The sequence below is a fragment of the Natrinema saccharevitans genome (assembly GCF_001953745.1).
GTDB lineage: Archaea > Halobacteriota > Halobacteria > Halobacteriales > Natrialbaceae > Natrinema > Natrinema saccharevitans.
The window spans coordinates 2,723,097-2,777,186 of sequence record NZ_LWLN01000001.1 but is presented as its reverse complement, the minus strand read 5'-3'; the positions used below and the strand labels follow the sequence as shown (position 1 = coordinate 2,777,186).

The 54,090-nt window shown below is 61.2% G+C and carries 63 protein-coding genes, 1 tRNA gene and 1 pseudogene (2 of these 65 running past the window's edge); 37 read left to right on the top strand and 28 right to left on the bottom strand.

The annotated features are described in order from the left end of the window. Positions 1-178 carry the 3' portion of an AAA family ATPase gene (locus A6E15_RS14165; protein ID WP_076147132.1) on the top strand. It extends 1,169 nt beyond the left edge of the window, so the window shows 178 of its 1,347 coding nt (coding positions 1,170-1,347); its start codon lies off the left edge, out of view; it ends in the stop codon at positions 176-178. Beyond that, positions 179-772 (top strand): hypothetical protein, encoded by a 594-nt coding sequence (locus tag A6E15_RS20440; RefSeq protein WP_139326602.1) that lies wholly within the window; start codon positions 179-181, stop codon positions 770-772. A gap of 303 nt (positions 773-1,075) precedes the next feature. On the opposite strand, the gene A6E15_RS14160 is transcribed toward A6E15_RS20440, so the two are convergent. After that, complete coding sequence (locus A6E15_RS14160) at positions 1,076-1,648, bottom strand: hypothetical protein (RefSeq protein WP_076147131.1); 573 nt, start codon at positions 1,646-1,648, stop codon at positions 1,076-1,078. A gap of 204 nt (positions 1,649-1,852) precedes the next feature. On the opposite strand from A6E15_RS14160, the gene A6E15_RS14155 reads away from it, so the two are divergent. The 4 genes from A6E15_RS14155 to A6E15_RS14140 all read left to right on the top strand — a co-directional run bounded on the left by A6E15_RS14155 (position 1,853) and on the right by A6E15_RS14140 (position 5,394). After that, entirely contained in the window at positions 1,853-2,461 is a 609-nt protein-coding gene (locus tag A6E15_RS14155; protein WP_076147130.1) for a transcriptional regulator, read from the top strand. Positions 2,462-2,468: 7 nt separating this feature from the next. After that, on the top strand, positions 2,469-2,897 hold the full coding sequence (locus A6E15_RS21460; protein ID WP_076147128.1) for a DUF6884 domain-containing protein: 429 nt from the start codon (positions 2,469-2,471) through the stop codon (positions 2,895-2,897). Further along, positions 2,876-3,763 (top strand): GIY-YIG nuclease family protein, encoded by an 888-nt coding sequence (locus tag A6E15_RS14145; RefSeq protein ID WP_245800583.1) that lies wholly within the window; start codon positions 2,876-2,878, stop codon positions 3,761-3,763. Before A6E15_RS21460 ends, A6E15_RS14145 begins: the two co-directional genes overlap by 22 nt. 185 nt (positions 3,764-3,948) lie before the next feature. Next, complete coding sequence (locus A6E15_RS14140; protein WP_076147126.1) at positions 3,949-5,394, top strand: hypothetical protein; 1,446 nt, start codon at positions 3,949-3,951, stop codon at positions 5,392-5,394. Between the two features lie 166 nt (positions 5,395-5,560). On the opposite strand, the gene A6E15_RS14135 is transcribed toward A6E15_RS14140, so the two are convergent. Next, complete coding sequence (locus A6E15_RS14135; protein ID WP_076147125.1) at positions 5,561-6,073, bottom strand: hypothetical protein; 513 nt, start codon at positions 6,071-6,073, stop codon at positions 5,561-5,563. A 212-nt stretch (positions 6,074-6,285) separates the two neighbouring features. Between A6E15_RS14135 and A6E15_RS14130 the strand changes: the two genes are divergently transcribed. Further along, complete coding sequence (locus A6E15_RS14130) at positions 6,286-6,879, top strand: winged helix-turn-helix domain-containing protein (RefSeq protein WP_076147123.1); 594 nt, start codon at positions 6,286-6,288, stop codon at positions 6,877-6,879. Between the two features lie 136 nt (positions 6,880-7,015). Here A6E15_RS14130 and A6E15_RS21455 read toward each other — a convergent pair whose 3' ends face one another. Continuing rightward, on the bottom strand, positions 7,016-7,219 hold the full coding sequence (locus A6E15_RS21455) for a hypothetical protein (RefSeq protein ID WP_076147122.1): 204 nt from the start codon (positions 7,217-7,219) through the stop codon (positions 7,016-7,018). 239 nt (positions 7,220-7,458) lie between these two features. On the opposite strand from A6E15_RS21455, the gene A6E15_RS14120 reads away from it, so the two are divergent. Further along, positions 7,459-7,782, top strand: coding sequence for a hypothetical protein (locus A6E15_RS14120; protein WP_076147120.1), 324 nt, complete (start codon positions 7,459-7,461; stop codon positions 7,780-7,782). Positions 7,783-8,675: 893 nt separating this feature from the next. Here the strand turns inward: A6E15_RS14120 and A6E15_RS14115 are convergent. Then, on the bottom strand, positions 8,676-9,374 hold the full coding sequence (locus A6E15_RS14115) for a hypothetical protein (RefSeq protein WP_139326601.1): 699 nt from the start codon (positions 9,372-9,374) through the stop codon (positions 8,676-8,678). Between the two features lie 63 nt (positions 9,375-9,437). Between A6E15_RS14115 and A6E15_RS21060 the strand changes: the two genes are divergently transcribed. The 3 genes from A6E15_RS21060 (at position 9,438) to A6E15_RS14105 (ending at position 10,267) form a co-directional block, all read left to right on the top strand. Then, positions 9,438-9,584 (top strand): DUF7557 family protein, encoded by a 147-nt coding sequence (locus tag A6E15_RS21060; RefSeq protein ID WP_175607270.1) that lies wholly within the window; start codon positions 9,438-9,440, stop codon positions 9,582-9,584. 252 nt (positions 9,585-9,836) lie between these two features. Beyond that, a complete protein-coding gene (locus tag A6E15_RS14110) occupies positions 9,837-10,070 on the top strand; it encodes a hypothetical protein (protein ID WP_076147117.1) in 234 nt (77 codons plus the stop codon). Continuing rightward, the gene (locus A6E15_RS14105) at positions 10,067-10,267 is read left to right on the top strand and encodes a hypothetical protein (protein WP_076147115.1); all 201 of its coding nucleotides are present in this window, start codon (positions 10,067-10,069) and stop codon (positions 10,265-10,267) included. Before A6E15_RS14110 ends, A6E15_RS14105 begins: the two co-directional genes overlap by 4 nt. A gap of 8 nt (positions 10,268-10,275) precedes the next feature. On the opposite strand, the gene A6E15_RS14100 is transcribed toward A6E15_RS14105, so the two are convergent. The 3 genes from A6E15_RS14100 to A6E15_RS14090 all read right to left on the bottom strand — a co-directional run bounded on the left by A6E15_RS14100 (position 10,276) and on the right by A6E15_RS14090 (position 13,168). Beyond that, positions 10,276-11,523, bottom strand: coding sequence for a site-specific integrase (locus A6E15_RS14100; RefSeq protein WP_076147114.1), 1,248 nt, complete (start codon positions 11,521-11,523; stop codon positions 10,276-10,278). Between the two features lie 191 nt (positions 11,524-11,714). Then, entirely contained in the window at positions 11,715-12,449 is a 735-nt protein-coding gene (locus A6E15_RS14095; protein ID WP_076147112.1) for a potassium channel family protein, read from the bottom strand. Between the two features lie 428 nt (positions 12,450-12,877). Further along, positions 12,878-13,168, bottom strand: a complete 291-nt coding sequence (locus A6E15_RS14090; protein ID WP_076147110.1) for a DUF7577 domain-containing protein — start codon at positions 13,166-13,168, stop codon at positions 12,878-12,880. 176 nt (positions 13,169-13,344) lie between these two features. Between A6E15_RS14090 and A6E15_RS14085 the strand changes: the two genes are divergently transcribed. Further along, positions 13,345-14,205: an aldo/keto reductase gene (locus A6E15_RS14085; RefSeq protein ID WP_076147108.1), complete on the top strand. Its 861-nt coding sequence runs from the start codon at positions 13,345-13,347 to the stop codon at positions 14,203-14,205. A gap of 285 nt (positions 14,206-14,490) precedes the next feature. After that, the gene (locus A6E15_RS14080) at positions 14,491-15,339 is read left to right on the top strand and encodes an alpha/beta fold hydrolase (RefSeq protein WP_076147106.1); all 849 of its coding nucleotides are present in this window, start codon (positions 14,491-14,493) and stop codon (positions 15,337-15,339) included. Positions 15,340-15,369: 30 nt separating this feature from the next. Here A6E15_RS14080 and A6E15_RS14075 read toward each other — a convergent pair whose 3' ends face one another. After that, a complete protein-coding gene (locus tag A6E15_RS14075; RefSeq protein WP_076147104.1) occupies positions 15,370-15,723 on the bottom strand; it encodes a hypothetical protein in 354 nt (117 codons plus the stop codon). Between the two features lie 257 nt (positions 15,724-15,980). Continuing rightward, positions 15,981-16,052, bottom strand: a tRNA-His gene (locus A6E15_RS14070). A gap of 147 nt (positions 16,053-16,199) precedes the next feature. Here A6E15_RS14070 and A6E15_RS14065 point away from each other — a divergent pair. Together A6E15_RS14065 and A6E15_RS14060 are read left to right on the top strand one after the other, a co-directional pair. Further along, positions 16,200-16,655 carry a DUF5814 domain-containing protein gene (locus tag A6E15_RS14065; protein ID WP_066303680.1) on the top strand — a complete coding sequence of 152 codons (456 nt, stop codon included), beginning with the start codon at positions 16,200-16,202 and terminating at the stop codon, positions 16,653-16,655. Between the two features lie 151 nt (positions 16,656-16,806). Then, positions 16,807-17,034 (top strand): hypothetical protein, encoded by a 228-nt coding sequence (locus A6E15_RS14060; RefSeq protein ID WP_076147103.1) that lies wholly within the window; start codon positions 16,807-16,809, stop codon positions 17,032-17,034. A 25-nt stretch (positions 17,035-17,059) separates the two neighbouring features. Here A6E15_RS14060 and A6E15_RS14055 read toward each other — a convergent pair whose 3' ends face one another. Next, positions 17,060-17,464, bottom strand: coding sequence for a ribbon-helix-helix protein, CopG family (locus A6E15_RS14055; protein ID WP_076147101.1), 405 nt, complete (start codon positions 17,462-17,464; stop codon positions 17,060-17,062). 257 nt (positions 17,465-17,721) lie between these two features. Here A6E15_RS14055 and A6E15_RS14050 point away from each other — a divergent pair. Beyond that, positions 17,722-18,400: pseudogene (locus A6E15_RS14050) on the top strand (alpha/beta hydrolase). Positions 18,401-18,530: 130 nt separating this feature from the next. On the opposite strand, the gene A6E15_RS14045 reads toward A6E15_RS14050, so the two are convergent. The 5 genes from A6E15_RS14045 to A6E15_RS14025 all read right to left on the bottom strand — a co-directional run bounded on the left by A6E15_RS14045 (position 18,531) and on the right by A6E15_RS14025 (position 23,578). Beyond that, entirely contained in the window at positions 18,531-19,400 is an 870-nt protein-coding gene (locus A6E15_RS14045) for a universal stress protein (RefSeq protein WP_076147100.1), read from the bottom strand. Positions 19,401-19,589: 189 nt separating this feature from the next. Continuing rightward, a complete protein-coding gene (locus A6E15_RS14040) occupies positions 19,590-20,609 on the bottom strand; it encodes an AI-2E family transporter (protein WP_076147098.1) in 1,020 nt (339 codons plus the stop codon). Between the two features lie 300 nt (positions 20,610-20,909). Further along, on the bottom strand, positions 20,910-21,554 hold the full coding sequence (locus A6E15_RS14035) for an RPA family protein (RefSeq protein WP_076147097.1): 645 nt from the start codon (positions 21,552-21,554) through the stop codon (positions 20,910-20,912). A gap of 1 nt (position 21,555) precedes the next feature. Continuing rightward, complete coding sequence (locus A6E15_RS14030; RefSeq protein WP_076147095.1) at positions 21,556-22,485, bottom strand: replication factor A; 930 nt, start codon at positions 22,483-22,485, stop codon at positions 21,556-21,558. A 202-nt stretch (positions 22,486-22,687) separates the two neighbouring features. Continuing rightward, complete coding sequence (locus A6E15_RS14025; RefSeq protein WP_076147094.1) at positions 22,688-23,578, bottom strand: dihydrodipicolinate synthase family protein; 891 nt, start codon at positions 23,576-23,578, stop codon at positions 22,688-22,690. Between the two features lie 118 nt (positions 23,579-23,696). Between A6E15_RS14025 and A6E15_RS14020 the strand changes: the two genes are divergently transcribed. Both A6E15_RS14020 and A6E15_RS14015 read left to right on the top strand, forming a co-directional pair. After that, positions 23,697-24,008 carry a DUF7091 family protein gene (locus A6E15_RS14020; protein WP_076148372.1) on the top strand — a complete coding sequence of 104 codons (312 nt, stop codon included), beginning with the start codon at positions 23,697-23,699 and terminating at the stop codon, positions 24,006-24,008. A gap of 1 nt (position 24,009) precedes the next feature. Further along, a complete protein-coding gene (locus tag A6E15_RS14015) occupies positions 24,010-25,044 on the top strand; it encodes a mannose-1-phosphate guanylyltransferase (protein ID WP_076147092.1) in 1,035 nt (344 codons plus the stop codon). 43 nt (positions 25,045-25,087) lie between these two features. On the opposite strand, the gene A6E15_RS14010 is transcribed toward A6E15_RS14015, so the two are convergent. The 4 genes from A6E15_RS14010 to A6E15_RS13995 are packed head-to-tail and all read right to left on the bottom strand — an operon-like array spanning position 25,088 to position 28,045. After that, a complete protein-coding gene (locus A6E15_RS14010) occupies positions 25,088-25,297 on the bottom strand; it encodes a CbaC protein (RefSeq protein ID WP_076147090.1) in 210 nt (69 codons plus the stop codon). Then, positions 25,298-27,046: a b(o/a)3-type cytochrome-c oxidase subunit 1 gene (locus A6E15_RS14005; RefSeq protein ID WP_076148369.1), complete on the bottom strand. Its 1,749-nt coding sequence runs from the start codon at positions 27,044-27,046 to the stop codon at positions 25,298-25,300. Continuing rightward, a complete protein-coding gene (locus tag A6E15_RS14000; protein ID WP_076147089.1) occupies positions 27,039-27,845 on the bottom strand; it encodes a cytochrome c oxidase subunit II in 807 nt (268 codons plus the stop codon). Before A6E15_RS14000 ends, A6E15_RS14005 begins: the two co-directional genes overlap by 8 nt. Continuing rightward, the gene (locus A6E15_RS13995; protein ID WP_076148371.1) at positions 27,842-28,045 is read right to left on the bottom strand and encodes a hypothetical protein; all 204 of its coding nucleotides are present in this window, start codon (positions 28,043-28,045) and stop codon (positions 27,842-27,844) included. Before A6E15_RS13995 ends, A6E15_RS14000 begins: the two co-directional genes overlap by 4 nt. 100 nt (positions 28,046-28,145) lie before the next feature. Between A6E15_RS13995 and A6E15_RS13990 the strand changes: the two genes are divergently transcribed. The 3 genes from A6E15_RS13990 (at position 28,146) to A6E15_RS13980 (ending at position 31,722) form a co-directional block, all read left to right on the top strand. Further along, positions 28,146-28,361 carry a cytochrome-ba3 oxidase subunit gene (locus A6E15_RS13990; protein WP_066303708.1) on the top strand — a complete coding sequence of 72 codons (216 nt, stop codon included), beginning with the start codon at positions 28,146-28,148 and terminating at the stop codon, positions 28,359-28,361. Between the two features lie 98 nt (positions 28,362-28,459). Further along, positions 28,460-29,251, top strand: coding sequence for a sulfite exporter TauE/SafE family protein (locus A6E15_RS13985; RefSeq protein ID WP_076147087.1), 792 nt, complete (start codon positions 28,460-28,462; stop codon positions 29,249-29,251). Positions 29,252-29,253: 2 nt separating this feature from the next. Beyond that, positions 29,254-31,722 carry a heavy metal translocating P-type ATPase gene (locus A6E15_RS13980; protein ID WP_076147086.1) on the top strand — a complete coding sequence of 823 codons (2,469 nt, stop codon included), beginning with the start codon at positions 29,254-29,256 and terminating at the stop codon, positions 31,720-31,722. A gap of 47 nt (positions 31,723-31,769) precedes the next feature. On the opposite strand, the gene A6E15_RS13975 is transcribed toward A6E15_RS13980, so the two are convergent. Next, positions 31,770-32,006 carry a CDGSH iron-sulfur domain-containing protein gene (locus A6E15_RS13975; protein WP_076147084.1) on the bottom strand — a complete coding sequence of 79 codons (237 nt, stop codon included), beginning with the start codon at positions 32,004-32,006 and terminating at the stop codon, positions 31,770-31,772. A 237-nt stretch (positions 32,007-32,243) separates the two neighbouring features. Between A6E15_RS13975 and A6E15_RS13970 the strand changes: the two genes are divergently transcribed. From A6E15_RS13970 to A6E15_RS13960, 6 genes are all read left to right on the top strand, one after another. Next, entirely contained in the window at positions 32,244-32,537 is a 294-nt protein-coding gene (locus tag A6E15_RS13970) for a DUF7521 family protein (protein WP_175607269.1), read from the top strand. Positions 32,538-33,247: 710 nt separating this feature from the next. Next, positions 33,248-33,979 carry a hypothetical protein gene (locus A6E15_RS20430; RefSeq protein ID WP_139326600.1) on the top strand — a complete coding sequence of 244 codons (732 nt, stop codon included), beginning with the start codon at positions 33,248-33,250 and terminating at the stop codon, positions 33,977-33,979. Positions 33,980-33,987: 8 nt separating this feature from the next. Continuing rightward, positions 33,988-34,740: a hypothetical protein gene (locus A6E15_RS20425; RefSeq protein ID WP_139326599.1), complete on the top strand. Its 753-nt coding sequence runs from the start codon at positions 33,988-33,990 to the stop codon at positions 34,738-34,740. An 82-nt stretch (positions 34,741-34,822) separates the two neighbouring features. Beyond that, positions 34,823-35,548: a hypothetical protein gene (locus A6E15_RS20420; RefSeq protein WP_139326598.1), complete on the top strand. Its 726-nt coding sequence runs from the start codon at positions 34,823-34,825 to the stop codon at positions 35,546-35,548. Between the two features lie 279 nt (positions 35,549-35,827). Beyond that, complete coding sequence (locus A6E15_RS13965; RefSeq protein ID WP_076147083.1) at positions 35,828-36,121, top strand: DUF7521 family protein; 294 nt, start codon at positions 35,828-35,830, stop codon at positions 36,119-36,121. A gap of 318 nt (positions 36,122-36,439) precedes the next feature. Continuing rightward, entirely contained in the window at positions 36,440-37,633 is a 1,194-nt protein-coding gene (locus tag A6E15_RS13960; RefSeq protein ID WP_076147081.1) for an NAD(P)/FAD-dependent oxidoreductase, read from the top strand. Position 37,634: 1 nt separating this feature from the next. Here A6E15_RS13960 and A6E15_RS13955 read toward each other — a convergent pair whose 3' ends face one another. Beyond that, the gene (locus A6E15_RS13955) at positions 37,635-38,078 is read right to left on the bottom strand and encodes an Hsp20/alpha crystallin family protein (RefSeq protein WP_076147080.1); all 444 of its coding nucleotides are present in this window, start codon (positions 38,076-38,078) and stop codon (positions 37,635-37,637) included. A 202-nt stretch (positions 38,079-38,280) separates the two neighbouring features. Continuing rightward, positions 38,281-38,439: a DUF7559 family protein gene (locus A6E15_RS21055; RefSeq protein WP_175607268.1), complete on the bottom strand. Its 159-nt coding sequence runs from the start codon at positions 38,437-38,439 to the stop codon at positions 38,281-38,283. 185 nt (positions 38,440-38,624) lie between these two features. Between A6E15_RS21055 and A6E15_RS13950 the strand changes: the two genes are divergently transcribed. The 3 genes from A6E15_RS13950 (at position 38,625) to A6E15_RS13940 (ending at position 42,094) form a co-directional block, all read left to right on the top strand. Continuing rightward, positions 38,625-40,352 carry a radical SAM protein gene (locus A6E15_RS13950; protein ID WP_076147078.1) on the top strand — a complete coding sequence of 576 codons (1,728 nt, stop codon included), beginning with the start codon at positions 38,625-38,627 and terminating at the stop codon, positions 40,350-40,352. Positions 40,353-40,504: 152 nt separating this feature from the next. Then, positions 40,505-40,915 carry a TRAM domain-containing protein gene (locus A6E15_RS13945; RefSeq protein WP_076147077.1) on the top strand — a complete coding sequence of 137 codons (411 nt, stop codon included), beginning with the start codon at positions 40,505-40,507 and terminating at the stop codon, positions 40,913-40,915. A 276-nt stretch (positions 40,916-41,191) separates the two neighbouring features. Beyond that, positions 41,192-42,094 (top strand): ABC transporter ATP-binding protein, encoded by a 903-nt coding sequence (locus tag A6E15_RS13940; RefSeq protein ID WP_076147076.1) that lies wholly within the window; start codon positions 41,192-41,194, stop codon positions 42,092-42,094. Between the two features lie 24 nt (positions 42,095-42,118). On the opposite strand, the gene A6E15_RS13935 is transcribed toward A6E15_RS13940, so the two are convergent. From A6E15_RS13935 to A6E15_RS13920, 4 genes are all read right to left on the bottom strand, one after another. Beyond that, positions 42,119-43,060, bottom strand: a complete 942-nt coding sequence (locus tag A6E15_RS13935; RefSeq protein WP_076147074.1) for an ABC transporter permease — start codon at positions 43,058-43,060, stop codon at positions 42,119-42,121. Positions 43,061-43,119: 59 nt separating this feature from the next. Then, on the bottom strand, positions 43,120-43,794 hold the full coding sequence (locus A6E15_RS13930) for a YkgJ family cysteine cluster protein (RefSeq protein WP_076147073.1): 675 nt from the start codon (positions 43,792-43,794) through the stop codon (positions 43,120-43,122). 30 nt (positions 43,795-43,824) lie between these two features. Beyond that, a complete protein-coding gene (locus tag A6E15_RS13925; RefSeq protein ID WP_076147072.1) occupies positions 43,825-44,649 on the bottom strand; it encodes an MBL fold metallo-hydrolase in 825 nt (274 codons plus the stop codon). 102 nt (positions 44,650-44,751) lie between these two features. Beyond that, positions 44,752-45,033, bottom strand: coding sequence for a MarR family transcriptional regulator (locus A6E15_RS13920; RefSeq protein WP_066303725.1), 282 nt, complete (start codon positions 45,031-45,033; stop codon positions 44,752-44,754). A 209-nt stretch (positions 45,034-45,242) separates the two neighbouring features. Here A6E15_RS13920 and A6E15_RS13915 point away from each other — a divergent pair, with 209 nt between their 5' ends. After that, complete coding sequence (locus A6E15_RS13915; RefSeq protein ID WP_076147070.1) at positions 45,243-45,950, top strand: class I SAM-dependent methyltransferase; 708 nt, start codon at positions 45,243-45,245, stop codon at positions 45,948-45,950. A gap of 53 nt (positions 45,951-46,003) precedes the next feature. Then, the gene (locus A6E15_RS13910) at positions 46,004-46,903 is read left to right on the top strand and encodes a glycosyltransferase family 2 protein (RefSeq protein ID WP_076147069.1); all 900 of its coding nucleotides are present in this window, start codon (positions 46,004-46,006) and stop codon (positions 46,901-46,903) included. A 30-nt stretch (positions 46,904-46,933) separates the two neighbouring features. Here A6E15_RS13910 and A6E15_RS13905 read toward each other — a convergent pair whose 3' ends face one another. After that, positions 46,934-47,722: an enoyl-CoA hydratase/isomerase family protein gene (locus A6E15_RS13905; protein WP_076147067.1), complete on the bottom strand. Its 789-nt coding sequence runs from the start codon at positions 47,720-47,722 to the stop codon at positions 46,934-46,936. Between the two features lie 229 nt (positions 47,723-47,951). Between A6E15_RS13905 and A6E15_RS13900 the strand changes: the two genes are divergently transcribed. From A6E15_RS13900 to A6E15_RS13890, 3 genes are all read left to right on the top strand, one after another. Further along, a complete protein-coding gene (locus A6E15_RS13900; RefSeq protein ID WP_076147066.1) occupies positions 47,952-48,713 on the top strand; it encodes an SIMPL domain-containing protein in 762 nt (253 codons plus the stop codon). Between the two features lie 90 nt (positions 48,714-48,803). Further along, complete coding sequence (locus tag A6E15_RS13895) at positions 48,804-49,979, top strand: ABC transporter substrate-binding protein (protein ID WP_076147064.1); 1,176 nt, start codon at positions 48,804-48,806, stop codon at positions 49,977-49,979. Position 49,980: 1 nt separating this feature from the next. Beyond that, the gene (locus A6E15_RS13890; protein ID WP_076147062.1) at positions 49,981-50,931 is read left to right on the top strand and encodes an NAD(P)-binding protein; all 951 of its coding nucleotides are present in this window, start codon (positions 49,981-49,983) and stop codon (positions 50,929-50,931) included. 125 nt (positions 50,932-51,056) lie between these two features. On the opposite strand, the gene carA is transcribed toward A6E15_RS13890, so the two are convergent. Beyond that, positions 51,057-52,136 carry a glutamine-hydrolyzing carbamoyl-phosphate synthase small subunit gene (gene carA / locus A6E15_RS13885; RefSeq protein WP_076147061.1) on the bottom strand — a complete coding sequence of 360 codons (1,080 nt, stop codon included), beginning with the start codon at positions 52,134-52,136 and terminating at the stop codon, positions 51,057-51,059. 102 nt (positions 52,137-52,238) lie between these two features. Here carA and A6E15_RS13880 point away from each other — a divergent pair, with 102 nt between their 5' ends. Both A6E15_RS13880 and A6E15_RS13875 read left to right on the top strand, forming a co-directional pair. Next, a complete protein-coding gene (locus A6E15_RS13880) occupies positions 52,239-52,652 on the top strand; it encodes an Lrp/AsnC family transcriptional regulator (RefSeq protein ID WP_006650019.1) in 414 nt (137 codons plus the stop codon). A gap of 114 nt (positions 52,653-52,766) precedes the next feature. After that, positions 52,767-54,090, top strand: partial view of a PAS domain-containing sensor histidine kinase gene (locus A6E15_RS13875; RefSeq protein WP_076147059.1) — the 5' portion only. Its footprint extends 545 nt past the window's final position; 1,324 of the gene's 1,869 nt are visible here — the first part of the coding sequence; the start codon lies at positions 52,767-52,769; the stop codon falls past the right edge of the window.

Sequence of the window (54,090 nt, the reverse complement as noted above, 5' to 3'; positions counted from 1 at the left end):
ACACAATACTGACTTCTTAGAATCATTCATATCCAAAGAAGTTCGAAATCAATATGGGGAGTACCTACAAAATGAATTCTGCCTTTTCCAACTAACAGAACCTATGAATCGATCCTTATCTTACGAAGATGCAAAGGAAGATATGAATGACCTCAACTTGGATCTTAGAGGCCAATAGATGCAGGGTGATACGATTGTTTTTACTGAGGGAATCAATGACTTGGCCTTTCTTGAGCAACTTCACACTCGATCAGGTGTGGAGGAATACTGTGATCGGTTCAATAACGAGGAGAGTGATGAAACGCAGACACAGCGAATACGTCAGCACCGAATTGGCACTTCGATTTCTTATTTATACAAGTGTGAAGGAGGGCGGTCAGAATTAGAGGATATATACGCTCGTGAAGGACCCTCAATTGGAGAGAAAGGCTTAGATTCAGTACTGATGCTCGACATGGACGACGATAGTAGTTTTAGTGCTGTGTTAGACAGTCTGAACAGTTCTTTGTGGGATGAATGGGGTAGCCAAATTTCATTAGCCGCGAAAGGGAATTCGCAATTCACAGACGACTTCGTAATTAAAGAATGTTCGTTGGAGGGGAACGGTGATGTATTTGATGAACCCACAATTATTGCATTCTATAATGATATGGAGACAGCAACTGGTATGTCATATGGGGTGGAATTCAGCAAGAAAAAATATCAAGCTGAACAGTATTTCAAAGATCAGCCAGACGAAGTGGATGCACTTATTGACGTGTTATATTTGTAGATGCCACAAGCAATCCAGTGCTAACTGCTCGATCTGCACTGACCAATTCGCCAACTCCGTGTAACTACCCAACCGTGAAGTATTTGCGCCCTCTATTCAGCATGGCATCCTGAATTCATTTCAGACCCGGTAGAATAACCAGCACTAAATCGGTGTCTGCATTTACCAGATCAGGATGTCCGAAATTGCACCCTTTATCGGCACTGCTCTTCCACTTTTCCCCGAGTTCTCGGACACAAAACTCCCGCTAAGTACATATGCGAATTTAATGCGTTACGTCCACAGAGACCAGCCGTAGGGTCACTATTCTGGATTTAGAAGCCCCGATTTCCGTATTCTGTATATCAAACCCAAGACTACCGAAAGCGTGATTCCAATGATAACCCATATTGGAACCAAGGATTGATCCACAGATAGGACGACATCCGAAAGGGTCACAATCAATAAGCCAATCGTGAGATATCCGACAGCGGCGTTCACTTCGTTAGATCTCGTAACCTGTTCTTTTTCAAACTGCTGTTGTCTCCTAAGCCGGCTCTCTTCATACTGTTCCTGAGTCTCTAGTAATTGCTGTTCCCATTGCGCTTGTTTTTTCATGGTTTCCCATTCCCGGATCGTCTGAATCCCCTTTTCGGAGATCCGGACTACAGGCAAACTATCAAACGAAACTGACGGATCATGGCTGGCATCCACGTCTTCAACTTCAAGATGACCTGATTTTAGGAGGCCTTGGGCATGGTCTGATGTGTTTATATCCTCCAATTCATCACGGTCGGGAATGAATCTCTCCCACTCCTCTGAGTGGGGTGAATATTCAAACCCGAGATTCTCTTCCCAAAATATCCGTAAAACGGTCATCCATTCCGGCTCGTCCATTGTTCACCCTCACAAACAGACCGTATTAATTCGCCCGGAAAATCTTCTCCAGTATTAAATTCAGTGAGCCGCTTCAGACATATAACCTATGTTAAACATATGATCTATGCTATAACTCATGATGTCTATCCGGCTCTGTTCGTATTCTCGGACAGGCTGAAATGACGAATCATTTGTAGACGGATAGGACATTAGTAGGTAATCATGAGTAACAAACCTGGCCCTCTTGGTCAACTGGCTAACTCATTTGCGTCTGTAATTCCGGATGTCGATACAGATGCTGAACACGACCGATGGAAACCTGGAATTGGCCCATTCGAGGAAGAGAATCAGATCGAAATGATTCTCGAGGCGCTTGAGGGCCACCCGCTTCGAGAAGCTATCGAGACTGAAGTGTCGTACCTCGAGGGTTCACGACGATGCGATCTTTTTCTTGATCACGACGGGCGTCAGCTTCCAGTGGAGGCCAAGCTACTCCGGTTCCGGTACGATAATGGAAACATCGATCCGAACAGCTTCGCGCGGATCTTCACGCCGTTTCCTGAACGGAGTTCCTCGTCACTACTTACCGATACGAAGAAACTCTACGAGTCAGAGTTCGGATCAAACGGCGGAGTACTCGGCCTCTATTACGAAAAAGTCGACGAAGAGTACGAGCAAATGACTGCCGAGGCAGTTGCCGAGAAGTTCTGTATGGACGTGGATCACTGGTACGAGTTCCAAGTAGAAACGAGGAATATCGCCTACTTCGACGAGTTACAGCATCCCGTTCATCAGCAAGGCGCTGTCATCACGTGGGAGATCGTCGAGTGATCAAACAATGACCGAAATCGGACTAGTAAGCTGTTCGAAGACGAAACGCGAGCAACCAGCACCACCGAGTGAGCTGTACAGCCCGTCAACGCTGTTCAGCAAAGTACGCCGGTACTGTGAACATCACCACGACGACTGGTACGTCCTTTCAGCTAAACACCATCTTCTTGAACCGAATGGTCCGCTGATCGAGCCCTACGACGAGACTCTCACTGGCGCTCGAGTAGCACGAAAGCGAGAGTGGTCCCAAACCGTGTATGACGATCTGAAGGCAGCAGGTTTGCTCGAATCGGATATCACCCTCGTATTCCATGCGGGGAAAGCGTACTACGAGGAATTGCTTCCCCTCCTCGAAGAACACAACGTCCAGATACAGATTCCGACTGAGGGATTAATGATAGGTGAGCGGCTTGCATGGTACAACGAACAGACATGAATGAACGAGATCTGTATGCAGACGACTGGATGAGGGTGAATTGGAGTGACTGGCTATCTCTTGATCCAACAGACGATGAGTTGACGGCGATCTCGACTGATCCAGGACTCTATCGCGTTCGCCATCGTGACCGTAACGGCCTCGAGTACATCGGTCAAACCGGCCGGAGTACACGCGGGCGGGTAAGCGCACTGGCCCGGAACGTCTACTCCGAAGAGATGCCGTTTCGCGATCCGCATACAGCTGCACCGTGCCTCTGGGCAGTTCGTGATCGAGACGGACCGGCGTTCGAAGTATCGACCGCGACGCCGTCGTTCGCAACCCACGATCAGGACCGGAAGGGGCTCGAGCAAGCCCTCATCGCGATTGCACGTCGCGAAATGGGCAAAAGTCCGACCGCGAACTTCGGGCGGATCATCCCCGGCTACTCACAGTCGGGATATCGAAGTGATGGGTACGTTGGTGGCCCCCTCGAGGAGGGAGAGACCGAGCCAAACACCGAACCCGGCCGAGGACCAGTTCCGTGGAAAAACGTGGACGATGTGACTGCGTCAGATTGGATGGGTCTCGAGTGGAGTGGCCCCTATCGGCTTGGAGATCGACTCGAGCCGGATCTACCCGAGGCAGGTGTTTACCGGATCTGGTACGAAAATGACGCGCCACCGCTGGCGTATACCGGCGAGACGAAAGCGTTCACAAAGCGACTACGACAACACGAGAAAACATTCGGCAGTGAGGCTCTATTTTCAGTAGCTACTCCAGATGGAATGGATGCGAAGCACAAGCGAACCGAGGTCGAAACCGACCTGATCGGTGCGCACTATCTCGAGACAGAGCGATCACCAAGAGCGCAGTTCGGGAACTGAGTTAGTAGTGTAAATCAGGCCTCGTCAAATCTATGGGTTTTGTCCAACTCTACAGTAATTCTCGGACACAATACTCGCGGTAATAGAGAAATCGTGAACCATGCGGTGAGTTCGGTTGTCAATTACTGAGTTAGCGTCATTGGATAACTTACTTCATGCTTCGATCATATCCCTGACTCGGGAAGATGGGAGTTTCCACATTTCTAAAACAAAACTACGTCTCTCTGTTCTTGAATATCGTCTTGGTCCCGATCTTGAGTGTCCTAACCTATCTATCAATCCTCTCGCCTGGGATGCTAGCTATTCTAGTCGTTCTTGCAAACATCCTCCCGAAGTATGATACTCTGGTGCAGCAGTGGCAAGCGGCCGAGAATCGAGACCAACTCCGAGAACGAACTACAGAATTTAATCAGATCCTTGAATCCTTTGAAACGAAATTTGAGGACGAAATCTTTGAATTGAAAGCGCTAGGATCTGAGAACCTCATCAACTATGCCGAATCAGTCGCGATCGAAGAAGAGGAGGATATCTACCTTCCACTCCTCTACATATATCTCGAAGAAGAATCCGACTTCCGTCTTGAGAGCCATGAACGAACCTCGTTATCGCAGAAACTCCAAATGAGTCTGGACCGCTTCAGTCTTGTCCGTCCAACAAATGACGATATTCGGCTTGCATGGGGTGCCTACCAACTTCTCTGTGGAAAACCTGAACCGTATGATTTAGCCCCTCCAGATGAGGAATTCATGGAGAGTGAGTGCTTCAAGGATCGATTCATTCACGAGTATATCCACAAAGAAACTATCATCTCTAAGTTGACCTCAGAACGTGAGGAAGAAGCTGAATACCGGAGTACACTGTCTCAACTGTACGATGGTGGGAAGTTAAGCAAGTATGGAATACAACAAGCGCTCATCGAACTCGAGGAGGATCTCAACTATGTTTTGACGGACAAGACGCATTATTTCATTCTCATCAATGAGATGCAACATGATACGAAGATAATCGAGGACATCAAGGAGGCTGTTCTAGCTAACGGTGATGACGTGTACACGGGTTCGATGATGGTGAATGCCGGGATGACTAGTCTCACACTCTGTGTTTGTGACGAGAATTGGGGAACCAATGAATTCTACGAGCGATTTGTCAAGGAGCCATTTGAACAGTATCAGGAAGATGGCGTCCTTTCCCTTCACAGAGCAAAATTCGAGGGTGGTTCTATTTTCAAACAGCGGTATGAGGAATCGGAGCCATCAGAGAGGATTCTCAGAGGTATCGAAGCTCGTGGTTTGCTGACCACTGGCGAGGTTGCAGCTACGCTAAATCTCAAAGAGAAACTCATCGAGTCCCATCTCTCCACAGACGAACTGTTGAGCGTACTCCCGCTGAATCTCTTTCTGCCTGATCTTCCTTCAACTAAAAAGGAAACTCTGATCGAGGAAAACGAAGTAATCAAGAGGAAATTCGGTATCGATCAGTTGACCGATTGGGCGCACCCGAACTACACAGCAGAGGAGATCGGGCAGTATCTCCATCGCGCGTATTTTCCAGAGGATTCGGAAGAAGAGTGGGTTGAGAATGCCGAGAAGATTATCGAGGAAGCGAAGCAAATCGATGTTGCGCTGACGTGATAGCAACACTGCAGCTTGAGTCTCATCGCTGTCCTCGATGTTCAGTTTCATCCCAACAAACCATGAAGAATGTGGATGTCAGTACAGGAATCGACCCTGATTTGAGGGTGAATTGTCCTCGAAGACAGGCTTCGCGGACAGCGTCTACGATTGCTCGATATCGAGTTCAGAACAAACTCGGTACGAAAGCGAGTATAATTCCAGCAGCAATCGCAGGCCATTCCGTCCTTGTATTCCAGTCGCTTGTACCTTCATGAACCAATAAAATTCCTAGGGCGATTATCGCACCAGTTGTTTGGACGACCAAGTATTCCGTTACATTCTCCAAAGCAGGTGGCACAATTTTCGTAAGAACTCCAGAAGCGAGGGTCATAACACCTATCCGGAACAGAAGTGTACGATCTTTCGATCCGAAACGGGAGCTAGCAGCTTTGGCATACTTGTCTCCTTGTTCGTACAGGAACTCCGCCACAAATCCAATCAGTACACCCTGGATTCCTAGAATAGCTAACCAACTCCATCCTGACAGACTTACCTCGATCATTCGAAGTGTTTCGGTTACAATCCCAATTTCGAGATAGAGACCAACTCCTGAGAGAACAGCTGCAGTCAGGAGATATATCTGCCATGGTTTGTATTTGCTTGCCTCGACTTGCTCATGGACTTCTTTAGCTTTCATATCTTGTTTTGTCTATGTATTGATTCGAAACGATCCTTGCTTTCTCCTGAAATCAGACGTGATTGTCTTCTGTGGCTCACCATCTATGGATCCCTCTTCTCACGTGGTATACTCCACGCTGAGTGGCCGATTGGTAACCACAAATCCGGGGTTGGCAGCTGACCACTCGAGGGGATATTTAATGATATGTTAGTCCCGATGAGTGATGATGTATGACCGATACAGAACTGCCTAAGTTCATTAACCGAGATCTCCTGCGCGATCCGAAAACTGTTGAAGTTCCTGATCAGGCATTGTTGAAGTGTTTCGTTCAGGCAAACAAACCATTTCTATCCAAATCGGCTGTCGCAGAGATGACCGGCCTCAGTGATGAAGGAACCCGAAAACGATTGAACTCACTAGTTGAACGAGGGATATTATTGAGTGCAGAAGCAGGAAGACAGACCAAAATCTACTGGCTCAATAATCCACGATCGCGCTGGCCTGTCCCGGCTGATTTGGATAACCCTGCATCTGATGTCGATAAATCAGCATCTGAAACTATAATACGAATTAACCGTTTGACAACATTCGCAATGTTGTATGCTGGGATTTTTACTGGTATTTATTTTCTTGACTGGTTGAGCGATTTCCCGATGACAGACGGCGTGTTTGAGGTATCACTAATTCCAGAAATGATGCCAGCCCTCGCATTCGTGTCGATGGCGATTTTGTTCTATGTAGCTCTCCAAACGTCGCTACATGTTGAGAATGACGATGCAGGCTGGCCAACAATTCGACGTGTTTATCGACATATTGTGGACTAATAATCATATGATGGTCGATTGATGCAAAACATTTAGCTTTCGATGACAGGCGCGTGATGGTGTGACCGTACGACTCCTAACAACGTCTGTGGTGTGATATTTTCTGTCAATCACACCATAACAACTACTGATAGCGCTATTGATTATCCTCGCAAACGACAGAGCGTAGTTCCTCAAGTAGGTCAGGGTGGTGTTTTTGGAGAATTTCAATATCTTCTGTGAGTTCATCTTCAATTCGTCCTCGAACACGTGATGTCGCTTGGTATCGTCGACTGTCTCCGTGTTCGCCGGCGATCTGTTCGCGTTCTGTCTCCGTAAGGAGCGCTCGAGTCTTCGCCATATGATGGCTTTCTCAGTGATGGTTGTAATACTTGCTAAGATAATCATATACGCTAACCTTTATTGGTTAGCGAATATACTAACCACTAAGCACGGGAGTTCGGCAAAAGGCCGACGGGTGGTGCAACACCCTCGACCGTGCTGGCGAAACCAGCATGATGGATTACGAATACAACCGGGATAAATCCGACGCACAGAACCAGAACCGACTGACAATCGCCGCTTGGAGGTGGAGGGTCGATGAGTAAGCCGGACTGGGAAGATACCGGCCGAAGATTGCTCCAAAAGGAACTCGAGCGGATAAGCGAAGAAGTCGGCCGAGACGCCTTTTCGACATCGGCACGTCGCCTCGATCGCGGCGAAGAGCTACGAGCAGAGGACATCTACAGAATGCGCGCAGCGATCGATGAATTGCAAGAGATCACTGAACTGGCTGCTGAGGCGACACAGGGAGTTGCATCGCTTCCTGATGTCTGGGACGTTCTCGATGAGGAAGCCCGAATACAATACGTCCAGCGCACTCGAGAGCTACGCTCGAAGACGAAAGACGAGTACCAAGAGTAAACCAAGTAACAGCAAAAAGCTCCACTACCAGCACTCGATCTCGCTGGTCGATTCGCTTTCGATCTGCTCGCGGTAAACGATCTGGTGAGATGGCCTCCTTCTTGCCCCTTCTATTCCTGCTCGATGTTGCCTCGATCCCCCTCGCAGTCCCTTGCTTTTCGCTGGGTCTCGCTGGTCTCTTGCTGCTCGAGTGGAAACTATCTCCTCGACCACCTGCTACCCACCCCTGAAACCCCCCTCGTTTTTGCTGGTCGTCTCTGCCTGGAACCCCCTTGCCGTCCCTGCCTTTTCCCTGGTCGTTTCGGCCCGATCAGAGTGACCGCCCCTCGACCAGCCCCTACTACCCCCTTATTTGCCTGGTCGTTGCTGCTCTTTCGCTGCTCGAATCGAACAAGGGGCCCCTGACCCGCTCCTGCTACCCCCTCCAAGGCCCCCTTGCTGTTGCTTGTAAGTTGGTCGTAGCCCCTTGCCGTCCCTGCCTTTTTGCTGGTCGTCACTGGTAGTCTCCCTCTGGACCGTACTAACCAGTCGCTCGACCAGCCATGACCACCCCCTCAAGGGCCCCTTCTGGCTGCTCGAGACTGGGTCGTATCCCCCTGCCGTCCCTGCCTTTTCCCTGGTCGTTTTGCCTCGATCGAGATGACCCCTCCTTGAGCAGCCACAAGCACCCCTCTGATTGCCTGCTTGTTGTTGCTCTTTCGCTGCTCGATTAAAGACGATCCACAGTTAGCAATTTTCACCCTTTCATCTCCCCCTCTATCTCCTCCTCAGAAGTGCCTTCTACCCCTTGCTATCTCCGCCTTTTGCTGGTCGTTTTAGCTCGAGTAAGACGATCAACTCAAGATCAGGGAGGCTTCCCCACCTCTAGTGGATCGCTTTGCTACTGGTTTCGTCTATTTCGGAAATTCTTCATGATCCCACTTCACCTCTTTAAGACCAAGGAGTTTCTCGTCATGCTCTTCATCTAAAATTCGTGTGTCAATATCTCGTTGTGAGAGATCGCCCGGTTCGATACGCCCTTTGAGAAACAGCTCTCCGATCTCCTCACGAGTTATCCGTTCACCGTACTCGAGTTTCTCCTCAATTGTTTCAACATCGGGAATGTCCTGGTACTCGACTTCAACAGAGGCATCTACCGAGACTGGATATTTTCCGCCAGGAGCATGGTCGGTCCATCGGCTTTCGGCGTTTAGGACCGCTTGTTCGACTAATCGATCGAAGTCGACACGGGGAGCCATTAAACACGCTTTATAGATGACCTCGAGAGTTGCTTGGAGATCGTTCTGCTGGTGACCGTGACCGAGTTCCGCTAATATTTCCCTGACGGATCCAGTAGGGATTTCGTCGACATCAGCAGCAAATCCTAAATCATCGAAAATCAATTCGAACTCTTTGTCATCTAAGCTGGTTATCCACCGGAAGTCATCGAAGCCCGCTTTGATCTTTTCTCGAATACGCCATCGCTTCTGATTTTCGTCACCGCTCCAATCGACATCGTACCCTGATATTTGACTAAGGAGATACTGTCGATCACTATCAGTGAGTATCCCGTTTGGGCCCTCGCGGGACACATCGATGTCTGGCTCAGTCATCTACAGATAGCTTAATCAGAAACTTCATAAAGCTAATGAAGGGGGCCTCTGAACTAGAGGCCGATGGCCTCGACCGGGAACTATGCAGACATCAAGGTTGATCCTGAAACCCGTGACCGCGTAAGAGCCCTCAAACGCGGCGGGGAATCCTATGACGAGCTGCTAAACAAGATGGCTGATCAATACGACCCTGAAGAGGCCGACAGGTAGTTACGAACGATATCAGTGACACTAACGAGTGTAGGACACGGCGGCAGAACACCGGAGTGCTGGCACACTTCGGGGCTCTCCCCATTCAATCTGGGGTGGGTACGCCGCCGTCGAATTGTGAAGCTTGGAGCCGTCGAACAGGACGGGACTCCGTACGTTCATCTACAAATTCCGTAGATAAGAACGTTCGGGTTCGTCTTGTTTCTCGCGGCTCCGGTCTGGCCGGCCGACTCGGCTGCGAAGACTGGACGCATGCACGCAACCCACGAAGACAACGCAGAACGTAGTGAGGTCGACTCGAGCGACGAAATTAGTAGCCGTACCAGCGACGAGATTGGGAAACGTATCGAGCGATTCGGCCACGACAAGATCCGGCTCGTCGAGTGCCCGGTCTGTGGTGTTGGCCTCAGAAACAAGAAGACGGCACATCACATCGAGAAACACTCTCCCTCTGATTTCGGGCTAACCGGGGGTGGGGTCCTATGAGTGAGGCTGATTCCGATCCGGATCAGTACGTCCAAGAGAACAAGGACACGCTCGTCCGTATCATCAAACACGGCGACGACAAGTTCGTTCGAGGGCTTGCTCTCGCGGCGATAATCCGCTATGGAGACGAGCCGCTCCTTCATGATATCGAGCATGAAATCGACCGAGCGAAACAAGATATGGAGGAACGCGTCTAATGACGACCTCAGTCCGTACTGGCGTCGGCGAACTCTCGGGCCTCCCGGAGTACCCCGGGATTCTCGTCGGCGAGTTCGATGAACTGCTCGATTCGTTCGAGATCGTCGAGCAGTTCGGGATCATCACGGGCGATCTTGAGAAGTTCAGTCCGCGTCTCCTGTTGTCGCTCCTCGATCTCTTCAACTGCACCGTGTTCCATCGCTTGACCGCACCACACGCAAAGCGATTCGTTCCGTGGTGTCTTCCGCTGGCAGCGGGGACAAGTCTGCGGAGAGATGGGATCGGACTCGTCTTCCTCGACGTCGACGCCGTGAGCCCTCGCGATCTCTCGATCGTTGGCGTCACCGAAGACGGCGACGTAGCGGGCAGCGACATCAGAACCGCGATCCCATCCGTGATGGTCCTCGAGGTGAGCCTGGTTGACGCCCTCGGAAGCGAGATAGGACGCGGAGGACTTCCGCATCTGAGTGAAGGTAACATCGGTGTGAGTGACGCCAGCCTTCCGGGCGTTCTTCTTCAGAATTTTCAGCTTCATCTGGTAGCTGATTTCCTTCGGCTGGTCGAGCTGGCACCACAGTGGTGCTTGCGGGTCGTTCGGCGCAGGATGGACGTTCAACCATTGTCGGAGATACGGAGCAGCAGCGATGAGCATAATCGACCGCTCGCCCTTCTTCCCGTCGACGGAAATCTGAAGGCCGTACTTGTGATCGGCGATGTCGCCGACGGTAAGGGACCGGATCTCACCGCTTCGGGCGCCGGAATCCCATGCGGTCGCGATGAGAGCTTTGTCGCGATGGTGACGACACTCCTCGAGCATCGGCTTGATGTGGTCGTCCCACCAGAGCATCTTCGCCGGGTCCGGCATCGGATTGTAGTTTTTCGATGTCGTCGCGGAGACCCAAGAGATACTGTCGGGAATCTCATCGCTGTCAGTGGCGCGTTTGCCAAACATCCGAAGGGCGACCCGGTAGTCCCGGTTCGATTCCTCGTTTTCGTAGTTACTGTGGATCCAGCGGACGATATCTTCCGCTGCTCTCCTATCTTCGAGAGCATCCGCGAGTCCGCCGACGTTCTCAGAGATCCGAACACAGTGCCTGACGAGCTTCGCACGGCGCTGCTTACCGTATTGACTCCCGAGGAGGGCGAGTTGCCTATCGAAGTCAATGAGCGCCTCCTGATCGTCGCTACTGATATCTTCGCTTCCCTCGATACGCTCTTGCAGCCGTTCGAGCCGACGGTCAGCATCGCGGGTCATCGTCTACTCAGGGGGTTATCGTATGAGCATGTAAACCACCGGTTGAGGTCCGGGAGGCGGCATTTCTGCTGCGAGCAAACTCGCGGGCCGCGAGTAGTCCTCGGAGCTGATTTGAGCCACGGAGGTGTTTCGTACCCAGCTGAAACGGAGTGCCTCGAGATTACTCGTGGCGTTTGCGTCCGTCCGTCGAATCAGAGCCACTCACTGACGGTATCGCCGCTGAGGACTTCTGGGATGACGACCTCGTCAGCGCCGGCGCGCCGGGCGACGGACTCGTACATTTCGTCGCCAACGCGGACGATCACCTGCAGGTTCGGCGAGAGCTGACTCGCCGTGATCGCGATTTGGATGTTCGCGTTCGAGTCGTCGATGGCTCCGATGATGGCTCCCGCCGTCGCGACGTTAGCCCGCTCGAGGACGTCCTCGCGGCGGGCGTCGCCTCGGATGGCGAGCGTCTCTTCACCAATGCGGTCGAATTCGGCTTGGTCGAGTTCGATTACCAAGACGTCGTGGCCGTCATCACGCAGTTGCGCGGCAAGGGTGCGCCCGAAGATCCCGTACCCGCAGATGATGACGTGGTCCGATAGGTTTTCGATCTTCCGTTCGGTTTGCATGTGTTTGAGTTCCTCCGTAATTTGACCGCCGAAGGCCGCCGACAGGACCGTCTCGCCGATCCACAGGCTCGAGAGGATGATCCCGATCCGCACCACGACCGCGAAGGCTTTGATCGCCCGCTCTGGACCGGTATGGTCCTGAAAGTGCAACTCGATGCTCGTCAAGTCGACCAGCCAAAATGCCGCCTCCACCAACCCGACTCCCGCGAGCAGCACGTATCCGGTGATCCCGACCGTGGTGACGGTCACGAGGGCGAAGATCGGTCTAACGGCGCGGCCCAGAATCGGCCGACTCGACAGCGGGGTGGCCATGCCTTGGATCGTGGTTTCTTGGGTCGAGAGTGTCAAAAGCTCCCGACCGAACTGGTAAGGGACTCCGTGGCTGGACGGTTGATTGTCCGTAACACAATTGTTCATTTGAACTACAGTAGCTCTTGAAAGTCGATGCACACCCGATCGCAGGACAGCGTTGTGATCGGTGTGTAAATCGTTTCAAGAGCTACTATAGACTGGGGTTCTGCGAGCGAAGCGAGCAGGTTCTCGGGCGTCGTTCACAATCCAGGAGACGGCGTCGCTCTACGGCTCGTCACACACCGACCGCACAGTGATGGGGTTCGGCAACACTCACTTCTATTTTATTGGGACGCGAAAAACATTCGATACTCGAGTCGCGACTGACTCCGGACTCGACTGCGAAACGGCCGACACCGAACGGTCTCCGATCGGTGATCCGACGCCGATCAAAGCGGCGTCGTACATCGACGGCAGTACGTGAACCCGGCGTCGTTTACCGTCCCACAGTGACGACACGTCACGTGCGTTCGACCCGCTGGATCCGTCTCGAGCGAGGCGGAGGGGCCGCGGTCGAACTCCTCGTCGTCGGTGTAACGCTTCAGTTCGCCGGCCCGCCGCTTGTGGTGGCGTTCGAGGCCGTCCCGGACGATCCGTACGAGAACCGGGACACAGACTCCCAACGCGACGAGCAGGAGAACGCCGATGGCGACGGCATAGAGCTGCCCGGGGGAAACCATGTCGTCGCTACGACCGCTCGACGGTTTTCGATTGTGGTGTGTGTCCATACATCAGTGACGTCTCGAGACGAACGGTCGCCCACCTCGAGTCGGTCGGCGAAGCGAGCCGACCGGTGTAACCGGCACTCCGTTCGGGAAGCCAACACCTCAAGGGGCCCGAGGCCGACGGGACGGACGTGAACGGTAACTCGATCACAAACGAGAGCGACACGTTCGAGATCGGCGAGACGACGGTCCATCGGCTCGGGTTCGGGGCGATGCGGATCACGGGCGAGGACATCATCGGTGCGCCCGAGGACGAAGCGAAGGCCCGCCGGGTCGTCGAACACGCCGTCGACTGCGGCGTCGACCTCATCGACACGGCCGACTCCTACGGCCCGGCGACCAGCGAGCGGCTCATCGGCGAGGCCATCGGTGATCCCGACGACGTCCTCGTCGCGACCAAGGCCGGCCTGTTGCGCAACCGCGAGGGCGACTGGCTCGCCCACGGCGACCCCGACTACATCCGCAATCAGGTTCTCACGTCGCTGGATCGACTGCGGACCGACACCATCGACCTCTACCAGTTCCACCGGCCCGACGACGACACGCCCTTCGAGGACTCCGTGGCGGCCTTCGCGGAACTCAAAGACGAGGGACTCGTCGAGCAGGTCGGCCTCAGCAACGTCTCCCCCGAACTCATCGATCGGGCCCGTGAACAGGTCGAGATCGCGACCGTCCAGAACCGGTACAACCTGAACGACCGCGGCGCGGCCGACTCCCTCGAACGCTGCGAGGAGAACGACATCGGATTCATCCCGTGGGCCCCGATCAACGGCGACGATCTGGCCGAACACGGCGACCTCCTCGACGACATCGCCGAGGCCCACGACGCGACGCGCCGACAGGTCGCCCTCGCGTGGCTGCTCGAGCGCTCGCCGGTCATCCTGCCGATTCCCGGTACCTCGGATCCGGATCACCTCGAGTCGAACGTGGCCGCCTCGGGACTGTCGCTGTCCGACGACGAGGTACAGCGCCTGACCGACGCGGCCGAATAGATCCCGGACCTGGTCAGTCACGACACCACGGGCCGGCCCGCGGCGCTCGAAGCGATCGTGGGGTAGACCGAGCCCCAGATACCGCGACGCCGGCTCCGACGATGTCGGAGGCGTCGCGTCGGGCAGCTGCCATCCGGCGTGGTACGGGCTGTCGGCCCGAAACGCGAGTGCATGATCAGGCCAGTGCCCGGTGTTGCCCCCTCCCTCGAAAGACCCCCGAAGCGGATCGAACCGTCACCCCGTTTCCGACGGAAGCCTGATACGTCAGTCCCGCAATGATGACGTATGGTTGCACGTGACGACCTCGAACACGGGCAGGCCCGCGTCAACGACACGAAACTCCACTACGTGACCGCCGGCGACGGCCCGCCGCTGGTCCTGTGTCACGGCTGGCCACAGACGTGGTACGAGTGGCGGGACGTGATTCCATCCCTCGCCGACGACTACACCGTCATCGCACCCGATCTCCGGGGGCTGGGTGACTCCGCGACCCCCACCTCGGGATACGACAAGGACACCGTCGCGACCGACGTCCGGGAACTCGTCGCCCACCTCGGATTCGGGGACGATCGGATCGCGCTCGTCGGCCACGACTGGGGGATGCCGACGGCCTACGCCTACGCCGCCCAGTATCGCGACGAAGTCCGCGCGCTCTGTGTCCTTGAGGCCGGCTTACCGGGGATCAACGAGGACGGAAAGAAGAAACTCTGGCACACCCGATTTCACGGCGTTCGTGACCTACCCGAGCGGCTGGTTGCCGGCCGGGAGCGGCTGTATCTCGACTGGTTCTACAAGGAGGGCGCGTACGATCCGTCGGCGATCGACGACGAGGCCCGCGACGAGTACGTCCGCTGCTACTCGCAGGCCGGCGGCCTGCGGGGCGGCTTCGAGTACTACCGCGCCTACGAGACCGACGCCGAACACAACCGCACCCACGCCGAAGATCCGCTCGAGCTGCCGGTCCTCGCACTGGGCGGTGCGGCCTCGTTTCGGGAGCTGCCGATCCGGGACATGGAGACGGTCGCGACCGACGTCTCCGGCGAGGTCGTCGACCGGGCGGGTCACTGGATTCCCGAGGAACGGCCGGATTACTTCGTCGATCGGCTGACGGCGTTTCTCGACGACGCTGCGTGACCGCCCCTCGAGCCGGTGATGACTCCGCGTTCAGTACTGTTCTTTGACCCTGTCGATCTGACAGTCGATGCAAAGATCGTCGGCGAAACAGGCGACGTTGTCGTGGGGGCAGTCGTACTCCTCGACGTCGACGGAGAGGCGGCGTTTCGCGCGTTCCCACTCCGTCGCCCAGTCGTCGATCGCCATCTCCGCGGAGGTAAAGACGACCTCGCCGTCCCGGTCGACGATCTTCGCGACCGTGACCGAGCGGTGAGTGGCTCTGACGACGTCGATGGCCTCTTCGTACGACACACAGCGGATCTCCTCCCGGCCCGACTGGTCGTCCAGCAGGTGGACGGTAATGGAGCCGTCGTACTCCTCGGTCGGCTCCAGTCCGTGAGTCATATCGGCAGTATCGGAACCGCATGGCAAAAAGTTGCGCGTCGGTGGCTCGGACTCGGTTCGCTTCCGGCGGCTCCCATGACGGTCGATCGAGTACAGTACGCGGCCTCGAGCCGTCGCTCAGTCGCTCACTTCGTTCAGGTTACTGCTACAGAAACGTCTGGGTGCGAGAATCGAACCCGACTGCGAGACTCGTTTCACTCGTCTCGCGTGGTTCGATCTCGCCGTCCGGCCTTCTTCGTCACTACGTTCCTCAGAAGGTCCGGGTGCGAGAATCGAACCCGCGTCTCAGCCTCCACAAGGCTGAAGGATAACCACTACCCCAACCCGGACGCGCTTACACCTGAACCTACAGCCGGTTGGACTAAAATACGTTACGACTCCCGGACGGAGTGTGCGACGCTCTCGCTCGGTTTCGGCCGGTGGTCGAGTCGCGACCGAGACGTTTTTCGATCCGCGGGCGCTAGCCCCGCCAACGCGTGGCCATCACCGACAAGATCTACGTCAAGAACCACCGCCAGCTCAGCTCCCAGCTCGAGACGAACATCCCAAAAGGGGCGTTCAAGGGAGCGACGCTGGATATGCTCTTCCAGGGCGAGGGCCTCGAGAAACTCGACGACGCGACCCGCGATCGGGTCCTGGATTTCACGCAGGACTTCCTGGATTGTAGCTGCGACAACAACCCCTACTGTGGCTGTCCCGAGCGGAAGTTCATGACGTACCTGCTCGAGTTGCGCGCCGAGGGGCTCGGCCCGGACGCGATCGTCGACGTGATGACCGACGACTACATGGTCTATGCCTACTCAGGCGACGTCCTCTCGTTCCTCGATAACGCCGTTCGAACCCTCGAGGCCGCCGAGGGATTGGCACGAGTCGACGGTGCCGAGGAGAAACACGACGAAATCCGGCGGGCGAAGCGGAACCTCGAGCGGTGAGCGATCGGTGGCCCATTCTCCGATTCGACTCCTGTACACCGGACCGACGCTTCGTCTCTCGACAGTAGCGGCCCACCTACGCGTTTCGAACATTATTAATTATCTATAATCGTCGAGCGCGACATCAGTAGGTTTTCCGTATCGAGAACCGATGGCGGACACGACGATAGAGACGATCAACACGATGCTCGATAGCGTGCAGGGGGAACTCGAGGATCCGGATCTGCGGTTCAAGATCCGGACCGCGCGCCAGCTCCTGCTGGTGATCGAAGAACGACACGACATCGGACGGGACGCGCTCGCGGACGCCGACCTCGACGACTCGACCCGCGAGGACTTGCGGCAACTCGGTTATCTGGGCGTGGACGACGACCGGTAGGTGCGTTCCGACCGGGACCGCGTCGTCAGTGCAACTGGTAGGATTCGTCCTCGTCGTCGAGTTCGTCGAGCAACAGGATTTCCTCTTCCTCGTCCTCGAGGCGGTCCTGCAGGTCGTTGACGTAGGCCTTGTACTCCTCGAGTTGTTCCCGGAGGTGTTCGGCCTCGAGTTCGAGGCGCTCGTGTTCGCGGACGAACTGCTTTGGCACCTCGACGGTCGGCGGGAACGAGACCTCGTCCCCGTCGTCCGCCCGGGCCGCGAGGTCCGTTTCGGGGACGACTTCGACCTGCCCGTCGTGTTCGACCAACTGGTCGACGTAGTCCCGGAAGACTGCCGACAGCGAGATGTCGCGCTCCTCGGCGATCGCCTGCAGCGCCTCGAAGGCGTCCTCGTTGACCCGAAACGAGATGGTCTTGTTCTTGTTCCCCATCGGTACACCTAGTCGTCGTTCACGGAACTTAACTATTAGTCAGACGCGGGACGTCCCAGCAACCGCTGGCCGTGTTCGGGTATCCGAGCGGGCCGTAACGGCTGCGTTCATGTACGCTGTCCCGACCCGACAGGCGATGGGCCTCGAGGCCCAACGCGGCGTATGTTGACCGTCGACCGAGATTGCATTGGCGACCGCCTCGAGTTAACGGTGCCGGCCAGGAGTGAGACCGACGCGGGCGACGCCGCTGCGGACCGGTGACGGGTGCCGGTCGCTCGATGGACGCCATCTCGGGACCCCACGCCGGCCGACCACTGCTCACCGCCGGCGCGCCCGCGATGGCCGCCGACGCCGCGTTCGTCGTCTGCCACGGCCGCGGCGCGACCGCCCAGAGCGCCGTCAACCTCGTGGAGCCGGCGGTTCGCCACGGCGTCACCATCCTCGCTCCCGACGCCGAGCACAGCCGCTGGTATCCCAAACCCGACGACCGCGCCGCGAGCCGACAACGAGCCGTGGCTCTCCTCCAGCGCCGACGCGATCGCCGCGGCGCTCGAGACGGCGGCCGACATCGGTGTTCCGCGGGAGCGAACGCTGATCGGCGGCTTCTCGCAGGGTGCCGCCGTCGCCGCGGAGTTCGTCCGCCGGAATCCGACGCGGTACGGCGGCGTCTTCCTTCTCTCCGGGACGCTTCCCGGCTCGAGCGATGAGCGCCGATCGGCGTCGGTCGACGACTCGCTCGAGGGGACGCCGGTACTCGTCGGCTCCGGCGCGGACGACCCCTACGTCGACCGCGACCGCGTCGCCGAGACGGTCCGGTTCTTCGCACGAGCGAACGCCGCGGTCGACGAACGGCGCTACCATGATACGGGTCACGAGGTCACCGACGACGAGTTGGCGGCGATCGGCGCGATGCTCGAGGCGCGTCTGGACGAGTGAGTCGGACTCGACGTCCCCTTCCCGAAGGATTCTCTCGAGCGAACGGCAGCTCCGGTTCGACGGGAACCCCGGCGCATCCGCCGCGAGTGTTCGCCGCTGTTCCGCCAAGCTCGATACCCCCACTGAGTCGTTACTCGCCGCGTCCGACCGTGATGACAGGAACTGGCGCGGAGCGGACGGTCGTTTCGGCGACGCTCCCGAGCAGGAGTCGATCAGTCCCGCGTTTCCCGGTCGTCCCCATCACCACCGTGTCGATGTCGTTCGATTCGACGGCGTCGAGTATTTGCTCGGAAGGCGTGCCGTGTTCGACGTGCCGGACGACGTTCGTAACGCCGTGGGACTCCGACTCGGCGACGACGTCCTCGACGGCATCGGTGGCAGCCCGTTCGCTCTCCTGGCCGGATCGGGTCGAGCGAACGTCCGGACCGAGTGAGGCGTCGTCGACGACGGACAGCACGTGAACGGTCGCCTCGAGGGCCGCTGCAAGGGAGAGTCCGTACTCGGCAGCGTGCGTTGCACCGGGGCTCCCGTCCGTCGGTACGAGGACGTTCTCGTAGGGGAACACTAGTTGTTCGTCGGGCTGCATCCGCGCCGTTAGAACGGGGACGGAAGAAAGACGGACGACCGTTTCGGTGACGCTTCCGAGAAGGAACCGTGACACTCCCGTTCGGGCGTGCGTCAGCATCACGATCAGGTCGTGGTCGTGCCGGTCGGCGTACTCGACGATCGCCGGCGCCGGATTCCCCTGTACGATGTCTGAATCGTAGTCCGCCCCGAGCGTGTGCAGCGTTTTCTCCGCTTCCTCGACGACGTCCTCTCCCTCCTCGACGAGTGCGTCGACGACTTGCGTTTCAACGACGGTGACGCTGTCACGCGTCGTATCAGCGACGAAGAGGACGCGGATGGTGGCGTCGGCCCAGTGTGCGACCTCGGCAGCGTGATGCAACGCCGCTGCAGCTTCGTCGCTCCCGTCGAACGGGAGCAGAATGTTCTGGTACATACCTTTCGAGGTCCTACGAGGGGCATCTCCAAATGTGTTTGTTACCCTCAGGTACCGGTACTCCAGAAACCGAAACGAGGAGCAGAACCCGTCCGCTCACCACGACGCTCGGAACGAATGAGACGAGTCTCCGAGTCGACAGATGTCGAGGAATCGCGCTACCGTCGCCTCGAGGATGTCCACGAGCAGTCAGTCGACCGTCGCGCTCTCGTCGAGTTGGATCCAGTGATCCTGGCCGACGCGGAGGGTGGCTTTGAGCGCGCCGAGGACGACGGGACCGAAGAACAGCCCCATGACACCGAAGGCGTACGCACCGCCGAGGATACCGAGGAGGATGACGGCGGGGTTGAGGTCCGCGTATCTATCGACGGCGAACGGACGGAGATAGTCGTCGGTGAGCCCGACGATGATAACGCTGTAGACGAACAGTCCGACGGCGAGTAACGGTTCGTCGGCGAGATACAGATGGACCACGGCCCCACCCCAAACCGGGATCGCACCGATGAGCGGAACCATCGCGAGAACGATCATGACGGCCGTCCAGAACGCCGCGTTTGGGGTGCCAGTGACCGCGAGCCCGATCCCGGCGACGACTCCCTGGACGAAGGCGACGAAGACGTGCCCGAAGAGAACGCCCCACATCACGTCGTCGATTTCGGCGTAAAGGTCGCGCTGGATGTCCCTGGGGAGTGGAACCGTTCGGTGGAGCCAGTCGACGAGATCGGTGCCGTCTTTGAGGAGATAGTAGACGAGAAAGAGCGCCAGCGCGATCCCGATGAGGTGGAACGTGACCGTGCTGATCGTCTGGGTCGACCGTGCTAACACGGTCGTTCCGATTTCCTGTCCGTAACTGGCGAGTTCAGAAACGATATCGACCTCTTGTCCGGTCACGTCCTCGATACGGGATTCGATTACCTCTACCTGCATCGCGTCGGCGTCGTAGTCCTGGAGGATTCGTTCGGCGCTATCCGCGACGGTCGCGAGGACTACGGTGAACGGCGCGACGACTCCGGCGACTGCCAGAACGACGAGGGAGAGTGCAGCCACCATCGGCGACGTGTACTCTTCGAATCGGACTTGCAGCGGGTAGAGTACGTACGCGAGGAGTACGGCACCGAGGACGTACTGGAGAAACGGTTGAATCAGTAAGACCGACAGTACGAAAAGGACGGCGATGAGAGCCAGGAGAAACCCTTTACTGAGATTCACGGCCGCGAATTAGTCAGCTAGTGACGAAAAGATTTGCGCTCACCCCGAGAACGGCGGTATGGATACTGACGTTGTTGCGGTATGCGACCCGAATTCGGTGGGGTAGACCTCGGAGTGGGCTCGCCGAGGGGTGGTGCCAGTTCGAACGCAGTCCGTCTCTCCCGTCTGCCCGCAGTAATCGCGTTCACGGGTGATATGCTATCCGACCGTTTCCCGCTTTTCCTCTGGAGACGTCTGCCCTTTCAGCGGCTACTATAGTAGACGCGAAAAGGCACCGGAAACCGAACGATGGTCGGCGGTTCAGACCGTCGCTTCCGCGTCGTCGCTCTCCTCGACGTCCTCGAGTTGCTCGAGGGCCTGGATGACGTCGTTGCGGTAGTTGACGACCGGCGAGTCGTAGCGCTCGCGGGCCATCCGGGCGTACTCGTTGGCCGGCGCGGTCGAGCCGCTTTCGGGCGCTTCCTGCTCGGCTTCCCACGCCTCGAAGGCCTCGATGCGGTCGAGGGTACGTTCGGCGGTCTCGACGACCCAGCGGTCGCGGGTGGCGTCGTCGACGACCGCGATGGACTCGGGCCGCAATGAGACGTTGACCGTGCCGTCGTCGGTCTCGTAGGTGCGTGGTTTGCCGACGATCGAGACGTACGCCGGCGGCTCGGTGTCCCGCAGGACCGCGGCGGCTTCCGGCTGGTACTGGCCGGCGTAGACGAAGAACGTCCCGGTCGGGTCGACGACCCGGCCGCGCCAGTACTCGCTTTCGTCGCCGACGTCCTCGGTCTCGGTCAGGGTGCCCACGACGAACACGCGGTTCGCGCGGTCGCCCGTCGGTAAGAGCGCGTAGTTGGGCGCGCGCTCGTCGTCGCTCTCTTTGAAGGTGTACGTCGAGTCGTTGAATTCGGACGCGAAGACGCGGCGGGCGACTTCGCGAGTGAGTTCTGCCTCGCTCATGTCACATCGACCTCGCTTTGATCAGCAGTTCCTCGCCATCGATCGGCCCGTCGAGTTCCTCGACGTCGTCGGCCAGCACGTACCGGCCGAAGGTCGGCCCCTCGATGCGGTAGTAGGTGCCGACGATGTCCTCGCGGATCTCGTCGGCGACGATGGTCGTGTCCAAGGCGTCCATCGCCATCTCCTTGGCCTCCTCTAAGCTCAGCCCCGTCAGGTTCTCGGTGGCGTCCTTGTCGAAGATGACCTCGTGGGCGTCGATGCCGTCGTCGACGACGGCCTTGATGCGGAGGTCGAACTCGCCTTCGCCCTCGCCGTGTTCGTTACAGCGGCCGTTCTGGAGGACGCGGGTACAGCCCTCCTCGGGACAGCGCTTGATCAGCCCGCTGCCGCTTTGCATGTCGACCAGCGCGCCCTCGATCTCGCTCGTGTCGTTGCCGACTTCGAGGTCCTCGTCGAGTTCCTCGATCACCGTCGTCGAGTTGAGTTTGACCGAGTACCGGCCCTGGTACTCGTCGGTGACGACGTTGCGAAGTTCGTAGACGCCGCCCTCCTCGAGCGCGGGGAGGTCGGATTTGGCCCACTTGGTGAACTTGATCGTCCCCGTCGGGTCGCCCAGCAGGCCGACCTGCGCGACGGAGTCGCTCCGGGGATCCCAGAGTTCGATGACCTTCGCAGTGAGGTCGATCCACTCCTCGGGCTCGTCGACGTCCTCGACGTTGGCCGCCTCGCTGTCGCCACTCGAGATGTCCTCGCGCTCTAAGCCGGCCTCCTCGAGGTAGTGGTTGGTGACGCTTCGGCGCGCCTCGTCCATCGGTACTTTGTACTCGTCGACGAGCGTCGTCAGGCGCTCCTCGACGTCCTCGACGTCGACGTCGAGGTGGTCCGAAAACTGCTCGTGGATGTCGTCCGCGTGTTGTCGTACGTCGCTCATTGGCTTCACGCCTCCTCTTCGGTTTCAGTGGGAGGCATACGTCCGTTCACGCCCGATAGTATTTAAAGTACCGGCACCGGAGCGAAAGTGAACGACAGCGGAAGAAACCGCAAGACGGCGTTGTGTAGTAGATTCAGTCTGCCGGCCGACGGCGGTGTGGCCGGGTTCTGCCGGCGGCGGGTGCCGGGAGCGGGGAGAAGGGTTACTGCCCGCCGACCTCGAGCGCCGTTTCGAGGGCGTCACCGATCGTCTCGGTCCCCGCGTCGTCGACGCCGACCAGCGGTGGACGGACCTCGTCGGCGTCGAGGACGCTGCGCTCAGCGAGAGCGGCCTTCGTCGCGGGCGCGAAGCCGTGGCTCGTACAGGCCTCGAACAGCGGCGAGATGGCGTCGCGCTGTAGCTCTCGGCCGCGCTCCTCGTCGGCCCGGGCGAACGCCTCGCCGAATACTTCGGGGACGACGTTCGACAGGGCGTTGATTCCGCCGTCGGCCCCCATCCGCAAGGCGGGTACCAGCAGGGCGTCGTATCCCTGCAGACAGCGGAACTCGTCGGGCGTCGCCCGCAGCACCGAGAGGAAATACGCGAGGTCGCCGCTCGAGTCCTTGATCCCGAGGACCTCATCGCGATCGGCGACGGCGGCGACGGTCTCGGGTTCGATGCGCCGGCCCGTACACTGCGGAATGTTGTACAGCAAGACGGGGAGCGCGGCGTCCTCGAGGACGGCCTCGAAGAACTCTCGGTTGCCTGCAGGCGTGTTCGCCGTCGTGAAATACGGCGCGACGATCGCGGCGGCGTCGGCCCCCGCCTCGGCCGCCCGATCGATGGCCGCGACGGTGTCGGCGACGTTCGTGGCGGCCGCTCCCGCGACGACCGGGACGTCGACGCGCTCGACCGTCGCCTCGACGACCCGGTGCTGTTCGTCGGCGGTCAGGCTCGGGAACTCGCCGGTCGTCCCGCAGGGAAAGACCGCGTCGATGCCGCCGTCTTCGAGGTGGTCGAGCAGGTCGGTCAGAGCCGCCTCGTCGATCGCGCCGTCGTCGAAGGGGGTTACCGTCGGTGCGGTGATTCCCCGGAGGGCATCTCGGATAGCCATAGTCGTTGCCTTCGTCGGGATAATGAAAGTCGTTATCATCGGTTCCGCGATCGGGATCGGTCGGCGATCGCCCCGGACCACCGGCGGGCCTATGTGTCCGGCGGTCGAATCGGGGGTAATGGCGGATCGGCGTCGACTCGAGCGGTTCCTGCGCTCGACGCTGCAGGGAGCCGGCGAGCAGTTCGAGGAGCTTCGCAGATCGACCGACGGCCAGCTCGAGGAGGCCCGCGAGGCCTACGAGGTGGCGCGAAACGCCCGCGAGTTACCCACCGACGAGGCGGGCCGGGCGAAGATCGTCTGTCGACGCTACGCCCAACAGCGGGCGGCGAAATTAGACGAGGAGTACCGACCGGCCTGTTACGAGGCGGACCATCCCGACTGCGAGGGCTGTGCCGAAGACGTCCGACGCGGGCGGATCGAGACCTGGTGAGATGGACCGGCCCGTCGTCGCCTGCGTCCTCGCCGGGGGCATCGGCAGCCGGCTCTACCCCGCGAGTCGGGGGGATCGCCCCAAGCAGTTCCTCGAGTTCGGCGGCACCCGCTCGCTGCTCTCGCGGACGGTGGATCGGACCGCCTTCGCCGACGAACGCTACGTCCTGACTCGCGAATCGTTCGTCGACGCGGTTCACGACCGCGCGCCCGAGGCGGGCCTGCTGGTCGAACCCGCCGGCAGGGACACCGGCCCGGCGCTGGTCTACGCCGCCTGGCGGCTCCGCGAGCGGTTCGACCGGGAGCCGGTCCTGCTCTCGCTTCCCAGTGACCACCACGTCGACGACGACGCGGTGTTCGTTGCTCGCCTCGAGCGCGCCGCCGAGATCGCCGCCGAGACCGGCGGTCTCGTGACGCTGGGCGTCGAACCCACGCGACCGGCGACGGGCTACGGCTACCTCGTTCCCGCGGACGGCGGAGACGCCCTTGGAGGGACGGACTACGACGCCGTCGAGCGCTTCACGGAGAAACCCGACCGCGAGGAAGCGCGGCGGCTCCGCGAGTCGGGTGCGTACTGGAACGCCGGGATCTTCGCCTGGACGCCGACCGCCCTCCTTCGGGAGGCGCGGGACTCGCCGCTCGCGGGGCTGGTCGACGCCCTCGAGGCCGGCGAGCCAGAGCGCGGGTTCGACGCGATCGACGCCGTCAGCGTCGACTACGCGATCATGGAGCGGGCAAGCGACGTCTTCGTGACGCCGCTGCCGGTCGCGTGGGACGACCTCGGGACGTGGGATGCGGTCGGGCGGACCCGATCGAACCGCGACGCGGACGCGACGAACGACCGCGTCGCCGGTGGGATTCTCTCGGTCGACGCGACCGACAACGTCGTCGCCGCGCCCGACCGGCACGTCTCCCTGCTCGAGGTCGAAGAGCTGATCGTCGCCGCCTACGACGATCGGATCCTCGTCGCGCCGCGGGAGTCGTCACAGCGGGTCCGCGAGGTCGTCGAATTGCTGCGCGATCGCGACGGGTTTTAAGAATCGAGCCGTCGCGAGGAGTCGGTAGAAAAAACGGGGCAGGTCAGCTTGGCCGGGACGATCCCCCGTTCGTATCGTTCTTTTCGGGCCGCATCGCCCACACGAGGACCGCCAGCGTGATCACCGACCCGAGAATGAGCGTCTCGAGGATGGTTAGTTTGATGCCGAACCACGAGAGCGCCGTCCGGAGTTCGACGATGAACGGGACGAGCATGGCCAGAACGACGAGGAGCGCCCCTTCGGAGATGCGCATCTATCGGATCACCTCACTGAGGGACTCGATGACGGCGGGATCGACCCACGTCGAGAGTCTGACGCCCTCGATGTTGGGTCCGAACAGGCCGCCGGCGTCGATGATGCTCGCGAGCGGGAGCGTGTACGCGATAATCACGAGGACGACGGCGATCGCGGTCCAGAGTTTGAGATTGTCGAGGATGCGCGGCGAGTCCTCGGCTCCGGAGAGCGTATCCGCGTAGGTGTTGTCGGGGATCGACTCGCTGTTGCTGCCGATCGAGGTCATGACCATGTTCAGGAGGAACAGGGCAAGCGACAGCGTCAGGATGGCCGCGCCGAGTGCGACCTGCATGTTGATCTCGCCGACGGTACCCACGGCGGGCTCGAAGTCGAAGCCCTGGTACTGCGGTTCGGCGGTCCGGCGGGGAAGCCCGAACAGCCCGGAGCGGTGCATCGCGTTGGTCATGAACGTCATGCCGATGAACCAGAGGACGACCTGTCCGAGTGCGACCGACCGGTTCCAGAGTTCTTTGCCCGTCAGCTGCGGGATGAACCAGTAGGAGGCGGCCATAAACGTCAGCGCGACGGCAGTGCCGACGGTGAGGTGGAAGTGCCCGACGACCCACCACGTGTTGTGGACGAGGTAGTTGATGTTCATGCCGGCGTTGATCATGCCGGAGAAGCCGGCCGCGGCGAACATCAGGCCCGCAAGCGCCATCCCGGTGAAGATCGGGTCGCGCCACGGGAGCGCCTTCAGCCAACCGAGGTAGCCCTCTCCACCGCGCTGTCGCGCGCCGTGTTCCATGCTCGCGACGACGGTGAAGGCGGTCAGCAGGCTCGGCAGGAGGAGGAACATCGTGTTCGTCATCGCGATGAACTTGTACCCCTCGGCGATGCCCGGATCCAGATACTGGTGGTGAATGCCGAGCGGCGTCGAGAGCAGCAAGAACAGTACGAAGACGACGCGTGCAAGCGGGTCGCTGAACAGTTTCCCGCCGGAGAACTTCGGCAGCATGGTGTACCACATCAGGTACGCCGGCATCAGCCAGAAGTAGACGACGGCGTGGCCGAAGTACCAGAACAGCGTCCGGGTCAACAGCGGATTAACCGACTCGGTGATCCCCAGCGACCACGGCAGCAGGAACACGAGGATCGACGTGGCCACACCCAGCGTGCAGATGTACCAGAACAGCGTCGTCGTCAGGACCATGAAGGTCGGCAGCGGGATCCGCTCGTCGGGGTTCTCGCGCCGCCAGGCCAACCACGTCCGGAACCAGTCGACGCCGGCGAGCCAGGAGCCGACAACGAACAGCACCAAGCCGATGTAGAAGAACGGATGGGCCTCAAGCGGCGCGTAGAACGTAAAGAGGACGTCGGCGTTCAACTTCGAGCCGAGTATCGACGGCGCCGAGTTGAGGAAGCCGCTAAAGATCGTGATCCCGGCGAGTGCCGCGCCGATGACCATCATGATGTACCAGGCCCAGGTGAACCGGACGTCGACGACGCCCCGATCGAGGCTGGTCGTTACCGCCCACGTGAAAGTCCCCACGAGGAAGAAGATCGTAAACACGATCACCAGCAACACGCCGTGGGCGGTCAGTACGGTGTAGTAGTCGGGTGATTGAATGAACCTGAAGACGTCGGTGCGGTGAAGCGCCTGCACCAGCCCGAGCACCCCGCCGATCGCCAGCGCGATGAAGGAACTCCAGAAAGCCGCTTTGATCACTCGCGCCTCGTCGGGGAACTGATCGAGGTAGGCGTTACGCATCGCCGTCACCTCCGTCAGCGGACTCGTTGCCCTCGGAAGTCACGACCGACAGCGTTCCGCTTTCCTCGTAGTCGTCGACGGTCACGGTCCAGTCGTTGTCACCCTCGCCGAGGTCGGCGCTGTCGACGGTGAACTCGACTTCCTCACTGCCGTCGCCGGGCACCGTCACGTCCTCTTCCTGCGTCTGATTGCCGATCTCGAGGGAGACGGTCGTCTCGAGGTCCTCTTGCATGCCGTTTTCCACGTTTGCGGTGATGGTCGTCTCGTTGCCCGCGTCGATCTCGTCGTCGGCCTCGACGGACAGTTCGGTCAGGTCGAACTCGTCTTCGGGGACGACGTTCAGTTTTCCTTCCATCGTGTGGTGAAACTCGCCGCAGTACTCGTTACAGAGGATGCCGTACTCGTCGGGTTCGTCGAACTTCGCGGTCATCTCCGAGACCTGCCCGGGAACGACCATCGTGTTCACGTTCGTTCCCACGACGGAGAAGCTGTGTGTCACGTCCCGGCTGGTGACGTAGAACGTCACCTCGCTGTTGGCCGGTATCTCGATTTCGCTGGGCGTGTACGACCACGCCTGTGCGACGACCGTGACTTCGTACTCGTTGCCGCCGACGTGTTCGACGCCGGGCTCGGCGAACCGTTCGTCGTCGTTGATTTTGTCGGGATTGATGTCGCCACCGTCGTCGTCGATCATCGCGATACCCGGGCCGACCGCCCCGTAAGTGATCGTCGCGATGAAACCAACGATTAACACCATGGAAGCGACGATCCAGACCTTCTCGTAGGTGTGAATGTTCATGCCACTCCCACCACCGTCAGGGCCATTCCGACGACGGTCGGCCCGTTGCCGAGGAACTCAACGAAGTACATGAATATCCATAGCAGTACCAGTATCAGGAAGTAAATTCCGATTAGGATCGCCGTCCCGATCGGGTCGTACTCCTCGTGCCCGAGTGTTCGAACCTGATCGGGCTCCCGTTGTTCTGTTCTGGGACTCATACGGACGAGTAGGGAATAGGGGCGACTTACCATCAACCTTGGTTCCCGATCGATGGGAAGAGGGTGGGGTATTAAGCCCTCGTCGCGCACAGTGGCGAGTATGAATCTCGAGACAGTATCGCCGCGGCTGGCTGCGACCGCGGGGCTACTGGCGATCGTTCCGTTGCTCGTCTACGGACTCACCAACTCGGTATACGCCGGTGCCGTCAGCACGGTCAACGTCGTTCTCATCGTCGGTTCACTGTACGTCGCGATGTCCCCGGTCGAGGGCTCGCACGGCGATCACCACGGTAACGGCAACGGAACTGCCGGGTGACTGCCGCCCGCGAGATGACTCCCCTTTCACTCCCGCTGGAGCTATTGACGACTGGTGCGGGGCACCGAGCCGCCTGGCTCTCCGTCGGCACACCGCTGATGGCGAGTCCGGGATCCGGACTCGACCTCGGGCACGTGAATCTATTCGTCCTCTTCGTCGTCGGGCTGCTCGCCGGCGCACACTGTCTGGGAATGTGCGGCCCGCTCGTGACGACCTACGCCGACCGGATCGGCGACGCCAGTGACAAGCGCCGCGACGACACGCTGACCGGCTACGAGGTGCGCCAGCACGCGCTGTTCAACCTCGGCCGGACGATCAGCTACGCCGCGATCGGTGGCCTGTTCGGTCTCCTCGGTGCGGTGACGATCGCCTCGAGCGAGGCCGTCGCCGCGGTCGGGGATAGCGTCAGAGGGGCGACCGGCATCCTCGTCGGGATCGCGATCGTCGCGAGCGGGCTCTACTACCTCCGAGGAAAGACCGCCGTTCCCGGCCACGGGCTCCCGATCGTCGGCACGCTGTTTCGCCGGCTCTCGGAGCTGCTCTCGAGCCGTATCGATCGGCTCGCGACGTCGCCGGGGATCGTCGCGCTCGGTGCCGTTCACGGGGTCATGCCGTGTCCGATCATCTATCCCGCGTATCTCTACGCGTTCGCGCTGGGGTCGCCGGCACGTAGCGCGCTCTCGCTGGCCGTCCTCGGAGTCGGAACGATCCCCACGCTGTTCGTCTACGGCACCGCTATGACTGCGATCGACGTCGACACGCGGGTGCGACTTCACCGCGCGCTGGGCGCGGCGTTTATTCTCCTCGGTTACATCCCCCTCTCGCACGGCCTGATGCTGTACGGCATCCACCTGCCCCATCTTCCGCTCCCGTACGAACCACTATTCTAACGATGGCTCCGGACTCACCACCCGCCGGGGGTTCGATGTCGTCACCGGCCGACACCGACGGCTCGAGTGCGACCGACGGGACGGCGGCGGTCGGCGACTCGGCCCCCGACGCCTGCGACCTCTGTGACCTGCCGACGCCGGCGGAGCCGATCACCGACCCGGACGTCGACGGAACGTTTTGCTGTCGCGGCTGTCTCGAGGTCGCTCGCGCGCTCGACGGGACCGACGACGCACCCGACGAGTCGGCGGTCCAATCCCGTCTCGATTCCGGAGACGACGGGCCTGACCTCGACGATCTCGACGGAGAGGACGCCTATCTCGCGGTCGACGGCATGCACTGTTCGACCTGTGAGGCGTTCCTCGAGACCACCGCCGAGCGAGAACCAGGGGTCCGCGGCGCGACGGCGAGCTACGCGACGGATACGATTCGGCTCGTCTACGATCCCGATCGACTCGATACCGACGACCTCCCGGAACTCGTCTCCGGATACGGGTACACCGCGTCGGACCGATCCGCCGCGGGCGAGACGAGCGGCTCGGACGACGGGCTCGCGCCGCTCTTGTTCGGCGGTTTCTTCGGCATGATGGTCATGATGTGGTACGTCCTGTTTCTCTACCCGACGTACTTCGGCTACCAGCCGGTCGCCGACTTCGGCGGGTACGAAAGCGCCTTTCTGTCGGCGAACATATGGGTGTTCACCTCGATTATTCTCTTCTATACCGGCGGTCCGATCCTTCGGGGGGCGTACGTTAGCCTCCGGGCCGGCAGCCCGAACATGGACCTACTGGTGGCGACGGCGGCACTCGGCTCCTATAGCTACAGCGCCGTCGCGATCCTGCTCGGCAACGCCCACCTCTACTTCGACGTCACCGTCGCCGTCGTCCTCGTCGTCACCGCAGGCGGGCGCTACGAACGGATCGTCAAGCGCCGCGCGACCGGCCTGCTCTCCGACCTGACCGAACGGCAGGTCGACGAGGCCCGCCGCGAGAGCGGCGAGACGGTACCCCTCGAGGCGGTCGAGCCCGGCGACCGCCTGCTCGTGCGTCCCGGCGAGCGGGTTCCCCTCGACGGCGAGATCGCGGAGGGATCGGCCGCGGTCGACGAGTCGCTGGTCACCGGCGAGTCGCTGCCGGCCGAGAAGGGGCCGGGCGATCCGGTCCGCGGGGGAACCGTCGTCACCGACGCCCCGCTCGTCGTCGCGGTCGGCGACGAAGCGGAAAGTACCCTCGACCGGCTCGTCTCCCTGCTCTGGTCGATCCAGAGTTCCCGGCCGGGCGTCCAGCGGCTCGCGGACAAGCTCGCGACCGTCTTCGTCCCGCTGGTGATCGCCCTCGCCATCGGGACGGTCGCCGTCTCGCTGGCGACCGGCTCGAGCCCGGCGACGGCGCTGTTGCTCGGGCTCACGGTCGTCATCGTCTCCTGTCCCTGTGCGCTGGGGCTGGCGACGCCGCTGGCCATCGCCGCGGGGATCCAGTCCGCCGCCGAACGGGGGATCGTCGTCGCCGCGGAGACGATCTTCGAGGACGCCCCCGACGTCGATACCGTCGTCCTCGACAAGACGGGGACGCTCACGACCGGGACGATGACCGTCGACGCCGTCCATACGGTCGCCGGGGACGCCGGGGACGACGGCCCCGACCGCGAGGAACTGCTCCGGCGGGCCGGCGCGGTCGAGGCCCTCTCCGAACACCCCGTCGCGGCCGCCGTCGCCGACGCGGCACCCGACGATGCGACGACAGCCAGCGCCGTCGAGGGATTCGAGCGGGCGAGCCGCGGCGTCAGCGGCCGCGTCGACGGCGACCGGGTCGTCGTCGGCCACCCCGACTTCTGCCGGGAGCGCGGGCTGGCGATCCCCGACGCACTCGAGCCCCGGATAGAGGACGCGCGAACGGCGGGCCGCGTGCCCGTCGTCGTCGGTTGGGAAGACCACGTCCACGGCGTCGTCGTCGTCGGAGACTCGCCCCGCGAGGACCTCGAGGCGGCCCTGACCGACCTCTCGGCGGATCACGAGGTCGTCGTCCTCACCGGCGACGAGGGAGCGGCGGCCGAGCGCTTCCGCGATCTCGAGGGCGTCGACGAAGTCTTCGCGGGCGTGCCGCCGGAGGCGAAAGCCGAGACCGTCGACCGACTCCGGGCCCGCGGGACGGTCGCGATGGTCGGCGACGGCAGCAACGACGCGCCCGCGCTGGCCGCGGCCGACGTCGGCATCGCGATGGGCGGAGGGACACAGCTCGCGACGGACGCGGCCGACGCGGTGATCGTCGGTGACGACCTCACGGCCGTCGGCGAGACGTTCGCCGTGGCGACGGCGACCCACCGACGGATCCGGCAGAACCTCGGCTGGGCATTCGTCTACAACGCGGTCGCGATCCCGCTAGCCGTCGCCGGCCTGTTGAACCCGCTGTTCGCCGCCGTCGCGATGGCTGCGAGCAGCCTGCTCGTCGTCTGTAACTCCGCGCGCTCGCTGTGAGACGCGGGCCACCGTGATGGGGGCGGGAAACGGACGCTCGAGTGCTCTTACTCCTCCGCGTCGTCAGTCGTCACGACCCGCTTGACTTCTCGTCGCTGTCCGTCCTCGTAGACGTACGTCGTACCGTCCGCCTCGTCGCGGGTCCGCCGGTGGCTCCCGTCACAGAAGGGGAAGTCGTCCGAGAGCCCGCACTGACAGACCGCCACGTCGCCCTTCTCGTCGTCGATGTCGTCCGGCTCGAGCTTCCGAGGGCCGTTCGCCTCGAGTTCGACCAGTCGCGTCATCGCGTGTGTCTCGTGTCGCCGTCGTCAAAACGGTTCGCTCGCGGCCGTGTCACGGCGGTGTGGCGTGCCAGCGCGCCACCCCACGGCGAAAGCAGTTACGACCGTAATCCCGTGATCGGTCGTCGACGCCGACTCCCAGTATCGGCGACTGTCCACGAGTCGTGGTGGCACGGAACATCGCCTTCAGGAACGGCAAGGTTCTTGGTTCGGCTATTGAAAATCAGGATAGAAATCGCTATGTGGATCTCCGCCGCGGCAATGCCGACCGCGATCGCCCTCGCGGTCGTCAAGACGCTCGTTCTCGTCGTCGGCGGCGTCATTACGTTCTTTGCCTACAAGGCCTATCGGCGCACTCGTCAGTCCGCGCTGGGCTATCTCTCGCTCGGCTTCGGCCTCGTTACACTCGGTCTAGTACTCGCCGGTATGTTGTACGAGGTACTCGGCGTCCCACTGATGACCGGTATCCTCCTCGAGAGCCTGCTGGTTCTGGCCGGGTTCCTCGTGATCGCGCACTCCCTGTACGTGACCTGAGCCGCGCCGAGGCGGTGCTCGGTCAAATATATTTGGATCACTCGTATCCGTGCTTCCGGAGTGAGTGAGTGTACGGCAGGGACGACCGGCGCTGAACCATGGAGTTCCGCGGTCCTGCCGTCGTACCCCTTCTCCCCCACCCACGCTCCCTTTTCCTTCCGGGGCAATCGTCCGAACAGCTACTCGAGGGTCCAGCGCTTCCTCGAGGACCCGTTGCTCCTCGTCCTCGTAGACGTGGGTTGTTCCGTCGCTTCGTCGTGGGTCCGCCAGTAGCTCCTGTCACAGAAGGGGAAGCCGTCCAAGAGCCGCACTGACAGACCGCCATGTCGCCGTTCTCGTCGTTGATGTCGTCCGGTTCGAGCTTTTAGGGCTCTTTGTCTCGAGTTCGACCAGTCGCGTCATCGAGGATGATTTCAGGGTCTATTCCCAACCCGTTCACCCTCAGTCGAGTGCGTGTTGATTTGCGATAGCACTTCGAGACCCACTGTTCAAACTCAGTGCAGGAGCTGGCGTCTGTAAACTTGAATGAATCGTCTGCAAATATGAGCTATCATAGTGACAAGGAAAATGAGCGTATTACTGGGCCAATCCGTATAGAGCGCATTTAGAACTATCCCGTTATACTATAACTTATTAACATATAGTATATTAAAATGTGTGTATGTTTTAACAGAAAGTATCATGTTCGTAACAATCAATTTCACCTATGAATGGCGCAATTTGAGATAGTCGACAAGCATGGAATCGGAGACGACTACAGAGTGTACCTCTACGCATGGGAAAGCGATGATGAGGGACTCTTATATACCACAGTACAGGATGCCATGATTGACTTTTGTGATACATTGTACAGGGAGGACATTATCAGTTCATTTGTGGTGTTCCGGTTTGTGGGTAACCTTGAAGAAGAAACAGATCTCAGTGTCGGATCCGAATTAAAAAGCACACACAATGATTTCGGTGAATGGGTAGAAAACGAAGTAGGGGAAGCAGGGACGCATTTATCAGTCACTAATAAACACGGCGGGGGTCTCGGAAATTCAACTATTAGATCTAACGGTTCACAGGCGTTTACAACCTCAAGGCACGCGACCGTAGGAACTGATGATATCAACGGTTATAACAGGATTGCTAATCGGACAGTACATGAAGCTCTTCACACCACTGTAAACAATGCTATTGATGAGGTTGATAATCTGATTGGTAATGTTGACTGTTGCGATAACCAAACCAACCGTGATCATTTCCTCGGTACGCTTCTCTCTGACAGTAGTGGATACTATAATGGCGTAGCTAGTCCCCTCTTAGGCGGATATGGTTACGACGAGTGGTCAAATGGAGACTGTTTGAGATCAGTTACCTATTCTAAGGTCGGGTATACAACAAGCCTTACACAGTGTGAAAAAGAGGCTGTTAAACACACATTTGAAAACAACAATTAGGTGATAATATGAAGGAAAATACCAGAGAAATCGAGAGACGGCAATTTTTGAAGTCTAGTTCAGTCATAGGCCTTGGCGCAGTAAGCAAAACAGCACAGGCTTCCTCAACTGGAATTGGCCCGATTCATCTATCAATAATATCTGAAAAAAGCAATATGGTTAATATAGATAAAGAACAGATATCTAATTTGAACTACTCGACATATTGCGACCCTAGACCGTTTGACATTCAGGCGAATAATAGGAAAGTCACTATCTATAAACGCTCATTAGATGATAGGGAATTAGAAATATTGAGGAATAATAAAAAGGTAATATATTACAATTCATTTGAGAAACCCGGATCAGAGATCCACTTTGAACGACGGACAAGCGCACCAGTAGTCGAATTAACAAAAAATGGTGCTCCAGCAGCAGTAATATCTCTCTCCGAAGAGTATACTACTCCTAAAATTAGGGTAAATAAAATCTCTTCGGGAGGGAATATTAAAACGGACGTAAATCAGAAACCGTATGAGGTGAATCTCGGAGAAATGATGAAACACAAACTCCCAGTTAGAAGTGCGAAGGCTAACATATCAAAATCTCCAAATATAAAAAATAAGGACGAGAGAGTGAGAAAAGAATGGGGGAAAGGAGATACTGTAGAGATAAATGGAGAAAGTAACAAACATAATTACACTATAAAAATAGATTTAGAGCCTGTGATTGAGGTAAGAAATCACGGGGCTTTACATGTGGAAATGAAGGATTCTTTATAGGGAATGTATGCCCAAATGAGATAATAATACGGACCGGTTCTATATAGAATAGTTTATATTCAAAGCACTTGGAAACTATATTATGGAGCGCAGAAAGTTTCTGGCTAGTAGTGTACCATTCATATCATATCTCAGTGGTTGTTCAGCAAGAGATGCAAATAATAGTGGCGATAAAACCACATATATTGAAGATAATAAGACTAACCCTCCATGCAATATAATTGACGCTGATGGCGTTGTGAATCATAGAAAAGACATAATAAAATCACATAATATTTATAAAAATAGGGGCGAAGTTTATAGTGTGAGAGGAGTACTTGAGCTAGGAAATATAAACAAAATCAATGTGGAATTTTTTTCAGAGTCATCAAAGATAGGAGCCGCTTCTGATATGGTCTATAGTAGTCAAGAAAATATAGAATATCGTTTTGTGGCCTCTTTTGAAGCGGGTTCAAAAGTAGTTGATCATTATGAGATACAACTAGCAGCGGAAGAAGATGGGGGACCGACTATGGTTTCACCAGAAGAAGTAAGGGTGAATAATATTTCTTGGAGGGGAATTAATAGTGGTGCTGATACCAGTCGTGGTACCTTAGTAGAGGTCGAGAACAAAGACGAACAGTACCCGATATATGTCCGTCTAAATCTGTACTCTAAATCAGGAACACTTGTCCAGAGTGAAGAGAGAACGATCTCCGACCCAGAAATTGGAGAGAGGTATTCATTGGAATTTATTTACCCTCATTGTGATTTTGACGAAATAAGTATTGGGGACACAGAAGTTGATGTGTTTGCGTTGAGAGAATGAGCACAATAGTTGTTTCATTAAATCTCACGCGTAATTGATTCAATTGAACTAATATAACATAATACCCAAAGGTGTTTTTCTATCATAGGGGAATATAAAATCATTTCACATTGCTATTTTCCCTTGCCCTATATGATATCCTTGACCGATTGCTAAATCTCCTCATCGATCTGGACTGATTTTGAGGCAACTAGTCTCGATATTCGATATTACGTGCCAGTTCATCGGACAAAGGAAATATTCTTGGTACAGGTCTTGAATATCGAAATGAGAATAGTCATGTGGATCTCCGCCGCGGCAATGCCGACCGCGATCGCCCTCGCGGTCGTCAAGACGCTGGTTCTCATCGTCGGCGGCGTCATCACGTTCTTCGCCTACAAGGCCTACCGGCGCACCCGCCAGCCCGCGCTGGGCTATCTCTCGCTCGGCTTCGGTCTCGTCACCCTCGGACTGGTACTGGCCGGCATGCTGTATGAAATACTCGGCGTCCCGCTGATGACCGGCATCCTCCTCGAGAGCCTGCTAGTACTGGCCGGCTTCTTCGTGATCGCATACTCGTTGTACGTGACTTGAGCCGCGTCGATGTCGCGCTCGGCCAAATTTATTTGGGAGTAACCGTATCCGTGATCGGGGAATATCCGAAGGTACGGCAGGGACGATCGGCGCTGAACCATGGAGCTTCACGCCCCCTGCCGTCGTACCCCCTCTTCCCCCATCCACTCCCCCTTTCGTTCGACGCGCCGGTCTTCGCACAGGCGATGCGTTCGCTCGGACAGCGCAACCACCCAGAGGTAAGTGGACCGACACACGAGTGACCGCTATGCGAACCGAACACGCAGCCGACGGGCAGGCGTCGAACGGATCGGCCACCGCGTCGGAGGGCGATCGTCAATGAGCGGACCGGACGACGTCGAGCTAGCGGTCGGTGCGGACGCGTTCACGAAGGACGGCAGGGGCCTCGAGGTCGCGGTCGTCGGCGCGGGCGCCGTCGGCGCGACCGCGGCCTACGACCTCGCGCGCGAGGGTGCCGACGTGACTGTCTACGACCGCGGAAGCGTCGCCAGCGGGGCCAGCGGCCGGGCGGCGGGGATCTGTTACGACGCGTTCGCGGACGGGCTCGACGCGGAGATCGCCGGCGACGCCATCGAGCGCTTCCGCGCGCTCTCGGGCGACGATACCTTCGCGTTCGCCGAGTGTCCCTACGTGTGGCTCGCCCGCGAGGACGACCCCGACCGCGCCGACGCGATCCGGGACCAGGTCGGGCGCATGCAAGAGAACGGCGTCGTCGCGCTCGAACTCGAGGGCGACGCGCTCTCGGACCGGTTCCCCGCCCTGCGGACCGACGACGTGGCCGTCGCCGGGATCGCCGGCGCGGCGGGCTACGCCGATCCCGCCGAGTACACCGCCTGTCTCGCGGCCGCGGCCACCGGTGCGGGCGCGACCTTGGAGACCGAGATGCCGGTCGAAGTCCGGCCCGATCCCGCCCGCGTGATCCGCCCGGACGGCGCGGTCCACGAGGTCGACGCGGTCCTCGTGGCCGCCGGAGCCCGGACCGGTGGATTGCTCGCGGACGCGGGCCTCGAACTGGCCGTGAAGCCCTATCGCGTCCAGGCGCTGGTCGCGGACGTGGACCTGTCGGAGCCGATGTGTTACGACGCCAGCGGCGACTTCTACCTGCGACCCCACGCCGAGGGCGTCCTCGCGGGCGACGGGACCGAGGAACGCGAAGCCGATCCCGACGGCTACGATCGCGAGGCCGATCCCGAGTTCCGAACCGACCTCCGCGAGCGGATCTCACATCGGGTTCCAGCGCTCGATCTCGCGGCCGAGAACGCCGTCACGCGGTCGTGGGCCGGGCTCTGTACGGCGACTCCGGACCGGGACCCGCTGGTCGGACAGGTTCGGGACGGGTTCTACGTCGCGACCGGGTTCCAGGGCCACGGCTTCATGCGCGCGCCGGCGATCGGACAGCGACTCGCGGACGAGATCCTCGGCAGCGACGGGGTCGCGGCGTTCGATCCAACCAGATTCGACGGCGACGAAGAATTCGAGATCGCGACGGGTACGACGACGGAGCCGAACTGATTCAGTCGTCGACGGTGACCGGTTCGGTGTCCGTCTCCGCGGACGCGCTCCGGTCGGATTCCTCGAGCGACGACCCTTTCGGAATCTCGACGCTCAGCGTTCCGGTTTCGGTGAGGCGAGCGGTTCCGGCGTCGGGGTCGACGACGGCGTCGGCGGGCAGTTCGGCGACGCCCGACAGCGACATCCCCCGGCCGGGGAACCGCATCTCGTAACCCTCGTGGAATCCTCGGAAGCGATCGATCCGGAGCTTGACGGTGCCATCGAGATATCGAACCTGAACGTCGTCCGGTTCGGCACCGGGCGCGTCGAAGACGACCCGATAGGCGTCGTCGGTCTCGAGGATATCGACGGCGAGCGAGCGGTGATTCTGGACGCGGCCGTTCGCGCGTCCGATCTGTCGATACAACGTCCTGCCGACTGAGCTGCCGAGGTCTTTGAGACTCACGGAAACTCACCCCGGGCGGGACAGTCGGCGCGAGCGACGGTCGTGGGGGCCGAGAGAAGGGACTGGCAGTACGTGGTAGACATGACCGTACGAACGGATACACGAGCCCGCTTCATATCCCTTTTGCCCGGAACAAAAGAAACGTCAGACGCGCGGCTCGATATCGTCCGCAGCAGGGCGACGGACGGACGCCATTCCCCCGTCAGAGTTCGACCCGCTCGAGACAGTCGGTCCCGCCACAGACCGGACACGACAGGTCGGAAACCTCGAGGTCGTCGGGAACGTCGTAGGTGTAGTGGTTCTCGAAGATATCGAGAAAACAGTCGTCGTCGGTACACACGATCTCTTCCGTCGGCGGCATACCGTCCGGTTCGGTCGGGAAACTAATCAACATTGGCTTCACCCACGACGGCTGCAGGCTCCGGCCGGCTCACTCCCGCTCGAGACCGAGTCTCGGTAGCCGTGCGGCCGGTACTCGCGGACTCCTGCGGCGTTCGGTCAGGGCGTGTAGTCACCGTTTTACCCCTCGAGGCGCTACCGGGAGCTATGACTGACCCCGAGACGCTGTCGGTGACGATCGTCGACGGCTACGTCGACGAGCCCGCACACTTCGGGGTCCCGCCGTACATCTCGACGTACCCCCGGTACGCGGCGGGCGCGCTCGTCGACGCGGGCGTCCCCCGCGAGCGGATCACCTACCACACGATCGATCGGCTCCGCGACGATCCCGACTACTGGCGGGACGTCGACGAGGCCGACCTCCTGCTCTATCTGGGCGGCATGACCGTCCCCGGCAAGTACGTCGGCGGGACGCCGGCCGAACCCGACGAGGTCCGCAAACTGGCCTGGACCGCCAACGGCACGAGCCTGATGGGCGGCCCCGTCAAGTTCGGCGTCGGCGAGGAAAACGCCGGTGCGACCGAGACCGAACGGCAGGACCTGGACTTCGATTTCGTCGCCAAGGGCGACGTCGAGGCCGCTGTCTACGATCTCGTCGAGAGCGGCCTCGAGGGCTTCAACAACCGGATGCGCGACGTCGAGGAGGTCTCGCGGTGGGCCCGGGAGGGCGCGTTCGTCGTCGAACAACACCCCAACCATCCCGACCACCTCATCGCCGAACTCGAGACCTCGCGGGGCTGTGCCTACCGGTGTTCGTTCTGTACGGAACCGCTCTATGGCAACCCCGAGTTCCGGCCGCCGCCGACGGTCGTCGGCGAGGTCGACGCCCTCTCTGACTACGGCGTCAAACACTTCCGGCTCGGCCGGCAGGCCGACATCCTCGCCTACGGCGGCGACGGCGAGGCCCCGAATCCCGACGCCCTGCGCCAGCTCTACGGCGGCATCCGCGAGGTCGCGCCCGCCCTCGAGACGTTACATCTGGACAACATGAATCCCGTCACGATCGTCGAGTGGCCCGAGCAGAGCCGCGAGGGGATCCGGATCATCGCCGAACACAACACGCCCGGCGACACGGCCGCGTTCGGCCTCGAGTCGGCCGATCCGGTCGTCCAGGCGGAGAACAATCTGAACGTCAGCGCCGAGGAGTGTTTCGAAGCCGTTCGGATCGTCAACGAGGAGGCCGGCTGGCGTCCCGGCGAGGGACCCGGAGACGGACCGAGTTTCGGGCGTGACGCTCCGAACCGGCTCCCCAAGCTCCTTCCCGGCATCAACCTCCTGCACGGGCTCAAGGGCGAACGGGAGGAGACCTACGAGCGCAACCGCGAGTTCCTCCAGCGGGTCTACGACGAGGGCTACATGCTCCGCCGGATCAACATCCGGCAGGTGATGGCCTTCGACGGCACCGACATGAGCGACACCGGGGCCGAGATCGCTAACGATCACAAAGGGGTGTTCAAACGCTACAAGAAGCGGGTCCGCGAGGAGATCGACAACCCCATGCTCGAGCGGGTCGCCCCGCTGGGGACCGTCCTCCCCGACGTCCACCTCGAGTACCATCAGGACGGCAAGACCTTCGGCCGCCAGCTCGGCACCTACCCCCTGCTGGTCGGGATTCCGGGCGAACGCGAACTCGGGCGGACGATCGACGTCGCGGTCGTCGATCACGGCTACCGCTCGGTGACCGGCGTCCCCCATCCGCTGGATCTCAACGCGGCCTCGATGGACGAACTCACCGCCATCCCCGGCATCGGGGACAGCACCGCCGGCGACATCGTCGTCGACCGCCCCTACCAGTCGCTCGCCGACGCGGACTTCGGTACCGAGGTCGATCTGTCGCAGTTCGCGACGGTCCGCCCGCTCGAGCGCGCGGACTGACTCTCGTCTGCGTTCGGCTCGTCATTCGTTCGCACGGCCCCTCGAGCCGGCCGGTCGAACGGGTACACGAGGTCCTTTCCGCGTCAACCGACGGCTCGGTGTCGGTAGTTCTATTATGGATGGGTCTCTGCAATGAAATAGAGGGTCTACCTGTGGAGATATCTGAAAAGCTGCTGTGTCTGTTCAGTACGGACGTTTCGGAGGAGGAGGATCGCTACGTCATCGAAGTACCCCGTCAGGAGGTCGAAACCGGCGACATCGACCCCGGCGAGGTCTACCGCGTCGCGCTCATCTCGCGGGACGAGGCGACCGCCGACGACGACTCGACGTCGGCGAGCAAGCCCCAGAGCGCACCGTCGGAGCCGCAGCCACCGGTCGACGTCGGGGAAACCCGCTACGTCGAAATCGAGGACATCGGCAAGCAAGGAGACGGTATCGCCCGCGTCGAGCGCGGGTACGTCATCATCGTCCCCGGTGCCGACGTCGGCGAACGGGTCAAGATCGAAGTCACCGAGGTCAAGTCGAACTTCGCGGTCGGCGAGATCATCGAGGACACGTTCTAAGAACCACCTTTTTTGCGCTCGGGTCGGCGAAGCCGACCGCTCGCGCAAAAAATCTGGACGAAAAAAGGCCGAGCGCTCGCGTTTCCGAGGGCTTCGCTTCGCTCAGCCCTCGCCCCGCTCGCGCTCGGTGAAACGGCGCGCGGAGCGCGCCGTACGCTCGAGCCGTGTCGACACCGTTTTCGCTCCCGTTTGTCCTGTTGGCACCGTCCTTTCTACCGAGGCGATTCTGGATTGCTACCGGTAGTAATAACTTCGTTCTGATTGGTACACTGAAATATGTGTGTGATCGAAACCGACGGGCTGACGAAACGGTACGGCGACACCGTCGCCCTCGAGTCGCTCGATCTCCGCGTCGAATCGGGCGAGGTGTTCGGCTTTCTCGGGCCGAACGGGGCCGGAAAGTCGACGACGATCGATATCCTGCTGGATCTGATTCGGCCGACGTCTGGGTCGGCGTCGGTCTTCGGGCTCGATCCCCGTACGGACGGCCCGGCGATCCGACGGCGGTGTGGCGTCGTCCCCGACGGCTGTTCGATGATGCCCGACTGGACCGGCCGCGACCACGTCGCGTTCGAGATCGAATCCCGCGGCGTCGACGACGATCCCGACGTCCTCCTCGAGCGAGTCGGGCTCGCCGACGACGCCGACCGCGTCGCGACCGACTACTCGCGGGGGATGACCCAGCGACTCCTCCTCGCGATGGCGCTCGCGGGCGATCCGGACCTCCTGATTCTCGACGAGCCGTCGACGGGGCTCGATCCCAACGGCGTCGAACTGATGCAGGAGATCATCCGCGAACGCGCCGACGCCGGAACGACGGTCTTCTTCTCGAGTCATCTCCTCGCACAGGTCGAGGCGGTCTGTGATCGCGTCGGCATCCTCCGGGACGGCAACCTCGTCGCCGTCGACGACCTCGAGACGCTCCGGTCGGGCCTCGCGACGAGTACGACGATGCGGGTGACCGTCGAACGCGTCCCCGACGATCTGTCGCCGCTGTCGGCGCTCGAGTCGGTCGCGTCGGTTCGGACGGGCGAAGGGACAATCGTCCTCGAGTGTTCCGAGAACGCGACGGTCGACGTGTTGACGACGCTGGAAGACCTCGGCGCCGGACCGCAGGACTTCGACCTCGAGACGGCGTCGCTACAGGACGTCTTCTCGGAATACACTGCCACAGCGTAGAGCGGGAGCGTCGAAAGCGGAATTTCAGACGATGTCGACGGCCTCGAATCGCCGGGACGCGACGAGCGGCGGGACGACGAGCCAGAACACGAGTACAGGAATCGCCAGCCACTCGGACAGATACCACGGAACCGAACTGCCCAGTTCCATCGAAACAATGGTCGAGTCTGAGACGAATTCGGTATTGAGTTCTTGACTGATCCACGTCCCGTAACTGTGCGAGTTCGGGAGTCCGGCGATCCAGTTCGTCGCGACGAGGTACGCTCGGAACGGGACGAGACGAGTAACTAGGAGCGATACCGGCTGCGGAAGGTTGCCGACGATCGGCGTCAGAATCGACGTAAACGTCATGCGCCAGAGCATTCCCGTTCCGATAAAAACGGGAAGAAGGACGGCGATCGCTCGGCGACCCGTTTTGACGAGCATCGAGACGGTCATCGCGATGGAAACCCAGACGAGAACGTAAAGGACCGAAACAGTGACGAACGCGAGCGTCGCGAGTATCGGTGGCGGGCCGAGGACGAACCCGCAGACCACGAAGCCGGTACCCAGGGCGAAAATCAGTAGCGCCGAGAGCGCACCCGCGTGACCGAGGAATTTTTGTCGCAGGTACTCGCTCCGCGAGTACGGTAACTTCAAGAGAAGCGGGAGTCGGCCGGTGTTTCGATCGCTGGTGACCGATGCGTATCCGGCGAAAATACCGACGAAACCGCCGATAATCGAGCAAAACCATTGGAAAGCGATGAGTGGGTACCGTGATCCGAGGTACCGTTTTGCGTCGGCATTACCGAACGCTAACTCCAGTGATGACGCGACACCCAGGCCGAATATCAGTAGTGGGAAGAGCCAGTATCGCGGCTTCGTGACGTACGTCCGGAACTGCTGTTTCGCGAGCGGAAACCGGTCCGCGATCGTTTCGTGCGTCGATCGCTCGGTGTTCGCAACGTTCCGTCGTCGGGGATCCATACGTGATAGCGGTGGCCGCCGCTACATAATGATTTCATTCTTTCATTCTGAGCCAGGAATTACTTCTCGAGCGGCGTCCCGTCCGCCCGCTTCGCACCCTCGGAGTCGTGGACGACGACCTCGCCTGGGTCGGGATCGACCGGCGCGTACTCGTCGCGGACGGCGATGGCTTCCTCGAGTTCCCGCACGGCTCGTTCTTTCAGCGCTCGAGCCAGTTCTTCGGCGTCGTCACGCGAAATGTCGCGGCCCAGTCCCTCGCACTCGTGGGCGCGGACCATGCCGGCCTCGTCGACGGCTTCGCCCATGGGCTGGCTGGTTCCCGCGAGCGCGACGCTGAAGGGGTAGGTACGACAGATCAGCGGCCGGTCGTCGTGAGCGGTACACGCACCGGTGCCGGACTCGTCTTCCGCGTAGAACGTACAGTCGCCGCAGTCGTCGGTCCGGAGCGCCCACTCGAAGGTCTCGCCCTCGAGGTCGCCGTCGTCGGTCGCCGAGAGGCCGTACGGCATGGGCCGGGCGATATCACGCCAGTCGTACTCCCCGTCGTAACTGTCGCTCGCCTCGAGATTTCGAACTTCGTCGGGAAAGACGGTCGCGGTGTGGTCGTCCGCGTCGTCGGCTTTGCAGCAGGCCCCGCAACGGGTACACTCGAACCCGATGGACTCGATCGCGTCCGCGAGGTCGGCGACGGAGAGCTGGCGGGCGTCTTCGAGTTCGGCCTCGAGCGATTGCACGCTCGAGGGGAGGCGGCCGAGGCGGAAAAGTCAGTCGCCCTCCGGCGGCGCGGCGCGCTCGCCGTCCCACGCGATGCGGCCCTCGACGGCGAGTTTCTCGAGGTGGGCCAGGACCGTCGCTCGCGCGAGGTCTTTCACTCCCGAGAGGTCCTTATGGTAGGCCGCTTCGAGGACCGCCTCGAGCGTTTCCGCGCCGCCGGTGACGGCCTCGCGGACGCGCTGCTCGCGGTCGGCGCGGTGGGCCAGCAGTCGCTCGAGGGTCTCGCGGGGCGCGTCGATCTCGGGGCCGTGGCCGGGGTACAGCGCCGGCGGATCGGCCGCCCAGAAGCAACGCAATGTCGTTACGTACGCACGCATGTCCCCTTCGGGCGCGCCGACGACGACGCTGCCCTCGCGGACGGCGCAGTCGCCACAGCAGATCGGGCCGCCGGAGCCGGCCTCGAGGGCGACGTGGTCCGGCGCGTGGCCGGGCGCGTCGAGGACGCGAACGCGGTCGTCGCCCACTGGGATCGTCGTCCCCGGCGAGAAGGTACGGTCGGGGGAGATTCCGGTCGCGTCGCGAAAGCGGTCGACGCGACCGTAGCGGGCCCAGACCGTCGCGTCGGTTTCGGCCGCGTAGGCCGCGACGGCGCCGACGTGATCGGGGTGAGTGTGAGTAACGAGAACATGATCGACGGATCGTTCGCGGACCGCCCGGTCGAGGGCGTCGGTTCGAGCCGCGGGGTCGACGAGGAGCGCCGATTCGGGATCGGGTTCGCCGTCCGGGGACGGCTCCGCCGCCTCGAGGAGATACGCGTTGGTGTCGCCGGACGGCGCGCGCGTCGCGACGGGGACGGACCAGCGAGTAACGTGCATGTGCGGACAGTACGACCGGGTGAAAAAAGACGTATCGGCGGCGACCGGCACTCGAACCCTCCCCGCGACCCCCGAGCAGCGGAGATGTCGGCGGCGAGACGCTCAGTGCTTGAGGTAGTAGACCTGTTTGCGCGCGTCGCGGAAGCTGTATCGGGAGCCGACAAGGCCGACGTCCTCGAGACGATTGAGCGCGTAGCGGACGGTGCGGTCGGGCAGTAGCGACTCCTCGGCGAGTTGGCCCTGCGAGAGCGGGGAGTCGGTCTCGAGAACTTTCGCAACGAGTTTCGCGCTCGGGGGCAGATCGCGGAGTCGGTCGCGGTATTCGTCCTCCGACAGCGTTTCTTCGGCAGCGGCGCCACGGTCCTCGGCTGTACTCATGCTCATACCCACTTGAGTGCAATCGCCAGTGGTAAAGCTTCCCTATATGTGGATACGAACAATGCAGTTTATATAAGGGGTATGAATGGGGTATTAACACAATATATTGTGTCTGACCCGATCGACCGCAGGCGGCTGGGTGACTGCCGTCGACGCCGCTTCGTCGGCCGACTCCAGTATCGTTTTATCCCATCGCGACAGTAGGTTCGCTCAGTGTGAAAGGACAGGAGTGGTACCAAGCCGACGACATCGCCGAGGAATACGACGACAAGCGGTTCTCCCGGGGCGGCCAGCTGATCGACCGCCGGGAGAAAGAGGCCGTCCTCGAGGCCATCATGCCGGTCGAGGACCGCAAGGTCCTCGAGATCGCCTGTGGTACCGGGCGATTTACGGTCATGTTGGCCCATCAGGGTGCCGACGTCGTCGGGCTCGACATCTCGGCGGCGATGTTACAGCAGGGACGCCGGAAGGCGAAACAGGACGAGCTTTCGGGGACGCTGGAGTTCCTCCGGGGGGACGCGGGGCGGCTGCCGTTCCCGGACGATCACTTCGATACCGTCATCGCGATGCGCTTTTTCCACCTCGCTGACGACCCCGAGGCCTTCCTCGAGGAGATGCGACGGGTGGCCCGCGATCAGATCGTCTTCGACACCTTCAACCGATTCTCGAGTCGGAGCGTCTACAACTGGGCGCTGCCGATGGGGTCGCGACTCTACTCGAAGAGCGAGGTGGCGGTCCTGCTCGCGAAGACCGATCTCACGCTCGTCGACGTGGAAGACGACTTCCTCCTCCCCTACGGGTTGTATCGATCGATCCCGAACGCACTCGCCTCGCCGCTTCGGGCGATCGACGAGGCGGTCGGGCAACTCCCGGTCACCGATCACTTCGCGTCGGTGTCGTACTGGAACGCGCGCGTTCGGTGACGGCATCGGGGCCAATCCAATCTATTTACTATCAGGAGCCCGTACCGGGCAGCATGAAGCTCTCGGTAGTCGTCTCGACGCTGAACGACCGGGAGCGCTTGCCGTCGTGTCTCGACGCCCTCGCGGAACGGACGCCGTCGTCGACGGAGGTCATCGTCGTCAACGGCCCGTCCTCGGACGGGACGACCGGCGTCGTCCGCGAGCGGGACGACGTCGACGTCCTCGTCGAGATCTCCGAGCGAAGCCCCAGCGTCTCCCGGAACGCCGGCCTCGAACTCGCAACTGGGGACGCGATCGCCTTTCTCGACGGCGAGTATACGATCGACCACAGCTGGTATCCGGCCATCGAGGGGGCGATGGCCGACGAGACCGACGTCGTCACCGGCCCCGTCACCGGCGGTTCCGACCGCGACCACGATCGCTCGTCCCGGCGGATCGGCGGCCGGACGGTGACGGCATTCCACGGCGACAACGTCGCCTTCGAGCGCCCCGTCCTCGAGGCCTTGGACGGGTTCGACGAGTACCTCGTCACGGAAAGCGAGTGCGACTGCGCCCACCGCGTGGCCGGCCTCGAGTACGAGGTCTCGTGGGACGCGGCGATGGCCGCCCGCCGCGAGGTCGGGACCGACGGCGGCCGGGCCGACCTCGACTGGGGAGCGACTTACCGATCGCTGTCCTACCGACTCGCGAAGAATTACGGTCCTCGACCGGGCGTGTTCGCCCGGACCCTCGGGAGCGCGCTCCGGGACGGTGCCGGCGGCGTTCGCCGACTGGCGGCCGGCGAGGCGACGCCGACCGGTTGGATCTCGGACGGCGCCGACGTCGCCACGAATATCGCACGCGGGCTCTGGGACGGGGTCCGCGCCCGGTACGCCGACCGCTCGAGCCGACGGAACCCCAACGGACTCTCGGAGCGCCACGACCGGGCGGTCCGGGTGTACGATCGGCGTTGACGTGCTATCACGGGCCCGCCCCACCGCCTGTTATTCGCCGCAGAACTCGGGCTCCCGGCCCTCGAGTCTGGCCTCGAACCCCTCGCGGTAGTCGCGGGTGTCGTCGAGTTCGTGTCCCAGTCGGCGCTCGTACTCGAGGCCGCGCTCGAGGGGCATATCGAAGGCGGCATTGAGCGCCTGTTTTCCCTTTCGAAGTCCGAGCGGGGCGTTCTCACAGAGGTCGTCGGCGAGGGCCTTCGCCCGCTCGTCGACGGCGTCGGTGTCGACGACCTCGTGGACCAGTCCCATGTCGGCGGCCTCCTCGGGATCGACGAACTCGCCGGACAGGACGATCTCCTTCGCGTTCGACAGCCCCACGAGCCGGGGGAGCCGCTGGGTCCCGCCGCCGTGGGGGAAGGTGCCGAGCGCGACCTCGAGCAGCCCGTACTTCGCGTTCCGGCCGATGATCCGGAAGTCACAGGGCAACGTGAGTTCGAACGCGCCCGCGGGCGCGGCGCGCTTGATGCCGGCCACGACCGGCTGTCGCGTCTCCTCGATCGCCTCGAGGACGTCGGGGAACTTGTTGCGGTCGATCTCGGCGTCGGGCTCGACCCGGTCGCGCATCATCTCGAGGTCCATCCCGGCACAGAAGACCGGTCCCTCGCCGAGCAGGGTGGCGACGCGGACGTCTCCGTCCGCATCGACCCGTTCGAAGGCCGCGACGAGATCGTCCATGAGCGGGACGGTCATCGCGTTTCGCTTGTCCGGCCGCGAGAGGTAGACGTCGGCCCGGTCGTCGTTCCAGTCGATCGCCGCGAGGCCACTGCCAACGGATTCCATGGGCGATACATTGCGCGGGACCCGGTTAAGCGTGGCTGCGGTTCCGTCCTGCCGATACCGCCGCTCGAGTGCGACTCGACTCTGGTCAGTCGCGCCCGAGGCGAGTTCCGCGACTCGAGTCCGCGTCGTCCCGAATACGTTCACACAGCGTTCGCGACTCGCAGCCGTCGCTCAAAGCCGCGTTTGAGCTTGGGATGGGCTTTTTCCGCTCTCCCCCGTGCCGTACGGTATGGACCGACGACGGTTCCTCGCGGCCTCGAGTATCGGGCTCGCGGCCGCAGTGGCAGGGTGTACTGGCAGCGCGACCGACGGCGACGACGACCCCGAGTCGGGGTCGACCACGGACTCGGCCGCGAACGGCGACGACGTCGACGGCGAGATCACGGTCAGCGCCGACGGCGAGGTCGAGGCCGAGCCGGACCAGGCGACGGTCGACGTCGGGGTCACCGCGACCGGCGAGAGCGCCGACGCGGTCACCGACGAACTCGCGAGCGGTGCCGAACGGCTCCGCGAGACCTTCGACGACCTCGACATTCCCGACGAGAACGTCGAGGAGGGACGGTACCGCGTCCACTCCGCTCGCGAGCGCGAGGCCGACGGGTTCGAGGGCTCTCATTCGTTCGACGTGACCCTGACCGACGTCGACCGGGTCGGCGAGGTCATCGACGCCGCGATCGAGGCGGGTGCCGACGACGTCGGTCGGGTCCGGTTCACACTCCAGGAAGAGACCCGATCGACGCTGCGCGAGGACGCGCTCGACGCCGCGCTGGAAAACGCCGACGCGGAGGCGGCACACGTCGCCGACAACCGCGGGGTCGAGATCACGGGTACGACGGCCGTTACGACCGGTGATGTCCAGGTGCATTCGTTCCGCACCGAAGCCGGTGACGACGCGGCCGAAAGCGCCGGCGGGGCCCCGCCGACGGAGATCGACACCGATCCGGTCAGCGTGACCGCGAGCGTGACGGTCACCTACGGTTTCGAGGAGTGACAGCTTCGGCGGGGCTGTCCGGCGAATCTCCTCGCTTTCGGCCGGCCTAAAACCGAACGCTTTTTGAAGAATTAGGCGGGCCTAAATCGTATGGATCCGACCCCACACGCAGACCGGAGCCGTCGCGCGTTCGTCACGGCGGGACTGGCGGCCGGCAGCGCGACACTGGCCGGCTGTATCGGTACGACTGACTCCGAACCGACCGCAGACGGCGATTCCTACACGGTGTCGATGGCCCCGATGGGCGAGGTCGAGTTCGATTCCGTTCCCGAGGATGCCTTCGTCGCCTTCCCTCAGTACGCGGACATGGCCGTCGCGCTCGGTCACGGCGACGCGGTCACCACCCTCTTTGCGCCCGACATGTCCGGCGCGACGATGAACACCTACTACGACCGCCTCGAGGGCGTGTCCTTCGAGTGGGCGGGCCTCGAGAATCCCCTCGCGGACGGCCTCGAGGAGGAGCGGCTGTACGCCCTCGACAGTGACGTTCACTTCCTCGATCCCTCGTATCCGGTCAAGACCGACGACGACTGGGACGCCGCGACGATCGACGACATTGCCGATCAGATCGGCCCGTGGGTCGGCAACTTCCACAGCGGCGTCCACAGCGAGCCCGCGGCGGAGTACGCCGACAGCTACGAGTACTACACGCTCTGGGAACTGTTCGAGCGGGTCGCGGCGGTCTTCCGCGAGAAGGAACGATACGAGGCGCTGGCCGAGGTCCACGCCGACCTGCGCTCGCACATCGAGTCGAACCTCCCGCCCGAGAGCGACCGGCCGACGGTCGCCCGCGTCACGCTTGGCGACGGCCAGTTCTACGCCTACCACCTCAATACGCCCGGCTACTGGCAGGCGGACACCCGACCGCTCGGCGCTCGCGACGTCTTCGCCGACCGGGACTGGGAGCGCGACTGGGGGACCGTCGGCTACGAGGCGATGCTCGAGGAAGACCCCGACGTACTCCTCCACCTCTGGGGGATCACGCCCCGATACGCCATCGGGAACGTCCGAAAGCGGCTGGAAAACGACTCCGCCGGGAGCCGGCTGACAGCGGTCCAGGACGACCGGGTCGTCCCCGGCGGGATGCGCTATCAGGGCCCGCTAATGAACCTCTTCCAGCTCGAGATGACGGCCAAACAGCTCTATCCCGAACAGTTCGGCGAGTGGCCCGGCTACGAGGCCGGCGAGTCTTACCCCGAAATCCCGGCCGACGAGCGGCTGTTCGACCGCCAGCGCGTCGCCGAGATCGTCACCAGGGGTCCGTAGGATGGGCGCGGACCGCGACGACGCGGACGGCCGCACCGACCGCGGGTTCGACGCCGACGTGGCCGTCGTCGGCGGCGGGCCGGCCGGCTGCGCCGCCGGCGTCTTCACCGCTCGAGCGGGCCTCGAGACGACGGTCTTCGACCGCGGGCCCTCATCGTTACGGCGGTGTGCCGTCCTCGAGAACTACCTCGGGTTCCCCGGCGGGATCGACGTCGAGACCTTCCGCAAACTCGCGCGAGACCACGCCGAGACGGCGGGCTGTCGGCTCCGCGAGGCACTCGTCGAGTCCGTCGCGCTGCTGGCCGACGGCGGCTTTCGCCTCGAGACGCAGGACGGCAAAGCCCACCGAGCGCGGTACGTGATCGCCGCGAGCAAGTACGACGGCTCCTACCTCCGCGGACTCGACGACCCCGACGCGCTGTTCGTCACCGAGGAGCGCGACGGCGGAACGGTCGAGCGCTTCGACGAAACCTATCCCGACGACGACGGCCGGACGCCGATCGACGGACTCTACGTCGCCGGCCCGCTGGCGGGTTGTGGTGACCAGGCGATCATCGCGGCCGGTCACGGCGCGACGGTCGCTCGATCGCTGTTGCGGGACCGCCGCGAGGACGCGGGCTACTGGGGTCGGTTCGCCGAGCGCTACGACTGGCGACGCGACGCCGCGGACCGATCGGACGAGTGGGCCGATCCCGACCGCCGGGTCGAACTGTTCGAATCGGACGCTCCCGAGGAGTACGACGCGGCCGAGAGCCGCCGGCTCGCCGCGGCCTACGCCGACGAACGCGACGAGAGTTACGTCGATCCCGACACTGCGAGTCGGCGGGCCGACCGCGGCCAGCGACGGCTCGCGGCCGCGCTCGACGACGAACTGCTGCTCGAGGCCGTCGACGACGACGCGATCCGAGCGTACGTTCGCGACACGGGTATCGACGAGCCGACGAGGGACTGACAGCATCGACGAGCCGCGAACGTCGACCGGGGGTTCGATCGCACGCTCGAGTGACCGGGATCGCGTCGCTATCGTTTTCGAAGGGGGCTAAGCGGTTATCGAACGGAAAACGAGGGTCGCGGCCGTCAGTCGTCGGCCGGAACCGCCTGCGAGTCGGCTCGCCCGGAAGCCATGGCGAGGACGTCGTCGAAGAAGTCGAGGGTGTCGTGCGGACCCGGGTTTGCCTCGGGGTGGTACTGGCGGGTGATCACGTCGTACTCGACGCCGTCGATTCCTTCCGGCGTGTCGTCGTTGACGTTGATCTGGGTGACCTCGAGGTGCTCACCCGGATCGGCGACCGTGTAGCCGTGGTTCTGGGTGGTCATCACGACCTGCCCGGACTCCAAGTCGAGGACGGGCTGGTTGACACCGCGGTGGCCGAAGGTCATCTTCTCGGTGGAGCCGCCGAGCGCCTCGGCGACGATCTGCTGGCCGAGACAGATGCCGGCGACGGGCGTGTCCTCGACGAATTCCTCGACGAGCGTGATGGCCCCTTCGAAGTTGACCGGGTCGCCGGGACCGTTCGAGACGAAGAGCAGATCGGGGTCGACGGCCGCGACCGCGGAGACGTCGGCGTCGTAGGGCAGCACGTGAACCGTCGCGTCGCGCTCGAGCAGCGAGCTGATGATCGAGCCCTTCGCGCCGCAGTCGATCAGCGCGACCGTCTCGCCGTCGTTGTCTTCGCCGTGGACCTCGGGCTCGTCGACGCTGACCTGTGCGCCGATCTCGGTGTGGTCGCTCATCGCCTTGCAGGCCTCGAGTTGCTCGAGGGCGTCTTCCTCGGTGACGTCCTCGCCGACGGCGATGCCGCATTTCATCGCGCCGCCGTCGCGGATGTCGGTGACGACGTCGCGGGTGTCGAGGTGGTCGACCGCCGGAATGCCCTCGCGTTCGAACCAGTCGACGATCTCGTCGGTGAACTCCTTGGCGATCGCGGCGCGGGGGTGGATGCGGTCGTCCTCGAAGCGCTCCTCGCGGACGCCGTAGTTGCCGATCAGCGGATACGAGAACGTGAGGATCTGCTCCTCGTAGGAGGGATCGGTGAGGCTCTCCTCGTAGCCGGTATACGCTGTCGTGAATACGATTTCGCCGCGGGCCGTCCCGTCGGCACGACCACGTCCCTCGAGTACGTGGCCGCCTTCCAGTGCGACGTAGGCTTCCGTCATTACGATCTACGTATCGGATGGACCGGCATAAGTGTTGTCTTCGAAGCTCAGTTACGATTTTCGTAATCGGTAAGTGCGGGTTCGCCGTAGGTACGCATCTCCATGGACGACCTGGACCGACAGATCCTCGATATTCTCCGTCGAGACAGCCGCACGCCCTACACGGAGATCGCCGACGAAGTAGGGACCAGCGAGGGGACCGTCCGGAACCGCGTCGAGCGGATGCTAGACGACGACGTGATCGAGCGCTTTACGATCTCGACCCGGACGGGCAACGTCCAGGCGATGATCGAACTCAGCGTCGCGGTCGACGTCGACACCAAGGCCGTCTCCGAGCGGATCGCCGAGTGGGACGAGGTCGACTTCGTCTGGATGGTTTCGGGCGAGCAGGACGTCGTCCTCGTCGTCGACGCCGCGGACACGCGCGGGGTCAACGATCTCATCACCAAGGCCCGCGATCAGGAGGAGGTCGTGAGTACGAAAACGCGGTTGATTCTGGACGAGGAACTCGGCTGAATCCGCCGCTCGCTCCGACCCGGGACGAAACGACCGCGACTCGAGTCGCGACGGCGTTCCCACTCGGTAGAAGTACGGCCCGCTTTTTTCACCGAGGGGCGACATTCCGTTCTAATGACCGCCGAGAAACGCTCCGGAAATCGAAACGAGTCGGTCGCGACCGATCGGACGGGGGATTCGAATCGGGACCGACCGGTGGCCCCAGACGAGGCCGAAACGCTGTTTCACGCCGTCGAAGAGGCAGTCTTTCTGATCGACGTCGAACGGACGGTGCGGGATCTCGAGTTCACGTTCCGACGCGTCAACCCGGCCTACGAAGCGGCGACCGGCCTGACCGACGCGTCGGTCACGGGAAAATCCCTGCAGGACGTGTTCGAGTTGTCCTCCGACGGCGACACCCTCCGTCGCTACCGGGAGTGTGTCGAGGTCGGGGAGTCGGTCGACGTCAGCGCGACGCGTTCGTTCCCGGTCGGCCAACGAACCGTCGAGACGACGCTGCACCCGGCCGACTCGAGCGGTCCGGTGCGCCGGATCGTCGGCATCGTCCGTGAAGTCTCCGAACGGGCGACGGCGGAGCGCGAACTCGAGCGGAACCGGGATCTCCTGACGAAAGCGGAGGACCTCGCGGCCGTCGGCGGGTGGGAACTCGATCTTCGAACGAACGATCTCCGGTGGACCGACGGGACGAGAGCGATTTTCGAGGTCGACGACGGCTACGAGCCGACGCTTTCGGACGCGATCGAGTTCTATCGGCCCGACGATCGGCCCAAGATCCGCTCGTTCGTCGAGGCGTGTCGACGCGACGAGGAGTCGTATGACGGCGTCCTCGAGGTCGTCACGGCCGAGGGGAACGACCGCTGGGTTCGGACCGTCGGGAAACCCGTCACGGAGGACGGAACCGTCGTCGCGTTACGCGGCGCGGTACAGGACGTTACGGATCGGAAGGAACGCGAGCGGGAGTTGCAACTCTTCCGAAAAGCGGTCGAGCAGGCCGGGCACGGGATCATCATCACGGACCGCAGCGGGACCATCGAGTACGTCAACCCGGCCTACGAACGGGACACCGGATACAGCCGAACGGAGGCCGTCGGTCTGAACCCACGGATCGTCAAGTCCGGAAAGCACGACGAGGCGTTCTACGCGGACCTCTGGGATACGATCCGCTCGGGTGAGATCTGGGAAAGCGAACTCGTCAACCGGCGCAAGTCCGGCGAGCAGTACCACGTCGACCAGACGATTGCGCCGATCACCGACGACGCGGGCGAGATCACGCACTTCGTGGCGATCGAGACCGACATCACGGCACAGCGGTTGCGGCGACAGCGTCTGAGCGTCCTCAACAGGATCCTGCGACACAACATCCGGAACGCGATGAACGTCATCGAAGGGAACGCTGCCCGGCTCCGGACGGCGTCCGCCGAGGAGGATCGTCACACCG

Excerpts from the sequence above, each read along its gene's own strand:
- A6E15_RS20440 (WP_139326602.1), top strand. The coding sequence starts at position 179 with ATGCAGGGTGATACGATTGTTTTTACTGAGGGAATCAATGACTTGGCC.
- A6E15_RS14160 (WP_076147131.1), bottom strand. The coding sequence starts at position 1,648 with ATGGACGAGCCGGAATGGATGACCGTTTTACGGATATTTTGGGAAGAG.
- A6E15_RS14155 (WP_076147130.1), top strand. The coding sequence starts at position 1,853 with ATGAGTAACAAACCTGGCCCTCTTGGTCAACTGGCTAACTCATTTGCG.
- A6E15_RS21460 (WP_076147128.1), top strand. The coding sequence starts at position 2,469 with ATGACCGAAATCGGACTAGTAAGCTGTTCGAAGACGAAACGCGAGCAA.
- A6E15_RS14145 (WP_245800583.1), top strand. The coding sequence starts at position 2,876 with ATGGTACAACGAACAGACATGAATGAACGAGATCTGTATGCAGACGAC.
- A6E15_RS14140 (WP_076147126.1), top strand. The coding sequence starts at position 3,949 with ATGGGAGTTTCCACATTTCTAAAACAAAACTACGTCTCTCTGTTCTTG.
- A6E15_RS14135 (WP_076147125.1), bottom strand. The coding sequence starts at position 6,073 with ATGAAAGCTAAAGAAGTCCATGAGCAAGTCGAGGCAAGCAAATACAAA.
- A6E15_RS14130 (WP_076147123.1), top strand. The coding sequence starts at position 6,286 with ATGACCGATACAGAACTGCCTAAGTTCATTAACCGAGATCTCCTGCGC.
- A6E15_RS21455 (WP_076147122.1), bottom strand. The coding sequence starts at position 7,219 with ATGGCGAAGACTCGAGCGCTCCTTACGGAGACAGAACGCGAACAGATC.
- A6E15_RS14120 (WP_076147120.1), top strand. The coding sequence starts at position 7,459 with ATGAGTAAGCCGGACTGGGAAGATACCGGCCGAAGATTGCTCCAAAAG.
- A6E15_RS14115 (WP_139326601.1), bottom strand. The coding sequence starts at position 9,374 with ATGACTGAGCCAGACATCGATGTGTCCCGCGAGGGCCCAAACGGGATA.
- A6E15_RS21060 (WP_175607270.1), top strand. The coding sequence starts at position 9,438 with ATGGCCTCGACCGGGAACTATGCAGACATCAAGGTTGATCCTGAAACC.
- A6E15_RS14110 (WP_076147117.1), top strand. The coding sequence starts at position 9,837 with ATGCACGCAACCCACGAAGACAACGCAGAACGTAGTGAGGTCGACTCG.
- A6E15_RS14105 (WP_076147115.1), top strand. The coding sequence starts at position 10,067 with ATGAGTGAGGCTGATTCCGATCCGGATCAGTACGTCCAAGAGAACAAG.
- A6E15_RS14100 (WP_076147114.1), bottom strand. The coding sequence starts at position 11,523 with ATGACCCGCGATGCTGACCGTCGGCTCGAACGGCTGCAAGAGCGTATC.
- A6E15_RS14095 (WP_076147112.1), bottom strand. The coding sequence starts at position 12,449 with ATGGCCACCCCGCTGTCGAGTCGGCCGATTCTGGGCCGCGCCGTTAGA.
- A6E15_RS14090 (WP_076147110.1), bottom strand. The coding sequence starts at position 13,168 with ATGGTTTCCCCCGGGCAGCTCTATGCCGTCGCCATCGGCGTTCTCCTG.
- A6E15_RS14080 (WP_076147106.1), top strand. The coding sequence starts at position 14,491 with ATGGTTGCACGTGACGACCTCGAACACGGGCAGGCCCGCGTCAACGAC.
- A6E15_RS14075 (WP_076147104.1), bottom strand. The coding sequence starts at position 15,723 with ATGACTCACGGACTGGAGCCGACCGAGGAGTACGACGGCTCCATTACC.
- A6E15_RS14060 (WP_076147103.1), top strand. The coding sequence starts at position 16,807 with ATGGCGGACACGACGATAGAGACGATCAACACGATGCTCGATAGCGTG.
- A6E15_RS14055 (WP_076147101.1), bottom strand. The coding sequence starts at position 17,464 with ATGGGGAACAAGAACAAGACCATCTCGTTTCGGGTCAACGAGGACGCC.
- A6E15_RS14045 (WP_076147100.1), bottom strand. The coding sequence starts at position 19,400 with ATGTACCAGAACATTCTGCTCCCGTTCGACGGGAGCGACGAAGCTGCA.
- A6E15_RS14035 (WP_076147097.1), bottom strand. The coding sequence starts at position 21,554 with ATGAGCGAGGCAGAACTCACTCGCGAAGTCGCCCGCCGCGTCTTCGCG.
- A6E15_RS14030 (WP_076147095.1), bottom strand. The coding sequence starts at position 22,485 with ATGAGCGACGTACGACAACACGCGGACGACATCCACGAGCAGTTTTCG.
- A6E15_RS14025 (WP_076147094.1), bottom strand. The coding sequence starts at position 23,578 with ATGGCTATCCGAGATGCCCTCCGGGGAATCACCGCACCGACGGTAACC.
- A6E15_RS14020 (WP_076148372.1), top strand. The coding sequence starts at position 23,697 with ATGGCGGATCGGCGTCGACTCGAGCGGTTCCTGCGCTCGACGCTGCAG.
- A6E15_RS14015 (WP_076147092.1), top strand. The coding sequence starts at position 24,010 with ATGGACCGGCCCGTCGTCGCCTGCGTCCTCGCCGGGGGCATCGGCAGC.
- A6E15_RS14010 (WP_076147090.1), bottom strand. The coding sequence starts at position 25,297 with ATGCGCATCTCCGAAGGGGCGCTCCTCGTCGTTCTGGCCATGCTCGTC.
- A6E15_RS14005 (WP_076148369.1), bottom strand. The coding sequence starts at position 27,046 with ATGCGTAACGCCTACCTCGATCAGTTCCCCGACGAGGCGCGAGTGATC.
- A6E15_RS14000 (WP_076147089.1), bottom strand. The coding sequence starts at position 27,845 with ATGAACATTCACACCTACGAGAAGGTCTGGATCGTCGCTTCCATGGTG.
- A6E15_RS13995 (WP_076148371.1), bottom strand. The coding sequence starts at position 28,045 with ATGAGTCCCAGAACAGAACAACGGGAGCCCGATCAGGTTCGAACACTC.
- A6E15_RS13990 (WP_066303708.1), top strand. The coding sequence starts at position 28,146 with ATGAATCTCGAGACAGTATCGCCGCGGCTGGCTGCGACCGCGGGGCTA.
- A6E15_RS13985 (WP_076147087.1), top strand. The coding sequence starts at position 28,460 with ATGGCGAGTCCGGGATCCGGACTCGACCTCGGGCACGTGAATCTATTC.
- A6E15_RS13980 (WP_076147086.1), top strand. The coding sequence starts at position 29,254 with ATGGCTCCGGACTCACCACCCGCCGGGGGTTCGATGTCGTCACCGGCC.
- A6E15_RS13975 (WP_076147084.1), bottom strand. The coding sequence starts at position 32,006 with ATGACGCGACTGGTCGAACTCGAGGCGAACGGCCCTCGGAAGCTCGAG.
- A6E15_RS13970 (WP_175607269.1), top strand. The coding sequence starts at position 32,244 with ATGTGGATCTCCGCCGCGGCAATGCCGACCGCGATCGCCCTCGCGGTC.
- A6E15_RS20430 (WP_139326600.1), top strand. The coding sequence starts at position 33,248 with ATGGCGCAATTTGAGATAGTCGACAAGCATGGAATCGGAGACGACTAC.
- A6E15_RS20425 (WP_139326599.1), top strand. The coding sequence starts at position 33,988 with ATGAAGGAAAATACCAGAGAAATCGAGAGACGGCAATTTTTGAAGTCT.
- A6E15_RS20420 (WP_139326598.1), top strand. The coding sequence starts at position 34,823 with ATGGAGCGCAGAAAGTTTCTGGCTAGTAGTGTACCATTCATATCATAT.
- A6E15_RS13965 (WP_076147083.1), top strand. The coding sequence starts at position 35,828 with ATGTGGATCTCCGCCGCGGCAATGCCGACCGCGATCGCCCTCGCGGTC.
- A6E15_RS13960 (WP_076147081.1), top strand. The coding sequence starts at position 36,440 with ATGAGCGGACCGGACGACGTCGAGCTAGCGGTCGGTGCGGACGCGTTC.
- A6E15_RS21055 (WP_175607268.1), bottom strand. The coding sequence starts at position 38,439 with ATGCCGCCGACGGAAGAGATCGTGTGTACCGACGACGACTGTTTTCTC.
- A6E15_RS13950 (WP_076147078.1), top strand. The coding sequence starts at position 38,625 with ATGACTGACCCCGAGACGCTGTCGGTGACGATCGTCGACGGCTACGTC.
- A6E15_RS13940 (WP_076147076.1), top strand. The coding sequence starts at position 41,192 with ATGTGTGTGATCGAAACCGACGGGCTGACGAAACGGTACGGCGACACC.
- A6E15_RS13935 (WP_076147074.1), bottom strand. The coding sequence starts at position 43,060 with ATGGATCCCCGACGACGGAACGTTGCGAACACCGAGCGATCGACGCAC.
- A6E15_RS13925 (WP_076147072.1), bottom strand. The coding sequence starts at position 44,649 with ATGCACGTTACTCGCTGGTCCGTCCCCGTCGCGACGCGCGCGCCGTCC.
- A6E15_RS13920 (WP_066303725.1), bottom strand. The coding sequence starts at position 45,033 with ATGAGCATGAGTACAGCCGAGGACCGTGGCGCCGCTGCCGAAGAAACG.
- A6E15_RS13910 (WP_076147069.1), top strand. The coding sequence starts at position 46,004 with ATGAAGCTCTCGGTAGTCGTCTCGACGCTGAACGACCGGGAGCGCTTG.
- A6E15_RS13905 (WP_076147067.1), bottom strand. The coding sequence starts at position 47,722 with ATGGAATCCGTTGGCAGTGGCCTCGCGGCGATCGACTGGAACGACGAC.
- A6E15_RS13900 (WP_076147066.1), top strand. The coding sequence starts at position 47,952 with ATGGACCGACGACGGTTCCTCGCGGCCTCGAGTATCGGGCTCGCGGCC.
- A6E15_RS13895 (WP_076147064.1), top strand. The coding sequence starts at position 48,804 with ATGGATCCGACCCCACACGCAGACCGGAGCCGTCGCGCGTTCGTCACG.
- A6E15_RS13890 (WP_076147062.1), top strand. The coding sequence starts at position 49,981 with ATGGGCGCGGACCGCGACGACGCGGACGGCCGCACCGACCGCGGGTTC.
- carA (WP_076147061.1), bottom strand. The coding sequence starts at position 52,136 with ATGACGGAAGCCTACGTCGCACTGGAAGGCGGCCACGTACTCGAGGGA.
- A6E15_RS13880 (WP_006650019.1), top strand. The coding sequence starts at position 52,239 with ATGGACGACCTGGACCGACAGATCCTCGATATTCTCCGTCGAGACAGC.